The sequence below is a fragment of the Lactobacillus sp. UMNPBX15 genome, assembly GCF_002553785.1.
Lineage (GTDB): Bacteria > Bacillota > Bacilli > Lactobacillales > Lactobacillaceae > Lactobacillus > Lactobacillus crispatus.
Genome location: NZ_PCYV01000010.1, coordinates 1 through 54,364 on the forward strand (window position 1 = coordinate 1; position 54,364 = coordinate 54,364).

General features: G+C 37.1%; 48 protein-coding genes, 2 tRNA genes, 2 pseudogenes and 2 riboswitches. Of the genes and pseudogenes, 39 read left to right on the top strand and 13 right to left on the bottom strand.

The window, feature by feature from the left end; genetic code table 11:
- The first annotated feature begins 442 nt into the window (after positions 1-442).
- The 11 genes from CP366_RS03940 (at position 443) to CP366_RS03990 (ending at position 12,089) form a co-directional block, all read left to right on the top strand.
- Positions 443-799, top strand: a complete 357-nt coding sequence (locus CP366_RS03940; protein ID WP_013085742.1) for a hypothetical protein — start codon at positions 443-445, stop codon at positions 797-799.
- A gap of 117 nt (positions 800-916) precedes the next feature.
- Positions 917-989, top strand: a tRNA-Thr gene (locus CP366_RS03945).
- A gap of 34 nt (positions 990-1,023) precedes the next feature.
- A complete protein-coding gene (locus CP366_RS03950; protein ID WP_089145709.1) occupies positions 1,024-2,337 on the top strand; it encodes a C1 family peptidase in 1,314 nt (437 codons plus the stop codon).
- Positions 2,337-2,990, top strand: coding sequence for an HD domain-containing protein (locus CP366_RS03955; RefSeq protein ID WP_013085744.1), 654 nt, complete (start codon positions 2,337-2,339; stop codon positions 2,988-2,990). The genes CP366_RS03950 and CP366_RS03955 overlap by 1 nt, the downstream gene beginning before the upstream one ends.
- Before the next feature lie 168 nt (positions 2,991-3,158).
- A complete protein-coding gene (locus CP366_RS03960; RefSeq protein WP_089145708.1) occupies positions 3,159-4,778 on the top strand; it encodes a peptide ABC transporter substrate-binding protein in 1,620 nt (539 codons plus the stop codon).
- 190 nt (positions 4,779-4,968) lie between these two features.
- A complete protein-coding gene (locus CP366_RS03965) occupies positions 4,969-6,597 on the top strand; it encodes a peptide ABC transporter substrate-binding protein (protein ID WP_089145707.1) in 1,629 nt (542 codons plus the stop codon).
- 172 nt (positions 6,598-6,769) lie between these two features.
- Entirely contained in the window at positions 6,770-7,912 is a 1,143-nt protein-coding gene (locus CP366_RS03970; protein ID WP_005725391.1) for an IMP dehydrogenase, read from the top strand.
- A 168-nt stretch (positions 7,913-8,080) separates the two neighbouring features.
- Entirely contained in the window at positions 8,081-9,010 is a 930-nt protein-coding gene (gene opp3b, locus CP366_RS03975; protein WP_005718454.1) for an oligopeptide ABC transporter permease, read from the top strand.
- Between the two features lie 8 nt (positions 9,011-9,018).
- Positions 9,019-10,050, top strand: coding sequence for an ABC transporter permease (locus CP366_RS03980; protein WP_005729325.1), 1,032 nt, complete (start codon positions 9,019-9,021; stop codon positions 10,048-10,050).
- 15 nt (positions 10,051-10,065) lie between these two features.
- Positions 10,066-11,124, top strand: a complete 1,059-nt coding sequence (locus CP366_RS03985; RefSeq protein ID WP_089145706.1) for an ABC transporter ATP-binding protein — start codon at positions 10,066-10,068, stop codon at positions 11,122-11,124.
- A gap of 20 nt (positions 11,125-11,144) precedes the next feature.
- Positions 11,145-12,089 carry an ABC transporter ATP-binding protein gene (locus CP366_RS03990; protein WP_005718459.1) on the top strand — a complete coding sequence of 315 codons (945 nt, stop codon included), beginning with the start codon at positions 11,145-11,147 and terminating at the stop codon, positions 12,087-12,089.
- A 95-nt stretch (positions 12,090-12,184) separates the two neighbouring features.
- Here CP366_RS03990 and CP366_RS03995 read toward each other — a convergent pair whose 3' ends face one another.
- Together CP366_RS03995 and CP366_RS04000 are read right to left on the bottom strand one after the other, a co-directional pair.
- A complete protein-coding gene (locus tag CP366_RS03995) occupies positions 12,185-13,501 on the bottom strand; it encodes a C1 family peptidase (RefSeq protein WP_005724073.1) in 1,317 nt (438 codons plus the stop codon).
- A gap of 142 nt (positions 13,502-13,643) precedes the next feature.
- Positions 13,644-14,069: an Hsp20/alpha crystallin family protein gene (locus CP366_RS04000; protein ID WP_089143458.1), complete on the bottom strand. Its 426-nt coding sequence runs from the start codon at positions 14,067-14,069 to the stop codon at positions 13,644-13,646.
- Positions 14,070-14,310: 241 nt separating this feature from the next.
- Between CP366_RS04000 and greA the strand changes: the two genes are divergently transcribed.
- Together greA and CP366_RS04010 are read left to right on the top strand one after the other, a co-directional pair.
- Positions 14,311-14,772: a transcription elongation factor GreA gene (gene greA, locus CP366_RS04005; protein WP_005724077.1), complete on the top strand. Its 462-nt coding sequence runs from the start codon at positions 14,311-14,313 to the stop codon at positions 14,770-14,772.
- 79 nt (positions 14,773-14,851) lie between these two features.
- The gene (locus tag CP366_RS04010) at positions 14,852-15,514 is read left to right on the top strand and encodes a CPBP family intramembrane glutamic endopeptidase (protein ID WP_005725384.1); all 663 of its coding nucleotides are present in this window, start codon (positions 14,852-14,854) and stop codon (positions 15,512-15,514) included.
- Between the two features lie 47 nt (positions 15,515-15,561).
- Here the strand turns inward: CP366_RS04010 and CP366_RS04015 are convergent.
- Both CP366_RS04015 and CP366_RS04020 read right to left on the bottom strand, forming a co-directional pair.
- A tRNA-Gly gene (locus CP366_RS04015) sits at positions 15,562-15,632 on the bottom strand.
- A gap of 9 nt (positions 15,633-15,641) precedes the next feature.
- Positions 15,642-16,235: an SOS response-associated peptidase gene (locus tag CP366_RS04020; protein ID WP_005718467.1), complete on the bottom strand. Its 594-nt coding sequence runs from the start codon at positions 16,233-16,235 to the stop codon at positions 15,642-15,644.
- A gap of 117 nt (positions 16,236-16,352) precedes the next feature.
- Here CP366_RS04020 and trpS point away from each other — a divergent pair, with 117 nt between their 5' ends.
- The 18 genes from trpS to CP366_RS04110 all read left to right on the top strand — a co-directional run bounded on the left by trpS (position 16,353) and on the right by CP366_RS04110 (position 37,377).
- Positions 16,353-17,375, top strand: a complete 1,023-nt coding sequence (gene trpS, locus CP366_RS04025; protein ID WP_005718468.1) for a tryptophan--tRNA ligase — start codon at positions 16,353-16,355, stop codon at positions 17,373-17,375.
- Between the two features lie 15 nt (positions 17,376-17,390).
- A complete protein-coding gene (locus tag CP366_RS04030; protein ID WP_013085750.1) occupies positions 17,391-17,870 on the top strand; it encodes a deaminase in 480 nt (159 codons plus the stop codon).
- A gap of 13 nt (positions 17,871-17,883) precedes the next feature.
- Positions 17,884-18,468, top strand: a complete 585-nt coding sequence (locus tag CP366_RS04035) for a TPM domain-containing protein (RefSeq protein ID WP_023488465.1) — start codon at positions 17,884-17,886, stop codon at positions 18,466-18,468.
- 51 nt (positions 18,469-18,519) lie between these two features.
- A riboswitch (M-box (ykoK) riboswitch) is annotated at positions 18,520-18,683 on the top strand.
- An 83-nt stretch (positions 18,684-18,766) separates the two neighbouring features.
- The gene (gene mgtA / locus CP366_RS04040; protein ID WP_089145704.1) at positions 18,767-21,433 is read left to right on the top strand and encodes a magnesium-translocating P-type ATPase; all 2,667 of its coding nucleotides are present in this window, start codon (positions 18,767-18,769) and stop codon (positions 21,431-21,433) included.
- Between the two features lie 328 nt (positions 21,434-21,761).
- Positions 21,762-23,351 (top strand): ABC transporter ATP-binding protein, encoded by a 1,590-nt coding sequence (locus CP366_RS04045; RefSeq protein WP_065989853.1) that lies wholly within the window; start codon positions 21,762-21,764, stop codon positions 23,349-23,351.
- Positions 23,352-23,369: 18 nt separating this feature from the next.
- Positions 23,370-23,765: a hypothetical protein gene (locus tag CP366_RS04050; RefSeq protein ID WP_065989851.1), complete on the top strand. Its 396-nt coding sequence runs from the start codon at positions 23,370-23,372 to the stop codon at positions 23,763-23,765.
- On the top strand, positions 23,753-25,342 hold the full coding sequence (locus CP366_RS04055) for an ABC transporter ATP-binding protein (protein ID WP_065989846.1): 1,590 nt from the start codon (positions 23,753-23,755) through the stop codon (positions 25,340-25,342). The genes CP366_RS04050 and CP366_RS04055 overlap by 13 nt, the downstream gene beginning before the upstream one ends.
- A gap of 109 nt (positions 25,343-25,451) precedes the next feature.
- Complete coding sequence (gene metG, locus CP366_RS04060; protein WP_089145703.1) at positions 25,452-27,428, top strand: methionine--tRNA ligase; 1,977 nt, start codon at positions 25,452-25,454, stop codon at positions 27,426-27,428.
- A complete protein-coding gene (locus CP366_RS04065) occupies positions 27,428-28,195 on the top strand; it encodes a TatD family hydrolase (protein ID WP_089145702.1) in 768 nt (255 codons plus the stop codon). Before metG ends, CP366_RS04065 begins: the two co-directional genes overlap by 1 nt.
- Positions 28,182-28,748, top strand: a complete 567-nt coding sequence (gene rnmV, locus CP366_RS04070; RefSeq protein ID WP_005718476.1) for a ribonuclease M5 — start codon at positions 28,182-28,184, stop codon at positions 28,746-28,748. The genes CP366_RS04065 and rnmV overlap by 14 nt, the downstream gene beginning before the upstream one ends.
- Entirely contained in the window at positions 28,738-29,622 is an 885-nt protein-coding gene (rsmA, locus tag CP366_RS04075) for a 16S rRNA (adenine(1518)-N(6)/adenine(1519)-N(6))-dimethyltransferase RsmA (protein WP_089145701.1), read from the top strand. Before rnmV ends, rsmA begins: the two co-directional genes overlap by 11 nt.
- A gap of 61 nt (positions 29,623-29,683) precedes the next feature.
- Positions 29,684-29,941, top strand: a complete 258-nt coding sequence (locus CP366_RS04080) for a Veg family protein (RefSeq protein ID WP_013085757.1) — start codon at positions 29,684-29,686, stop codon at positions 29,939-29,941.
- A gap of 108 nt (positions 29,942-30,049) precedes the next feature.
- Positions 30,050-30,880: a pur operon repressor gene (purR, locus tag CP366_RS04085; protein ID WP_013085758.1), complete on the top strand. Its 831-nt coding sequence runs from the start codon at positions 30,050-30,052 to the stop codon at positions 30,878-30,880.
- Positions 30,881-30,926: 46 nt separating this feature from the next.
- Entirely contained in the window at positions 30,927-32,312 is a 1,386-nt protein-coding gene (glmU, locus tag CP366_RS04090) for a bifunctional UDP-N-acetylglucosamine diphosphorylase/glucosamine-1-phosphate N-acetyltransferase GlmU (RefSeq protein WP_013085759.1), read from the top strand.
- A gap of 128 nt (positions 32,313-32,440) precedes the next feature.
- Positions 32,441-33,193 (top strand): SLAP domain-containing protein, encoded by a 753-nt coding sequence (locus tag CP366_RS04095; RefSeq protein ID WP_005718484.1) that lies wholly within the window; start codon positions 32,441-32,443, stop codon positions 33,191-33,193.
- A 130-nt stretch (positions 33,194-33,323) separates the two neighbouring features.
- On the top strand, positions 33,324-35,093 hold the full coding sequence (locus CP366_RS04100; RefSeq protein WP_089145700.1) for an SLAP domain-containing protein: 1,770 nt from the start codon (positions 33,324-33,326) through the stop codon (positions 35,091-35,093).
- Positions 35,094-35,320: 227 nt separating this feature from the next.
- Positions 35,321-36,295, top strand: coding sequence for a ribose-phosphate diphosphokinase (locus CP366_RS04105; RefSeq protein ID WP_005724087.1), 975 nt, complete (start codon positions 35,321-35,323; stop codon positions 36,293-36,295).
- A 161-nt stretch (positions 36,296-36,456) separates the two neighbouring features.
- Entirely contained in the window at positions 36,457-37,377 is a 921-nt protein-coding gene (locus CP366_RS04110; protein ID WP_089145699.1) for an ROK family protein, read from the top strand.
- 68 nt (positions 37,378-37,445) lie between these two features.
- Here the strand turns inward: CP366_RS04110 and CP366_RS04115 are convergent, their stop codons facing one another.
- Both CP366_RS04115 and CP366_RS04120 read right to left on the bottom strand, forming a co-directional pair.
- A complete protein-coding gene (locus CP366_RS04115) occupies positions 37,446-37,718 on the bottom strand; it encodes a hypothetical protein (RefSeq protein ID WP_089145427.1) in 273 nt (90 codons plus the stop codon).
- Positions 37,719-37,752: 34 nt separating this feature from the next.
- Entirely contained in the window at positions 37,753-39,126 is a 1,374-nt protein-coding gene (locus CP366_RS04120) for an HD domain-containing protein (protein ID WP_089145698.1), read from the bottom strand.
- Positions 39,127-39,240: 114 nt separating this feature from the next.
- On the opposite strand from CP366_RS04120, the gene CP366_RS04125 reads away from it, so the two are divergent.
- From CP366_RS04125 to CP366_RS04145, 5 genes are all read left to right on the top strand, one after another.
- A complete protein-coding gene (locus tag CP366_RS04125; protein WP_089145697.1) occupies positions 39,241-39,645 on the top strand; it encodes a DUF1934 domain-containing protein in 405 nt (134 codons plus the stop codon).
- Positions 39,646-39,691: 46 nt separating this feature from the next.
- Positions 39,692-40,246 carry a DNA-directed RNA polymerase subunit delta gene (gene rpoE, locus CP366_RS04130; protein WP_089143451.1) on the top strand — a complete coding sequence of 185 codons (555 nt, stop codon included), beginning with the start codon at positions 39,692-39,694 and terminating at the stop codon, positions 40,244-40,246.
- Positions 40,247-40,362: 116 nt separating this feature from the next.
- Positions 40,363-41,982, top strand: coding sequence for a CTP synthase (locus tag CP366_RS04135; RefSeq protein WP_089145696.1), 1,620 nt, complete (start codon positions 40,363-40,365; stop codon positions 41,980-41,982).
- Positions 41,983-42,113: 131 nt separating this feature from the next.
- Entirely contained in the window at positions 42,114-43,409 is a 1,296-nt protein-coding gene (locus CP366_RS04140) for a UDP-N-acetylglucosamine 1-carboxyvinyltransferase (RefSeq protein ID WP_089145695.1), read from the top strand.
- Positions 43,410-43,477: 68 nt separating this feature from the next.
- Positions 43,478-44,002 (top strand): GNAT family N-acetyltransferase, encoded by a 525-nt coding sequence (locus tag CP366_RS04145; RefSeq protein ID WP_089145710.1) that lies wholly within the window; start codon positions 43,478-43,480, stop codon positions 44,000-44,002.
- 54 nt (positions 44,003-44,056) lie between these two features.
- Here the strand turns inward: CP366_RS04145 and CP366_RS04150 are convergent, their stop codons facing one another.
- From CP366_RS04150 to CP366_RS11140, 7 genes and pseudogenes are all read right to left on the bottom strand, one after another.
- On the bottom strand, positions 44,057-45,481 hold the full coding sequence (locus tag CP366_RS04150; RefSeq protein ID WP_005721654.1) for a C69 family dipeptidase: 1,425 nt from the start codon (positions 45,479-45,481) through the stop codon (positions 44,057-44,059).
- An 86-nt stretch (positions 45,482-45,567) separates the two neighbouring features.
- Positions 45,568-46,380, bottom strand: a complete 813-nt coding sequence (locus CP366_RS04155; RefSeq protein WP_089145694.1) for a helix-turn-helix domain-containing protein — start codon at positions 46,378-46,380, stop codon at positions 45,568-45,570.
- A gap of 149 nt (positions 46,381-46,529) precedes the next feature.
- Complete coding sequence (locus CP366_RS04160; RefSeq protein ID WP_089145693.1) at positions 46,530-47,816, bottom strand: nucleobase:cation symporter-2 family protein; 1,287 nt, start codon at positions 47,814-47,816, stop codon at positions 46,530-46,532.
- 6 nt (positions 47,817-47,822) lie between these two features.
- A complete protein-coding gene (locus CP366_RS04165; protein WP_054832677.1) occupies positions 47,823-48,401 on the bottom strand; it encodes a xanthine phosphoribosyltransferase in 579 nt (192 codons plus the stop codon).
- Between the two features lie 71 nt (positions 48,402-48,472).
- A riboswitch (purine riboswitch) is annotated at positions 48,473-48,570 on the bottom strand.
- Between the two features lie 64 nt (positions 48,571-48,634).
- A pseudogene (locus CP366_RS10905) lies at positions 48,635-48,817 on the bottom strand (XRE family transcriptional regulator); the annotation flags it as partial.
- The gene (locus CP366_RS04175) at positions 48,805-49,053 is read right to left on the bottom strand and encodes a hypothetical protein (protein ID WP_089145692.1); all 249 of its coding nucleotides are present in this window, start codon (positions 49,051-49,053) and stop codon (positions 48,805-48,807) included. The gene CP366_RS04175 and the pseudogene CP366_RS10905, both read right to left, overlap by 13 nt.
- Positions 49,054-49,118: 65 nt before the next feature.
- Positions 49,119-49,202 (bottom strand): annotated as a pseudogene (locus CP366_RS11140) (XRE family transcriptional regulator); the annotation flags it as partial.
- A 220-nt stretch (positions 49,203-49,422) separates the two neighbouring features.
- On the opposite strand from CP366_RS11140, the gene guaA reads away from it, so the two are divergent.
- From guaA to CP366_RS10910, 3 genes are all read left to right on the top strand, one after another.
- Positions 49,423-50,976 carry a glutamine-hydrolyzing GMP synthase gene (gene guaA, locus CP366_RS04185; protein WP_173295835.1) on the top strand — a complete coding sequence of 518 codons (1,554 nt, stop codon included), beginning with the start codon at positions 49,423-49,425 and terminating at the stop codon, positions 50,974-50,976.
- Between the two features lie 493 nt (positions 50,977-51,469).
- Complete coding sequence (locus CP366_RS10685; RefSeq protein WP_158227344.1) at positions 51,470-51,613, top strand: hypothetical protein; 144 nt, start codon at positions 51,470-51,472, stop codon at positions 51,611-51,613.
- Between the two features lie 344 nt (positions 51,614-51,957).
- On the top strand, positions 51,958-54,364 hold a 2,407-nt coding region (locus CP366_RS10910), incomplete at its 3' end, for an LEA family epithelial adhesin (RefSeq protein WP_233197971.1).

Genomic DNA, 54,364 nt, shown 5'->3' on the forward strand with positions numbered 1-54,364 from the left:
ATTAAAAAATCAATTTACGAGAAAGATCTATTTACACAAAAGATTTGACAGTTTCAAATAGAGGGATTTTTTCCTCTATTTTTTTAGCTAATAATCGGAGATATTTACTACCAACTAATATTTGTAAAAGATAATGATTTGTGTAAAATAATATTTTACTTCTTAAATTGTTATTTTATTTTCTAAAATCAATTGCTACAATCTATTTATTAAGTTATTCACAAATTCACATTATTACTATACGATTTACTGCTTCAAGTGCAATACCAACATAAAATAGCTGCGTATACCTTTTGCAAATGCTGATGCAAAGCACTTGATTAAAAAAACTGACTTTTAATAAAAATATGTGAAAAGCACCACTATCTACTTTACTTATAATCAAACAGTGTTATAGTAATAGTGTAAAGAGAAAGTAAGTAAATAGAAAGAGGTTATTAAAATGCTAGAATCTAAAAAAGCTATTAAGATTATTTCAAGTTTGGTAATCGGTTTGAGTTTAGGCTGTGTTCTTACTCCTATTGCTCAAGCTACTTCATTTACTGCTCCTAAATTGGGTACTGCAACACAAGCTCCAACCAATCCTGCTATTAAAAAGGGTGATAAGATCTTTGTTGTTATTAAAGACACCAAAAATCAAAAAGTAGCTGTTTACAATAAAAATGCTGAAAAAACTAGCAAAAAAGTTGCAATGGGTTCTACTTATACTGTAAAAGACGTTAAGAAAGTTAATAAAAAGAAGATTGTCAGAATCAACAAGAGTCAATGGTTGAATATTAAAGACGTCGTTAAGAACTAAATAAAAGCAAATTTAATAACCGTTTTGAATACTTATTTTCTAAAAATACTTGGAGAGAATAAATAAGGACGAGGATGTTCAAATGAATGTCTTCGCCTTTTTTGATACAATATAGACGCCGCTTTAGCTCAATAGGTAGAGCACCGCCGTGGTAAGGAGGAGGTCCCCAGTTCAAACCTGGGAAGCGGCTTAGTTGTTGTTTTTGGCAAGAAAGGAAAAATTTTATGAAGCATGAACTTACAATGAATGAAATTGCTAAATTTCAAAAAGAATATGAGCAAAAACCACAAAATCGGGTTGCGGAATTGGCTGTTGTTAATAATGGTGTGGCTAAGGCTAGTTTGGATTCAGAAAAGGTTAGGAAATTGAACCGCACTTTTTCAATTGAAATCCCAACTGATAATGTTACTGATCAAAAGCAATCGGGTCGCTGCTGGCTATTTGCGGCCTTGAATACATTGCGTCATGGTTTTGCTAAGAAGTATAATGCTAAAAACTTTACTTTTTCACAAAATTATTTATTCTTCTGGGATCGAATTGAACGAGCAAATATTTTCTTTGATAATATTTTGAATACCGCAGATCGTCCACTTAGTGACAGAACAGTGCATACTTATATGCAGGGACCTGATACTGATGGTGGCCAATGGGCTATGGCTGTTTCTTTGATTAGGAAGTACGGCTTAGTGCCAACCTATGCTCAAGATGAAAGTTTCACTGCCAACAATACTGCTTTCTTCAATCGTATTTTGAATAATAAGTTGCGAGAAGATGGACTTGTGTTGCGTAAGTTAGCTCAAGCAGGTAAAAATGATGAAATTGAAGTTAAACGTCAAGAATTTTTGAGTGAGGTTTACCGTATGGCAGTAATTGCTTTCGGTCAACCAGTACAAAAATTTGACCTTGAGTTTAAGGATGATGAAGGTAAGTATCATTTTGATGGTGATCTTACTCCACTTGATTTCTTTCACGACTACTTTACTGATGACTTGGATGACTATATTGTTTTGTTCAATGCACCAGATCATGAATTTGATAAGCTGTATGCTTTGCCATTTGAAGACAATGTAGAGGGCGGAAGTCCAGTTCATTTCTTAAACACTAAAATTGAAAATCTTAAAGAAGCTGCGATTAAGCAACTTGAAGCAGGCGAAACTTTTTGGTTTGGTTGTGATGTAGGTAAAGATAGCGATCGTCAAAAGGGAATTTTAGCTCATAACCTCTATCAAACTGATACTATTTTTAATATTGAAACTAAGTTAAGCAAAAAAGAGAGACTGGAAACTGGTGCTTCGGGTTCAACTCATGCCATGACGATGGTTGGTGTGGATGTTGTTAATGGAAAGCCACGTCAATGGAAAATTGAAAACTCATGGGGAAGCAAGGTCGGTGAAAAAGGCTACTTTGTGATGGATGATAACTGGTTTGATGAATATCTCTTCAAAGTAGTTGTTAAAAAACAATATGTACCGGAAAAACTGGTTAAGATTTGGGAAGGCAAAGCAACGCCGGTAGAAGCATGGGACTCAATGGCATAATGGAAATTAAACAAGTTATCGATTTTACTCAAACACACTTAAAGAATGAAAAAACGGGTCATGATTTTTATCATGGCGAACGGGTAGCTAATTTGGCTAGTCAAATGTATTTAGCAGATCATGCTGATGCTCATGAAGATAGCCGGGTAGTTGCTATTATTAAAACAGCAGGTTATTTGCATGACACGATTGATGAAAAAATCTGTGCTGACCCACAAAAGGTGATTGATGAAATTGAAGAGTTATTGCCGCAAGTAGGGTTTAATGAACTAGAGGCATGGGATATTTTATTCACCATTCAACACATGTCATTTTCAGCTAATATTGAGCATCACTATCATTTGCCTTTATCTGGACAATATGTGCAAGATGCTGATCGTCTAGAAAGTTTGGGTGCGATTGGAATTGCCCGTGCCTTTACGTATGGTGGTAAACATGGCAATAAGATTTACGATCCAGAGATTAAGCCAGCCGTTTTAACTAGTCATGATCAATATCGTAACCATGTCGAAACCACAATCAACCACTTTTATGAGAAACTTTTTCATTTAGAAGATTTAATGAATACTCCTGCTGCTAAAAAAGAAGCGGAAAGACGAACTGCATACATGCGCGACTTTGTACGTGAATTTATGCAAGAATGGAATGTTTAGAATAATTTAATTTTGAATAAACCTTGATACATCAGCATTGAGGCTTATTTTTTAAATAAATTAAAAATAATATTAAAAAAAACTTGCAAAGCAAAAAATATTTAGCTATACTTATAAACAACTTAAAGAGTTCTATTATTTTTCTCATAAATGAGAGGAGCAATGTGTATGAAGTTTACCAAATTATTTGCTGCAGGAGCAACCGTTTTAATTGCCGGTTCAACGCTGGCAGCATGTGGTAGTAATTCTAATTCGTCAAGTTCATCAGCTAAGAAAACAATTAATTGGATGGATTCGGCTGAAATTCCAACGATGGACATTTCTAAGGCAACAGACGCTACCAGTTTTAACCAATTGGGTAACGTTGAAGAAGGTTTATACCGTTTAGGTAAGAATTCTAAAGTTGAGAATGCTTTGGCAACAGATACCAAGGTTTCAAAAGATGGTAAGACCTGGACTTTCACCTTGCGTGATTCTAAGTGGTCTAATGGTGATAAGTTAACGGCTAAAGACTTTGTTTACTCATGGCGCAGAACCGTTAATCCAAAGACGGCTTCACAATATGCTTACCTCTTCGAAGGAATTCATAATGCCACTCAGATTTCTGCAGGTAAGGCACCAGTTAATAGTTTGGGAGTAAAAGCCGAAGGCGATAATAAATTAGTTGTTACTTTGGACAAACGAATTCCATACTTTAAATTATTGATGGGATTTCCATTGTTCTTCCCACAAAACCAAAAGGTAGTTGAAGCTAATGGCTCTAAGTATGGTACTTCATCTAAGACTACAGCCTTCAACGGACCTTTTGTACAAAAGGGCTGGACTGGTTCTAACCTTTCTTGGAAGCTTGTGAAAAACAAGAATTACTGGGACAAGAAGAATGTTAAGCTTGATGCCATTAATTACAGCGTGCAAAAGACACCATCAACAGCTTACAACTTGTACCAGTCAAATAAGCTTGATGCTACTATTTTAGATTCACAACAAACTAAGAACTTAAAACATCAAAAGGGTTACACTTTGCGTGATACTGCAGCAACCTTCTATTTGCAATTTAACCAAAAGAAGAAGATTTTCCAAAATGCTGACTTGCGTAGAGCAATCTCAATGTCAATCAATAGAAAGGCACTGGGAAGTGCTTTAGGTGGTGCTAATACCCCAGCAACCAGTTTAACTTCAAAGGGTGTAGTTAACCACGATGGCAAGGACTGGTCAGAAGTTGTTGGTGATAAGAAGAACGCCGCATATAACCCAACTGAAGCTAAGAAACTTTACAAGAAGGCTTTGAAGGAATTAGGCGTTAAGAACGTTTCATTTACAATCTTGTCTGATGATACTGATTCAGGTCAAAAGACGACTGAAACACTTCAAAGTCAATTAGAAGAAAACTTGAAGGGCATGAAGGTTTCAGTAGCTAACGTACCATTCAAGACTCGTTTGAACCGTTCAACTAGTGGTAACTTCGATGTTGTTGTTTCAGGTTGGTCAGCTGACTTTGCCGATCCAATTTCATTCGTTGACTTGTTTACTAGCAAGAATGCACAAAATAACGGTAAGTGGAGTAACTCCCAATACGACAAGTTGATCGCTGATTCTAAGACTACAGCAGATACAACTAAGCGTTGGGATGACCTTGAAAAAGCAGAAAAGATCTTGCTTAGCGATGAAGGAATCGCCCCACTTTACTACAAGACTGAAGCTTGGTTAGTTCGTCCAGACATTAAGGGCATTGTCTACAATGGCGCTGGCTTAAACTACAACTTCAAGAATACTTATGTAGCAAATTAATTAAAAAATCAGGAGGACATAGTAATGATTATTATTTCAGCAATTATTATTTTACAAACAAGACATAAAAATAATCTCTCTTCACTTGTAATTGCGTAATAATAGTCTAGCTATGATTTGATGAATAGATAGAAGGAGCAACCATGTGAAGGTTGCTCCTTTTTTGTAATAAAAAAGAATGAGGATCAAAATGAAAAAGTGGAAAAAGTATTTTAGTGCAAGTTTATTAACCGTCGTATCAGCTGCAACTTTGGCAGCCTGTTCAAATAAAAGTTCGTCATCTGGTACCAAGCAAACCTTGAATTGGATGACTAAATCAGAATTACAAACTTTAGATTTGTCCAAGGTGACTGATGCAACTAGTTTAGATCAAATTAATAATTCGATGGAAGGACTCTATCGTTTAGGTAAAAATTCTAAGGTGGAAAATGCTTTAGCAACCAAGACTGAAGTTTCAAAAGATGGTAAAGTGTGGCATTTTACTTTGAGAAAGAATGCCAAATGGTCTAACGGTGATCCAGTTACTGCTAAAGATTTCGTCTATTCATGGCGTAGGACTGTTGATCCAAATACTGCCTCACAATATGCTTATCTTTTCTCAGGAGTAAAGAATGCAGATGATGTTGTGGCAGGAAAGAAGAAGGTTGAAACACTCGGTGTTAAAGCAGATGATAACCAACATTTAACCGTTACTTTGGATAAAAGAATTCCATACTTTAAGTTATTGATGGGCTTCGGAGTTTTCTTCCCACAAAATGAACATGCTGTTGAAAAATATGGCAAAAACTATGGTACCTCATCTAAAACAATGGTTTATAACGGACCATTTGTCTCAAAAGGCTGGACCGGTTCAAACTTGTCTTGGAAGCTAGTTAAGAATAAGGACTACTGGGACAAGAGCAAGGTAAAACTAAGCAAGATTAATTACAGCGTGCAAAAGACACCATCAACCGACTACAACTTGTATCAATCTGGAAAATTAGATGTAGCATTATTGGCACCACAAGCTACAAAACAATTGAAGAACCAGAGTGGTTATACAATTAGACCAGCTTCTTCAACACAATATTTACAATTAAACGAAAAGAACAAGCTTTTCCAAAATACTGACTTCCGCCGTGCACTTTCATTATCAGTTAATCGTAAAGCATTAGCTTCAGCTGTAGGTGGTGCTAACAAGCCAGTCACTACCTTTTCGCCAAATAGTATGACTGAAGTAAATGGCAAAGATTATACTGAATTAGTCAAAACTGCTGAAACTGATAAGTTAATGACATATAACCCTACTTTAGCTAAAAGTTATTGGAAGAAAGCACAAAAGGCTTTAGGACAGAGCAAAGTTAACTTCACTTTGCTAACCTATGACGATGATGATGCCAAAAAAGCAGGTGAATACTTGCAAAGTACTATTGAGTCAAACTTGAAAGGCGTTAATGTCAGAGTAAATAGTTTACCTAAAAAGACTGCCTTAGTTCGTAGCCAAAATGGCAACTTTGATGCTTTATTGATGGGTTGGCAAGCTGACTTTACTGATCCAATCTCATTCCTTGACTTGAACACCTCAAATGCTTCATACAACTGGGGTAAGTGGGCTAATAAGGAATATGATAAGTATGTAGCAGCTTCTAAAACTACTGGAAACGAAAATACTCGTTTTGAAGATTTAGCTAAGGCTGAACGTGTATTGTTAACTGAGCAAGGCGTAGTACCACTTTACCAGCCAGCAGAAGCTTGGATGGTTCGTCCAACTGTCAAGGGCGTTGTATATAATGGTGCTGGAGCTAACTATAACTTCAAATATGCTTATGTTGAAAAGTAGACTAAAATCCTAAATATCTAAATAATAGAACTTATAACAATAAACAACTCCTCTATGTAATCAAAAAGTAGACCGAAAAAATCGGTCTGCTTTTTGATTTTCGCTTGAAAAAAGCAAGTTAGGCTAGTAAAGTAAAACTAATAATTTTTTGAATGAGAAAAGGAGAGCTTAAATGTCAAATTGGGATACAAAATTCGCTAAAAAAGGTTTAACGTTTGATGATGTTTTATTAATTCCAGCAGAAAGTCATGTTTTGCCAAACGAAGTTGATTTGAGTACGACTTTGGCGGATAACATTAAATTAAATATTCCATTGATCAGTGCAGGGATGGATACTGTAACTGAAGGTGCAATGGCAATTGCAATGGCTCTCCAAGGTGGGCTAGGCGTTGTGCACAAGAATATGTCAATTCAAGCGCAAGCTGGTGAAGTAGCCAACGTAAAGAGCGTAGTTGTGCCAACTAGTGCTGCAAAGGCCGCAACTGATGATCAAAATCATCTGCTCTGTGCTGCAGCAGTTGGTGTAACCAGTGATACTTTTGAAAGAGCAGAAGCATTGCTTGAAGCTGGTGCTGATGCGATCGTTATCGATACTGCTCATGGTCACTCAGCTGGGGTATTGCGCAAGATCAAAGAAATCCGCGATCATTTTCCAGAAGCAACTTTGATTGCTGGTAATGTTGCGACTGGGGATGCAACTAGAGCACTGTTTGATGCTGGTGTTGATGTCGTCAAAGTTGGTATTGGCCCTGGATCAATTTGTACTACTAGAGTTGTTGCTGGTGTTGGTGTGCCACAAATCACGGCTATTTATGATGCTGCTACAGCTGCACGTGAATATCACAAGCCAATCATTGCAGATGGTGGAATTAAATATTCAGGTGATGTTGTTAAAGCTTTAGCAGCGGGTGGCAATGCTGTCATGCTTGGCTCAATGCTATCAGGTACTACTGAAGCACCTGGCGAAATTTTTGAAGATAATGGCAAGAAGTATAAGCGCTATCGCGGAATGGGGTCTGTTGGTGCGATGGCCCAAGCACACGGTTCAAGTGACCGTTACTTCCAAGGTGGCGTAAACGAAGCTAATAAACTAGTTCCAGAGGGTGTTGAAGCCCGAGTAGAATACAAGGGCGATGTTTCTGATGTAGTCTTTCAAATTGATGGCGGATTACGTTCAGGTATGGGATATTGTGGTGCTGCAAATATTCCGGAATTAATTGATAAAGCTCAATTTGTTCAAATTACTAATGCAGGTTTACGTGAGTCACATCCACATGATGTTCAAATGACCAAAGCTGCTCCAAACTATAAGTAAAGCAAAATAGATATAATAAAAGTTAAAAATAAGAGAGAAAGCAAAATCTCTCTCTTATTTTTTTAATTTTTTGGAAATTTTCACTAGATATATTTATTTCTTTTGGTATAATTAAAACAACATTAAAAAGTAAATGAAAGCATAAAATAAAATGAGGGAGCAATTAATATGGCTAGATACCTATTAAAACGTATATTTTATATGATCCTCACTTTGCTTATCGTGGCTACGGTAACTTTTTTCTTAATGAAATTGATGCCGGGTTCACCTTATGCTAATGAAGCAAAGATGACGCTAACTCAGCGGCAAATTATGGATCAACAGTATGGTTTAAATAAACCTATCTGGCAACAATATTTGATTTATATTGCGGGGATGCTTCATGGTGATTTTGGGACATCCTTCCAATATAGTAACCAACCGGTAGCTTCATTAATTGGGGCGCGTTTGGGTGCGTCAGTACAATTAGGTTTACAAGCATTAATTTTGGGAGTTGTCCTTGGCGTAATCGCTGGGGCAATTGCTGCTATGAGACAGGGTACTTGGGTTGACTCAACTGCTACTGTAATTTCTATTTTGGGTAAATCAGTTCCTAACTTTGTTTTAGCAGTTTTGCTTCAATACTACATCGGTTTAAAGCTAGGTTGGTTCCCAATTGCTGGTTGGGGGCAATTTTCTCAAACGATTATGCCAACGATTGCTTTGGCAGTTGGACCATTTGCGGAAACAGCTCGGTTTATCCGAACCAGTATGGTTGATACCTTAAGTAGTGACTATATTGAGTTAGGTAAGGCCAAGGGATTGAGCAGAATGGAAGTTATTAGAAAACACGCAATGCGTAATTCAATGATTCCATTAGTAACTCTGATTGGTCCTTATGCTGTAGCCTTGATGACTGGTTCAATGGTTATTGAAAATATCTTTAACGTTCCTGGGATTGGTGAACAATTTGTTAAGTCGATTTTGACTAACGACTATCCAACAATCATGGGAATTACGATGGTTTACTGTATTGGATTAGTAGTAATTCTGTTGATTACTGATATTGTTTATGGATTAATTGATCCAAGAATTAGATTAGATGAAAGCGAGGCCTAGAAGACAATATGACTGAAGAAAAATTAAACCTTCCTGCAGATGCCTTTGAACCCTTACCAAAAGATGAAGCACAGGATAACGAAAACATTGCAGGTCCATCTTTATCGTTTGCACAAAATGTTTGGCTTCGCTTCAAGCAGAGAAAAGCAGCTATTATTTCTGCAATTATTGTTATTTTGATGATTGTAGTAGCTTTTGGTTCAACCCCATTCATCAATAAATCTACTTTAGTTAAATCGCACCCACAATATGCCAATTTGCCTGCTAAAGTGCCAGGAATGAGCGCAATTAACGGGTTGAACGGTAAGATTAAGCAAAATGGCAAGTGGGTTGATGCTTATGCTCAAAATGGTGTGCCTAAAGATAAGTACTTCATCGCAGGTACCGATTATTTAGGCAGATCTTTGGGGCAGAGAATTATCTATGGTACAAAGATTTCATTGATCGTCGCTTTAGTTGCAGCTTTCTTTGATTTAACTATCGGAGTCGCGTACGGAATAGTGTCCGGCTGGAAAGGCGGGGGAGTCGATAACGTGATGCAGCGGATTATTGAAATTATCTCTTCCGTGCCTAATTTAATCATTGTAGTTTTGATGTTGGTGGTATTAAAACCAGGTATTAAGTCAATTATCTTGGCAATTGCTATTTCAAGTTGGACGACAATGGCACGGCAAGTTAGAGCAGAAACTCTGAGTTTGAAAAATGAAGAATATGTTTTGGCAGCTAGATCATTAGGTGAATCACCTTGGAAAATTGCTTGGAAACACTTAGTGCCAAACCTTTCAAGCATCATCATTATTCAAACAATGTACACTATTCCAACTGCCATCTTCTTCGAAGCCTTCTTAAGTTTCATCGGAATCGGTATTTCAGCCCCAGAAACTTCACTAGGTGTACTTTTGAACGAAGGACAAAAGAATTTTCAATTCTTGCCATATCAGATGTGGTATCCAGCAATCGTATTGTGTGTGTTGATGATTGCCTTTAACTTATTAGGTGATGGTTTGCGTGATGCCTTCGATCCACGGGGACAAAGATAGAAAGGATTAACCTAAATGCCAGAAGAAAGAGTTTTAGATGTTAAAAATTTAAAAATTGATTTCCACACTTATGCTGGTGAGGTTAAAGCTATTCGTAACGTTTCCTTTCACCTAAATAAGGGAGAGACGCTCGCAATTGTAGGAGAATCAGGTTCAGGTAAGTCGGTTACTACCAGAAGTATTATCGGTCTGTTAGCACGAAATGCTCAGATTGAAGACGGCGAGATTGATTTTCACGGTAAAAATCTGCTTGACTTATCAGAAAAAGAAATGCAGAAAATTCGTGGTAACGAAATTTCGATGATTTTCCAGGATCCAATGACTTCGCTTGACCCAACTATGAAGATTGGGCAGCAAATTGCGGAGCCATTAATCAAACATAAGGGTGCCTCTAAGAAAGAAGCTTGGGCTAAAGCCTTGGAAATGATGAAGGCCGTGGGAATCCCAAATGCAGAAGAACGAATTAATCAATATCCTCACCAGTTTTCAGGTGGGATGAGACAAAGAATCGTGATTGCGATTGCTTTAATTTGTGAGCCAGAGATTTTGCTGGCTGATGAACCAACTACAGCTCTAGACGTGACTGTCCAAGCTGAAATCTTGGACTTGATGAAAGACTTGCAAAAGCGGGTTAAGACCTCAATTATTTTCATTACGCACGACTTGGGCGTGGTGGCCGGTATGGCAGATAGAGTAGCTGTAATGTACGCTGGTGAATTCTTAGAATTCGGTGGTGTTGATGAAATTTTTTATGATCCACAGCATCCATATACTTGGGGCTTAATCAATTCAATGCCTACTTTAAACAGTGATACTTTGGAGTCGATTCCAGGTACGCCTCCTAACTTGCTTGATCCGCCCAAGGGTGATCCTTTTGCACCAAGAAATAAGTATGCCATGAAGATTGATGTGGAAAGAAAGCCACCATTTTTCAAGGTAACTGATACTCACTATGCTGCAACCTGGCTTTTAGCACCAGGTGCACCTAAAGTGGAACCACCAGCTGAAATTACACGTCGCTGGAAAAAATATAACTTGATGAAACAAGAAGATAAACTGCCAGAGGTTAACTAGTCGCGGTAAAGGAGATTTTTATGCCAGAAAAAAAGAAAATTTTGGAAGTAAAACATCTAAAACAATACTTTAAAAATGGTCGTAATGTCACCAAGGCTGTTGACGATGTAAGCTTTAATATCTATGAAGGTGAAACTTTCGGCTTGGTAGGTGAATCTGGTTCTGGTAAGACAACTACTGGGCGCTCAATTTTGCAATTGTATAAGCCAACTAGTGGCGAAGTGATTTTTGAAGGCAAAAATGTAGCAGATTTAAAAAGTCGTGCAGACAAACTAGCTTTTACACGGGATGCACAAATGATCTTTCAAGATCCTTATGCTTCACTTAATCCTAGAATGACTGTTGAGGACATTATTGCTGAAGGATTAGATATTCACCATTTGGTTAAAAATAAAGATGAACGAACTGAGAGAGTAGAGGAATTATTGGAAACTGTTGGCTTAAATGCAAGTCATGCTAGCCGTTTTCCACATGAATTCTCAGGTGGTCAGCGTCAAAGAATCGGGATTGCTCGCGCCTTAGCCGTAGAGCCAAAATTTATTGTTGCAGACGAACCTATTTCAGCTCTAGACGTATCAATTCAAGCTCAAGTAGTTAACTTGATGATTGAATTACAGAAAAAGCGTGGTTTAACTTACTTGTTCATTGCCCACGATTTATCAATGGTTAAGTTTATTTCTGACCGAATTGGTGTAATGCACTACGGTAAACTACTGGAAGTAGGTCCAGCCGATGACGTCTATGATCGACCACTTCATGATTACACGAAGAGTTTGATTTCTGCAGTGCCAATTCCTGATCCAGAAGTTGAGCGGAGCCGGACAAGGATTCCTTATGACGCTCAAAAAGAAGAAATGGACGGAAAACAACGCTCAATGCATGAAATTCGTCCAGGACACTTCGTACGCTGCTCTGACGATGAAGTCAAGCATTACGAAGAAGTAGCGGCAAGCTACGAAAATTAGATACCAAATCTAATGCAACTCTCTCTATATTAATATTATATTTATGCTAAAAAGGCGATCCGATATGGATCGCCTTTTTATATGATCATTGCTCGTTAAGCTAATGAATCCCATGCTGGTAGGTCAGTGATTGGACCTTCAGCGAGCTTCTTTTGGTTTTCAGTTAAGTACTTCTTGTGGACTACAACTTCGTAAACATAGTCCTTAAACCATTCATTATTCATGACGTAGAAGCCTTTAACACCAGATTTATCGCCCCATGAGTTCTCAACTTTCCATTGACGAACTTCGCCGTTGTCTTCATCAACACCAACTAAAGTCATGGCATGTGACACTTGACCGACGCCGGTCTTTAATCTGTCTGCTTTAGACATTTTAAGGTCAACGCCGAATAAGTCATCTAACTTGTATAAATTAGTGTCAAGGTAACCAGTCTTACGGTCCATTTGACGTAAAACATCGTTACCAAACCAAACAGCTTCGCCGTCTTTTAATTGAGCGATAGCAGCGCTGGACAAGTATTCCATTGGTACATTCAAAAGCTTAATTCTCAGTGAACCTTCAATGTTGTCTTCAGCTGGTAGACCATAAAGCTTGTTATAGTCATGGTCTGGAGCATTGGTTAAAACAACATAATCATCAAAATCGACATCGCCCATGTACTTATGCAAGAATTCAAGTGGAGTAAGGTTCTTTTCTAAATGATATTTCTTATCATCATCACGATATTCAAGATCGAAAGTCTTAGGTGGTTCACCTACTGCGATAGCAGTCATTTGGTAAACTTCGCTTAAAAATTTTTCGCGAACCTTTTTAATTTCATCATCTTTGCCGTATTGCTTCAAGTGGCGCAATACTAAAGCATCCTTCTTTAACTTATCGCCTAAAGCAGTCGCAAAACCAGTAGTATCATTGGTGTTAAAAGTTTCTGGCATTGCATATGAAGGAACAACACCATATTTTTCAACTAAAGCGGCAGCCATTTGGAATTGTCCACCATCACTACCAGCAAAGTCTAAGTCAGCCTTAACTTGACGTGAATCAAGTGGCATATCAGCACTGTCTAAGATTCTGTTGTAGAACATGTTGGCACGTTCAATCTTGTCCCAGAAAAAGTTGTAAGCTTGTGAGAAAGTGAAATCTTTAGCCTTGTATTTTTTACCAAAAGCATGACGTAAAACGTTCAAAGTTGCGAACAACCAGCAACGACCTGAATGCTTTTGATTAGTAACGTTGTTGGTGTCAAGTTCGGTTGAGAATACTCTGGTTAATTGTCCTTGAACACGGTCGTTATAAGATGCTTCAAGCACACCACTGCGTTGAGCTGCACGAGCAACGACTTTATTTTCAGGTTTTTTATTAAATTCGGCAGAGAACTTTTCTAGTTCTTGCACAGTTAATTCATGAGCCATAAAAAATCTCCTTTTTAATTTTATAATTTTTTTCTAAACTAACTCTATTTTAAAGCAAAATACAAGCGGGTTCAATTAGAACTCGCTTGTAGAGAATTATTAATCCGTTAACTTATTAGACCTCTTGCATAAACCTAATAAATTAATCAATTTTTATAGAATTGCCATCATCGCCGGCAGTTTCCTTTGGCAAAGTGATGGTCAATACACCATTATCATACTTTGCATGAATCTCACTTGCAACTACATTTGGCAATCTGTAGCTTCTAGAAATACTGCCCTCACTTCTTTCCTTATGAATGATATTTCTATTTTTATCGCTAGTGTCCTTAAATGATTTTCTTGTGCCGCTGACATTTAACGTACCGTCATTATAGTTAACGTTGATATCCTGCTTATCCATGCCAGGCATGTCAATCTTAACTAGATAGTCCTTATCAGTTTCTGCAACATCAGATTGCATAATGTTTTCAATTTCATTATCGTCAAAGAAGTTTCTTGGAAAACCAAACCAATCATTCATTGCATCCATCATGTCGTTGCGCCGATTCATCATATCGTTTGCCATAAATAAAACTTCCTTTCATTTTTGTATTTGCTTAATTAGAATATAAGGAAAAGATCAACTCATTTCTTGATCTCTTTTCTCCTTACACTGTTTATTGTAGTCGCTTTTTATAGAAATGACACAAATTAGCACTCAAAAATGCATAGTGCTAATTTTAGACTGATAACGCTGCTACAATAACATTCTGAGATTGTAGATAATTATTACGTATAGAAAAATAAAGAAAGTTTGTGAAATAGAAATGGTATATTTTCAGAAAATGACTCCAGAAGGCTATCAACAAATTGAGGATGAAATTGCTCGATTAAAAAAAGATCGGCCACGTAGAATTAAAATTTTGCAGGCTGCACGAGCTTTAGGTGATCTTTCGGAAAATACTGAATATACTGAAGCAAAACGTGATCTAGGTCACTTACAAAGTCGTCTGCGTTACCTAGGCAAACAATTAAAGTATGCCGAAATTGTTAAAGCTGAAGATGATGGTAAGGTTGATCTAGGAAAGACCGTTGTGCTTAAGTTTGATGACGATGATGAAACAGAAGAATACAAAGTAGTTGGGCGAATGGAAGCGGATCTTGCTGCTGGCAAGGTTTCTTTTGATTCTCCATTGGGTCAAGCAATCATGAAAAAGGAGGCTGGTACAACAGCAACGGTGGCTGCACCAGCAGGTGAATATCAAGTAACGATTGTGGAAGTTAAATAAGTTGAGAACTATAATAAACTGTCTTTTTCTGGTATAATATGGGTTTTGTAGGATACAATTCAGAGTAGGAGTGAAGAATTTGAATACGCCACAATCAAGAGAGGGTAATGTGATCCGCTATGCCGTTTATTTAGCTGGCTATGTCGCTGTGTTTGCAGTAGTAAAGCTAGTTACTAGAAAATCTCCGGTTCATATTTGGGATTTGATTTTATTCGGCTTAGTTGCAGCCATGATTCTGTTGTTTTATGTTTATCGTTTCAATCGAGAGCAACGCTTTTTTGCCCGTGATTTTAAACTTCCATGGTTGGGCAGTTTGTCAACTGTTGTTCTATTAACATTAGTGATTACAGTTACACAGATTTCGATTTCATACTTACAATCATATGGCAGGATTAGTCATTATGATTTCCAATTGATATATGCCAAAAGTGAATCAGTTAACATGTTTTGGTTTTTAATCGTTGTCCAAGGAATTGTATTACCAATCCTACAAGAATTTTTGGCGACTGGCTTTTTGTTCAATTATGCTTTTCGGCGAAATACTAAGCAAGTTGCAATTATGGGGATCATTGTTTCAGGTCTGATTTATAGCTTACTGAACTTTCAAAATTCAGTAGTACTCTTTATTATTGATGCAATTTATGGCATGGTGTTTGCTTGGAGCTATATGTACACACAAACATTATTGATGCCAATTTACTTAGCTGTAGTTAGTGGCGTACTTACAGTGATTATGATTTAAAAACAAAAGGATGAGAAAAATTCTCATCCTTATTTTTGTATAAAAAAAGCGGATAGCGTGAATCGAACCCGCATCTACAGCTTGGGAAGCTGTCGTTCTACCATTTAACTATACCCGCAATATGTTTTTATTTTAGCATTTTTTCTATTTGAAGATCAACACTTTTACGATCAATTAAGCTGGTAAAATTTTGAAAAAGCCAGCGGCGTAGTTCGTTGGGCATAACAACTAGAGGCATTCTATTATGGATTGGCGCCATATCTTTGTTAGGCGCGGTAGTAACCATTGAAAAATAATCCTGATCATAAATACCTGCAATTAAGGTAAGTGGTTGATTAGTGCGGAAGGCGTAGCGATCATGGTATTTACGACCGTTTTCAGCAATATGGGTAGTTTTAGCGTATTCAAAGAATTTTTCGGTTAAGATTAAGCAACGTTGCTTGGCAAAGGATTTGTCCCACATTGAAGGCGCTGAATCATAAAATCGCTCAATTCTAGCGTTAAATAATGGCTTTTTTGGATCAACGGGACTTGGATAGCCCCATTTTTTGTTGCTTAATTGCAATTGACCATTTTGATAAAGCAAAACAGGTGCTACTTGGTTAGGAAAAATATCTTGTGCTTGAATGTCAAAATTTGGTGTAACTAAGGGCAGGTCAAGATCGCTTTTGAGATATTGTTGAATTTGTTTTAAATTAGGTAAACGAAACTGGTTGCACATACGCATTTCCTTTCTTTAGGGCTAGTTTAATCATAGCCTATTTTTTGTTAAAATTAGGTAATTAAACAATTAATATTAATAAAAAAATAAACTTAAAAATTAGAAAAGAGCAAAAAGATGGCGAAAGAAATTTTATTAACTGGTGACCGTCCTACTGGTAAGCTGCACATTGGTCACTATATCGGTTCATTAAAGAATAGAGTAAAATTACAAAATTCAGGTAAATATGATCCATATATTATGATTGCGGATACACAGGCTTTGACCGACAATGCTCGTAATCCGGAAAAAATTCGCAATAGTTTGATCCAAGTAGCTTTAGATTACTTAGCTGTTGGTATTGATCCAGCTAAATCAACTATTTATGTTCAATCACAAATTCCTGCTCTATTTGAATTGACTGCTTACTACATGGATTTAGTAACTGTGGCTCGGCTTGAAAGAAATCCAACTGTTAAGACAGAAATTAAGCAAAAAGATTTCAAAGACTCTATTCCAATTGGCTTTTTAAACTATCCAGTTTCTCAAGCTGCTGATATCACCGCTTTTAAAGCAACCGTTATTCCTGTTGGAGATGACCAGGAACCAATGTTGGAACAAACACGTGAAATCGTTAGGACTTTTAACCGTGTTTATAATTGTGATGTTTTGGTTGAACCTAAAGGTTATTTCCCACCTAAAGGTCAAGGACGTTTGCCAGGACTTGATGGTAATGCGAAGATGTCAAAGTCACTTGGCAATGCGATTTATCTTGCTGATGATGCAAAGACAGTTCAAAAGAAAGTTATGTCAATGTACACGGACCCTAACCATATTCACGTTGAAGACCCTGGTAAGGTTGAAGGTAACACTGTCTTTACATATCTTGATGTCTTCGATCCAGATAAGGACAAGGTGGCAGAACTTAAGGCAGAATACCAAAAGGGTGGCTTAGGTGACGTTAAGATTAAGCGTTACTTAAACAAGGTCCTTGAAGCAGAGCTTGCACCAATTCGTGAACGTCGCGAAAAGTTTGCTCAAGATGAAGATGCGGTTTATGAAATGCTTCTGGAAGGTTCAAAAAAGGCTAATAAAGTGGCTAATGCAACACTTGAACAAGTCCGTGACGCAATTGGTTTGAACTATTTCAAGAATAGATAAGGCTGAGGTAAAGTTATGCACGATCGAATTCCTTGGAAACAATATTTTATGATGCAGGCGCTAGTAATTGCGCAACGCTCTACTTGTAATCGCGCATTAGTTGGTAGCGTCTTAGTAAAAAATAATCGGATTATTGGCACTGGTTATAATGGTTCCGTTTCAGGACAACCGCATTGTGACGATGTGGGTCATCAAATGGTTGATGGTCACTGCGTTAGAACTATTCATTCAGAAATGAATGCGATCATTCAGTGTGCTAAGTTTGGTGTTTCTACAGAAAATACTGAGATTTATGTGACACATTTTCCTTGCTATAATTGCTGCAAATCCTTGTTGCAGGCAGGCGTGAAAAAAATTAACTATTATTTTGACTATCGCGATAATCCATTGGCGATGCAACTACTTCATGATAGCGAGGTGCCTTATGAACAGATTAAGATTAATCGCAAATACGTGGAAAGCTTGGCCCATAAACTTGAAGAAGACGAGAATTAATTTAATTTGGTTAATGGGACTAGTAACTGTATTTTTAATAACGACAGGATTTGTCCAGCCAAATATTGAAGATCATGCTCATATTTTAGATAAAGAAACTCGCACTTTGGTTACGGAAAAAAATAATCGCTATTTTCAGACTAAAGAACAACCGCAAATTGTCGTTATAACGGTTAAAAGGCTGAATAAGTTAACACCTAAGATGCTAGATCATTCTAAGCGAACGGTCTTTATTGTGGTAGGACAGAAAGGTAAAAAGCGTAATGTGCAAATTTATTCAACTAAAGATTTGCATAGTGCCTTCACCGAGGTCGCTCGGGGCAATATCTTGCGTGCTGAAGTAGATAAATTGCGTAGTCAAAATAATGCAACTTTTAACAAGGGAATTCGCTTCGTCTTTCGGGCATGTGCGACTAGAGTTGATCAACAATATCAATATGCACTTGATAAATATGATTTGACGCAAGCAGAACAAAATAAAGTCGCGCGTCCACATAGTGTAGCTTTACCAATCGCACTGGCACTGGCATTTTTAATTACGGGAATTACTTATTTCTTGCGTAGATTTAGTCATCGTGATCCAATTTCTAAGAAATAGTCGGCTTGACTTATTTGCATTTTGTCCTTACACTTTTTGTAGACATAATTAGCGAAAAACTGTTAGGTGAGACTCCTACGTGAACACACGCTATCGCCCAGAAACATCCAGAGATGCCAACGGGTTAAATAGGTGTCGTCGACTTAAGGCGAGATCCAGATAGCTAGCATGTGCTTACGTCACGTAGTGTTAAAACTGAACGACGAGTATGACAGAGCCTTGTTTGGCAAAAGTCACCTGCAGAAATTACAGGTGGCTTTTTTGTTTTGCTTGTCCCAATTAAAGAAGGGAGCAAATGATGTTAAAAGCAGCTAGCAAGAAGCGATCGAATATTGATATTCAGAGTATTCAACGTATTGCACGTGAATCGCGTAGCGAAACACTAGCCAGATTGCAGGCGAGTGCGGAAGGGCTTTCTACTAATAAGGCCGAAGAAAATAGAAGAGAATACGGTAAGAATGAGATTATTACTAATACCAATGCTTCTAAATGGCGTTTGCTTTGGGAATCGGTTGCGACACCATTTACGGTAGTGTTATTAGTATTAACTTTGCTAACGCTTTTTACCAGTTATATTTTGATACCACAAGGCAATAGTGACTCAATCACAATTATTGTGATGGTTATTATGTTAATTGTGTCAGTGCTGGTTAATTTTATTCAAAAGATTAAGATTGCTAGAGTAACAGATCAGTTGCTCAATCGGGTATCGGTTACTACGAATATTCGGCGTGATGGACACAATGTCGAGCTACCCACAGATGAAGTAGTGATTGGGGATGTAATTAATTTATCGGCCGGCGACATGATTCCAGCGGATATGAAATTGCTAACTAGCAAGGACCTCTTTTGTTCATCAAGTTACTTAGATGGTGACCCTGAACCAGCTGAAAAAGTAGCGAATGTAATAATTAAGCCGAGCATGAGCAATGATTATTTAAACTATCCTAACATCTTGTATGAAGGGACGACGATTGTGTCTGGCTCTGGAACCGGAATTGTTTTTGCTATCGGTAATCACACCGTTTTTGGTAAAGAAGTCCAAGCCATTTCACGTAAAAAAGTAAAAACTACATTGTTTGATCGTGAAATGAAACAACTAGCTAAGATCTTGATTGTCGCTACTGCAATTATCATCCCACTACTGTTTGTCATTAATGGCTTGACTAAAGGCGATTGGGGAGAAAGCTTAATTTTTGCTTTAGCTGCGGCTGTTGGCCTGACACCAGAGGTGCTGCCGATTATTGTTAACTCTAATTTGACTAAAGGCGCACTGGAAATGTCAAAAAGTGGTGCTGTAGTTAAGCAGATGAATGCAATTCAGAATTTAGGTTCTACCGATGTTTTTTGTATTGATAAAACAGGCACCTTAACGCAAAACCAAGTTGTGTTAGAGCGCCACTACGATTTAGATATGCAAGAAACGCCACAGATTCTGAAATTTTCATATCTGAATGCTTACTATCAAACTGGGGTCAAAGATTTAATTGACAAGGCAGTAATTGATGCCGCTGGTGATGAATTAGACGTAAATGAAATTCAACGTGACTACAACAAAATTGATGAAATTCCATTCGACTACACTAGAAAAAGAATGAGCGTTGTGGTCGTTGATAATGATGAACACCATGGACAGCACTTATTAGTAACTAAAGGCGCAGCAGAAGGGATGCTGGCTATTTCTAATAAGGTTGAACTCAACGGCAAAGTTGAAGATTTAACTTCTGAATGGAAAGAAAGAATTTTAAATCAGATCAATGAATTAAATGATGATGGCTTGCGAGTCCTGCTTGTCGGCTATAAGCTTAATCCTGCTCCAGTAGGTGAGTTTTCTGCCAAAGATGAGCATGATTTGACGATCATTGGCTATCTAGCATACTTGGATCCGCCTAAAGAGACTACCAAGGAAGCCTTAGAGGATTTAAAGAACGATAATGTCGACGTGAAAATTTTTACTGGTGATAACGAAGCAGTTACACGTGCGATCGCATTGCAGGTGGGTTTAAACGTCGATACGGTTTATGATGGAAAACAGATCGATGAAGCCAGTCCTGAAGAATTAAAAGAAATCGTGGAAAAATGTGATATTTTTGTTCATTTGACTCCAGAACTGCGGGTAAAGATTATTAACGCATTGAAGACCAACGGTCATACTGTCGGTTATATGGGCGATGGCAATAAAGACGCTTTAGCGATGAAAGTGGCGGATGTGACGGTAACTTCGAATAGCTCGGTTGATATCACTAAAGAATCTGCTGATATTATATTTGAACAAAAAGATTTGCAGCTGCTTGAAGAAATGATCATGGTCGGCAGAAAAGTCTTTTCTAATACGATGAAGTATATTAAAACATTCTTGGTTACCAATATGGGCAGTATTATCGCAATGGCTGTTTCTTCCTTACTGTTGCCGTTTTTGCCACTTTTACCATTGCAGGTTCTAATTTTAAATTTGCTTTTTAGTCTAAGTTGTTTAGTTATCCCCTTTGACAGTGTTTCAGAAAATTATGTCAAAAAACCGCAAAAGTGGTCAATCAGGATGTGGCCAAAATTTGTCTTAAACTTTGGTCCAATTCCGGCAATTGTTGACTTTATTGCGATGGCTTTAATGTTTTACGTAATTTGTCCTTACTTGGTTGGCTCTAATTACCACCACTGGGTCTTCATTTCTTTGTTCTATTCTGGAATTTTTGTGGAATCTCTGTGGACTAGGGTAATGATTATTCATACTTTAAGAGATGAGCGTTTTCCATTCTTTAAGCAACATGCAACCCCAATTGTCTTTTTAGTAACCTTTGGTTTGGCAATTTTAGGAACGATGTTGCCATCTTCGAGCATTGCTCCAAGTTTGGGCTTAATGCAGTTGCCATTTAGCTTTTGGGGTGTAGTCCTCTTGCTAGAAGTAATTTATGTTTTGTTGACAACTTTAGTAAAACATTTATATTTGAGAAAAGAAAAATTTTAAATTAAAAGGATCTAAGCTTGCTTTTCAGCTTAGATCCTTTTTGTATAATGATTTTAATGAAATACTATAAAATTATTTACAATTAGTAGTTACAGTACATCCATCAGTAGAAATAGTGTCATTGTTAGTAGGAACTTGTTTCCTAGCTAACTTTTGTAAATTAATTAATTCTTTCATGAGATTATACCTCCATAAAACATTAACCTCGTTTAATTAATAGGTTTGAATAAATAATAATATAAATAAAAATAAATGTAAATATGAAGTTTTATTTAAAATGATATGATATAATTATTGCAATAAAACTAAAATTGCGAGGAGGATGAACATGACATATGTAGATATGCTTAAAAGCAATAAGATGTTGTCGAGCTTAAATATAATATTAATGTCGGTAGTAGCAGTGTTTAGCTCGGCAAATAATTATATTACTATTCTATTGGTATCTGCATTACAACGAAAATCTAGTATAAGTTTTTTTTCGCTTGTGGGTTTCGAGGTCGTAATATGTATTATTTGCTATTCCTGTAGTAATTTTTCAGGGTACTTTATAGAAAAACAAATACAGGAATATTTATCTAATATTAGACTTAAGTTATTCAAAAGTACTTTTACTCAAAAAGATAGTGTAGATATTTCAGATTTACAAAATAATAGTATTAATAATTTGCAGCAGTTGGGGAAAGAATACTTTTTTTCTTTTTTTACTATACTTAGTGGAATGATTAATATTGTTATGATATTTTTTACTGTTTCAAGCATTAATATATGGCTTAGTCTTTTTATATTGATAACTGCGTCAACAACAGTTGCATCCTCTAAAATATTTAGTGATAAAATAGCGCAGGTTGTAAAAAATGAATCTTGTGCTAAAGGAGTACTGATAAAAGAAGTTGCAAACTGGATACCAACTTTAGCTTTGACAAGGGAATATAAAAAAGAAAAAGTGGTATATAAAAATATTCTTTATCAGAGTAGTAAGCTAGAGGACGCTAAAATAAGTAAATCTAAGATAACAGAAAGTAATAATTTTTTTATTGACAATATATCTAATATTGTCGAAACTATGTTATTAATTTTTGTTGCATATTTAATCTACAGAAATACTTTAAAAATAGGGGTATATGCTGCAGTAGGTAGCTTTTTGTATAGTACTTTAGGGTCCATAAAATCTATTAGCAGTAGCTTGAGTCAAATAAAGGGTTCTAGTTTTATTAGAAAAGAGATTAATCAGAAATTACAAGTTAATAAAGCACAAGAATATAAAAGTTTAAATGACTTCAATATTTTAAGATGTACGGATTTATCCGTACACTTTAAAAATGGAGAAACGATTAAATATCCTAATTTTAGTATAAAGAAAGGCGAAAAAGTACTTCTTGTAGGTGATTCAGGCGTAGGTAAAAGTACGTTGCTAAAGGTGATTCTAGGACTTGAGAAAAAGGCAACTGGTAATGTAGATTTCATTTCTTCAGCAGGTGAAAAATTCATTCCTAATTTAGATGAGATAGGATATATTAGTCAAACGTCTGTCCTTTTACCAGGATCAATTAGAGACAATATTACTATGTTTAGTCATGATAGAAATACAACTAATAAAACAAATGAGTATGTTAAAAAAATGTGCTTTTCTGTAGATATATCGTCATTTTCAGAAGGATTAGATACTCAAATTAAATCCAATGATGAAAATTGGTTATCTGGAGGGCAGAAACAAAAAATCATTTTAATACGAAATAGTATGTTTGATAGGCCTATCTTTTTGATAGATGAAGCAACAAGTGCTATTGATGAAGCTGCAAGGGTTCAGGTTATAAAGGAATTTTTAAATACAAGTGCAACAGTTTTATGGATAGAACATAACTTAAGTAAGAAAATTACAAATTTGTTTGATAGGCAGATTTATTTAAGAAAATAGGAGAGGAGTAAATTTCTTATGGTTGGGTTTGAAGTGCAAAAGCAAGGAAAATATGTCAATATACTTCCTGATAGAGTTAATAATAGTGATTTAGAAGTATTAACTAAGGAAATTAAAGAATGTGTAAGTTCAATAAAAGATATAAGCATGCCAAAATCAGGAGGTATGTATTATGGGCTAGCGGGCATTATTTACTCGCTGATTATGTATACTACTGTGTATAAAGATAAGAGTTTTAGCAGTGCTATCAGAACAATGCTGAATAATTTACAGTTTTATACTATCAATATTGATAATACTTTATTTTTGATTGATGGAACATTTCATAATGTGAACGTAAGTTTTCCTGATGGAAACTTAGGATTGATAAATGTTATTAAAATGGCAGAAGAGGCAAAGATATGTTTTCTATAAAAAACTTGCTTAAGTTAAATCCAATAAGATCAACTATCATTATAACTTCTTGTCTTATTTCATCGTTGTTAACAGTCTTTGTTCGTTATAATTTAACATGGCAAGCAGATCTTCTGAAAGAAAACAACATTCAAGGATTTTTATATCTGAGTTTGATTAGTCTGATAGCATATATATTAAGCTCAATACTAAGTAATTTTGGTAATTATTTTTTACTTACTAAAAGCGTTCAAGAATATTTGCATTCGATTAGAGGAGCAATGCTTAAGAGATATAGCAACAATATAGATTCGAGTAAAGTGCAAAATGATTTAATTAATAATCTGGAAACAGCGGGAAATCAATACTTATTTTTAGTAGCAGCTCTATTAGAATATATCTTTCTATTTATATTTTCTGTAGTAGCAATTTTATCACTTAATTGGATTATTGTATTGAGTACGTTGATCTTGGCCCTAATATTGTTAAAATTACCAGATATGTTTAAGAATGTTGTTGGAAAAACAAGCATTGCTAATTCAGAACAAACACAGAAATTTTTAGCAGATATTTCCAATTGGACAAGGGGTTTAGATGTGTTACACCGATTTAATTTACGTGATGTTTATTTGAGTAAATTAAATTCCGCTGGTACTAGTTATACTAAAGTCTACCTAAAAAACGTTAAAATTAATAAGAATGTCTCATTAATTGTTGTACTGAGTAATGTCATTGCCCAACTGCTAATTTCTGCCTTAACAGGGATGCTGATTTTGCATAATAAACTGAGTATTGGTGCTTTTTTCAGTATTGGGGGATTAATTGGCTATACGTTTAGTTATGTAGTAATAATCTCAAATGGACTTGTTCAGATGAAAAATGGCAAAGCCATAGTTGATCAGATTAATAGTCAATTAGAAGAACCACTCTTTCATGAAAAGGCAGAGAAAAATTATAAAGATGTAAAGTACTTGATTTCTAACTTGAGTAAAAATTTTTCTAGCATGACTAAGATAATATATCCGGATATTGAAATAAATCAGGGAGATAAAATCTTACTAACAGGACCTTCAGGAATAGGAAAAAGTACCCTATTTAAATTAATTTTGGGCGAATTAACTCCAACCAGTGGAAGTATAGTGGCTGTCGATAAGGATGGTCAGAAACATAAAATTATTCGTAACCAAATTGGGTATATTTCTCAAGAACCAGTACTGATGCCAGCTTCAATTATTGATAATATTACAATGTTTAATCCTAACATGAAGAAAAAGGCACTTAATATAATTGACAAAGTAAAGTTAAAAAAGGATATACTTAATTTTAAAGATGGAATAAATACCATAGTAACTACTGATAAAAGCAACATATCAGGTGGGCAAAAGCAAAAAATAGTTTTGGCTAGAACCCTATTATATAATAAACCACTGATTTTGGTAGATGAAGCAACAAGTGCAATTGATGCGCGTAATGCAAAAGAAATTTTAAGAACGGTGACAAAGGTTGACGCTACAGTTATTGTTATCGCACATAACTTGACTAATGATACGAGACGGCTTTTTGATAAAGAAATAAAATTAAGTGATCAAAACGTTTAAGAGAATAGCTACTTAAATTAAAAGGAATTCGTGGTTTTAGCCCAATTCCTTTTTTTGCATGTTAAAATAAAATAGATATTTTAGACGATTAAAGGAGTTTGATTAATCAATGGCTGATAAAGATACTTTTTATATTACAACCCCAATTTATTATCCATCTGGTCGTTTAACGATCGGAAATGCTTATACTACTATCGCAGCTGATACAATGGCTCGCTATAAGCGTAGTCAAGGCTATGATACTTTCTTTTTAACTGGTACTGATGAACATGGCTTGAAGATCGAACAAAAGGCTGAAGCACAAGGAATCAAGCCACAAGAGTTTGTTGATAAGATGGCTGCTTCTTACAAAAAATTATGGAAGAGCCTTAACATTTCTTATGACAAGTTTATTAGAACTACTGATGAACAACATGTTCAAGCTGTCCAAAAGATTTTTGAAAAGCTGTTAAAGAAAGGCGACATTTATTTAGGCGAATATACTGGCTGGTACTCAGTTGAAGATGAAGAATACTTTACTGAATCACAACTTGCTGAAGTTTACAAAGATGATGATGGTAATGTAATCGGCGGTAAGGCTCCAAGTGGTCATGAAGTACGTTTGGTTAAGGAACCATCCTACTTCTTCAAGATGAGCAAGTATGCTGACCGTTTGGTGGAATACTACAAGGAACATCCTGAATTTATTTTGCCTCATTCACGTGAAAAGGAGATGCTTAATAACTTTATTAAGCCAGGCTTGGAAGACTTGTCAGTTACTCGTACTACTGTTAACTGGGGCATTCCAGTTCCAAGCGATCCTAAGCACGTCGTTTATGTTTGGATCGATGCACTTTCAAACTATATTACCGCTTTGGGCTATGGCTCAGATGGTGATTCATTGTTTAAGAAATATTGGCCAGCAGATGTTCATTTGGTAGGTAAGGAAATCGTTCGTTTCCACACTATTTATTGGCCAATTATGTTAATGGCTCTTGATTTGCCACTTCCTAAGCACATTATCGGCCATGGTTGGGTATTAATGAAAAATGGCAAGATGTCTAAGTCAAAGGGAAATGCCGTTTATCCAGAATCATTGACTAGTCGTTATGGTGTTGATCCACTTCGCTATTACTTGATGCGTGCTCTTCCATTTGGCGATGACGGTATTTTTACACCAGAAGACTTTGTTGAAAGAATTAATTATGACTTGGCCAACGATTTGGGTAACTTACTTAACAGAACCGTGTCAATGATTAATCAATATCAAGCTGGTCATGTTGATGCAGTTCCTGTTGCTCAAGCTGAATTTGGCAAAGACTTGCAAGATACAGCTGCTAGTGTCATTAATGATTACAGAGAAAACATGAATTCACTTCACTTCTCTAAGGCATTAGACAATATTTGGAAGTTGGTTTCTCGTGCTAACAAGTATATTGATGAAACTACTCCATGGGCTTTGAACAAAGAAGGTAAAAAGGAAGAACTTAGCAAGGTCATGAGCAACTTGGCTGAAAGCTTGCGTTTAATTGCTATTATGATTGAACCAGTAATGACCGAAACTGCACCAATTATGTTCAAGCAACTTGGTTTAAATTGGGACAATGACGATGCTAAGCATTTAGCCTTTGGTGACTTTGAATGGGATGTTAAGGTAATTGAAAAGCCACAACCAATCTTCCCAAGACTTAAGATGGACGAAGAAGTTAAGTACATCAAGGATGAAATGGCTAAAGCTAAGCCAAAGAAGACCACTAGAAGTGAACAAAAGAAGGGTGACGAAATCACCATTGACGATTTTGACAAGGTTAAGATCCAAGTAGGCCAAATTTTGTCAGTTGAACCAGTTAAAGGCTCAAGCAAGTTGCTCATGTTCAAGCTGGACTTTGGTAATGGCAAGGAAACCCAAATTTTGAGTGGTATTCGCAAGTTTTATCCAGATGCAAGTGAGCTATTAGACAAAAAGGTTTTAGCTGTTACTAACTTAAAGCCACGTAAGATGCTGGGTCACCTTAGTGAAGGGATGCTCTTATCAAGTGAAAAGGATGGCAAAATTAAGTTAGCTCTTGTTGGTGATGAACATGCAGTTGGGGCTGAACTCGGCTAATGGAGATCATTGATAATCATACTCATTTGAATGACGAGCCGTTTCGCGGCAAGGAACAATATTATTTAGAACGAGCAAAAGCACTTGGTGTAACCAAGGTTATTTGCGCGGGACAAGATCCTGACTTTAATCAAAGAGCGGTTGACTTAGCACAAAGGTTTGATAATGTCTATGCGATGGTCGGTTACTGTCCCGATGTGGCTAAAGACTATGATCAACAGGCTGAAGATAAACTAATTGAACAATTGAAGCAGCCTAAGGTAGTTGCAATGGGCGAAATCGGGCTAGATTATTATTGGGATGAATCGCCGCGCGACGTACAGCGTAATGTTTTTGCGCGGCAAATTGAAGTAGCACATGACTTGAAGATGCCGGTTGATATCCATACTAGGGATGCATTTGGAGATTGTTATAACATCTTAAAAAATAGCAATCTGGAATATGGTGCTGTTTTGCATAGTTTTAACGGTGGTGTTGACTGGTTAAATAAGTTTTTGGATTTGAATGTTTACTTTTCATATTCAGGTGTTGTTTCTTTCACTAAGGCTACGGAAGTACACGAGAGTGCAAAAGCTGCGCCACTTGACCGAATTTTAGTTGAAACCGACGCGCCATATTTAACGCCTAAGCCATATCGTGGTCATCAAAATGAAACTGGCTACGTACGTTATGTGGCAGAAGCAATTGCTAAGTTGAAGGATATTCCACTAGAGAAAGTGGCGGATGCTACTTATAAGAACACAGTGAGAGTTTATGGGCTTAAATAAAAAGAATTTTGATGCGGTAATCGTTGTTGAGGGGAAAGACGATACCATCCGTTTAAAACAATTTTTCCCAGGAATCGAGACAATTGAGACTAATGGATCAGCCGTTTCAGATGAAGTATTGAAGCAAATCCAAAAATTAAGTGAGAGTCGGCAAATTATTGTCTTTACTGATCCTGACTTTAATGGCGAAAGAATCCGGCGCATTGTAACTAAAGCTGTTCCTGATGCAAAGCAAGCTTTTATTACCCGTAAGGAAGGCGAACCTCATAAAAAGGGGAGTCTAGGTGTAGAACATGCTTCAAAAGAAGCACTTGAGCATGCACTAAGTGATTTGCATGAGGTTGAACCGCAAAAAAGTGATTTAACTCCAGCAATTTATCGGCAATTAGGTTTAGCTGGTGGTAGCGGCTCACGAAAATTACGTGAACAAGTAGGCATTAAATTACGAGTTGGCTATGGCAATTCCAAGCAGTTTTATAATCGCTTGCATACTTTTGGCGTTTCATTAGCTGAATTAAAGGCAGCTGTCAAGGAGGTAGAAAATGACAAATAATATTCCAATTGGCTCTCCAGTTAGAACACAAGCAATTGTTAACCGTTACTTTGTCAAAGCTAAAAAGAACTTAGGGCAAAATTTCTTAGTTGATCAGACTGCTATTTTAGGTATTGTTGAAGCTGCTGGGATAAAAAAAGATGATCAAGTCATTGAAATTGGACCAGGTATTGGCTCTTTGACTGAGCAACTACTGTTGGCAGGCGCTAAAGTTTTTGCTTATGAAGTTGATGATAGCTTACCTACGATTTTACAGAATGAACTGCCTAAGAAAATTGATGATCAGCCTTTGGCTAGTCGCTTTAAGATTTTGCTTAAGGATGTAATAAAGGCTAATTTTAAAGAAGATATTGGTGACTTTTTTGACTTCACTAAACCGATCAAAGTTGTAGCCAATTTACCATACTACATTACGACACCGATTATTTTTGCTTTAGCTGAATCTGACTTGCACTTTACTTCGCTGACCTTGATGATGCAAAAAGAAGTGGCAGAGCGATTAGAAGCTCAACCAGGTAGCAAGGATTATGGCCCATTAACGATTTCTGTTCAAACAGAAATGAAAGTTAAGCTTGCTTTACAAGTGGGGCGTAATTCCTTTATGCCACGACCTAAAGTTGATTCTAGTGTAGTTGTTTTGACTCCGCTAAAAGAAAAGCCTGCTATTGAAGATCGCAAGCACTTTATTTGGGTTGTGAAAATGTGCTTTTCACAAAGAAGAAAGACACTGAACAATAACTTAAAGTCATTATTGCCAGATAAAACCAAACGAGATGAATTGATTACAGAATTAGGTGTAGAACCACGAATTCGGCCTGAAGACCTAACAATTGAACAATTCATTAAGATTGCTAAATTTATTCCTGCAAAGTAATGCCTAATATTGAATTTATTATATATTTGTGATATAATTTACGTAAAGGAGCTGTTGTTTAGTGCCAACATCAATTATCACAATTAAACATAAGTTGGATTCTCACTTAGGTGATGCTTTAACAGTAGTAGCTCAAGCGGGTCGTAAGAAAGTTACTAAGAGACGGGGGATTCTAAGAGAGACTTTCCCTGCAGTGTTTGTGGTTGATTTAGACCAACATCAAAATAATTTTAAACATGTTTCTTACAGTTATACCGATTTACTAACTAAGAATATTGCATTAGAGTTTGATGATGAAGCTGAAGAGGCTGAAGCTTAAACACAATTTTTGAAATTGTCACTAGCATTTATTTAAAATGTTAGTGCTTTTTTTTGCCCTTTAGAGTATATTAATTAAGTATAAAACAAACATTAGAAAGGAAATTTCATGAAACGTTCAGAAAGATTGGTGGACATGACCAAATATTTAATGGAGCGTCCCCATACTTTAATTGCACTACCATTCTTTGCTAAGCGTTACGGCGCTGCTAAGTCATCTATTTCAGAAGATTTAGCTATTTTGAAGCACACTCTTGCCAGCAATCAAGATGGTATTTTGGAGACTGTAGCCGGTGCAGCTGGTGGCGTGCGCTATATTCCATTTTTAGGTAAAAAACACGCGGAAGTATATTTGTCAGATTTATCAACTAGGATTGAGGATCCAAGTAGAATTTTAGCCGGTGGTTTTGTGTATCTGTCAGATATTTTAGGCAATACGCAAGATTTACGTAAAATTGGTGAATTAGTAGCTACTCATTATGCTTATGAAGAAATCGATGCTGTCATGACAGTTGAAACAAAAGGGATTGCTTTAGCCCAAGCAGTTGCTCGTTTTTTAGATGTACCATTTGTTACAGCTAGAAAGCGATCAAAGGTAACAGAAGGTGCTACTGTTTCTGTTAACTATATTTCTTCATCGTTGTCTCGAGTATCGAAGATGGAATTACCGACTCGTGCTCTTAAAAAAGAAGCTAAAGTTTTAATTGTCGATGATTTTATGAAGGGTGGCGGTACCCTAACCGGAATGGAAGAATTAGTTAAGGAATTCGATGGTACTATTGCCGGCGTTTGTGTACTCTGTGAAGCCGATTTTGACAAAGAAAAGCTGATTAAGAACTATCTTTCATTAATAAAAATTAGTGAAATTGATACTGCCCAAAAGCTGATTGTAGCAGAACCTGGTAACTTCTTAACTGAAACTGATTTTGACCGTTTCTAAAATGGTATACTAGAATCAAGTTTTGATTATTAAGAGGTTAATATTAATGGAAAAATATGTAGTCGTTCTTGCCGCAGGTAAGGGCACACGAATGAAGTCAAAGTTGTACAAGGTTTTACACAAAGTTTGTGGTAAAACCATGGTTGAGCATGTTGTTGATGCAGCTCAAGGCGTTAATCCTGCAGAAATCGTTACAATCGTTGGTACAGGTGCTGGCGATGTAGAAAAAGTACTGGCAGACAAGTCTAAGTTTGCTTTCCAAGAAAAGCAATTAGGTACTGGTGACGCCGTAATGACTGCGCGTGAAGAATTGGGTGACAAAGATGGTGCTACTTTAGTAGTTACTGGTGATACACCACTTTTCACAACTGATACATTTAATGAACTATTCAAGTATCATGCAGAAAAAGGCAATGCTGCAACTGTATTGACCGCGAAAGCTCCAAATCCATTTGGCTATGGTCGAATTATTCGTGATGATCAAGGCAATGTTTTACGAATTGTAGAACAAAAAGATGGTAAACCAGAAGAATTAAAAGTAAAAGAAATCAATACTGGTGTATTTTGCTTTGACAATAAAAAATTATTTGAAGCATTGAAGCACGTTAATAATGACAATGCTCAAGGTGAATATTACTTAACTGATGTTTTAGAAATCTTGCGCAATAGTGGTGAACGCGTTGGTGCTTACAAGATGCCTGACTTTAGTGAAAGCCTTGGCGTTAATGACCGTATTGCATTAGCTCAAGCTACTAAGACTATGCAAAGAAGAATTAATGAACAGCATATGCGTGATGGTGTTTCATTTATCGACCCTGATACTGCTTATATTGATGCAGATGTTAAGATTGGCAACGACACTGTAATTGAAGGTAATGTTGTGATTAAAGGAAACACCGAAATCGGTAGTGATTGCTACATTACTAGTGGTTCAAGAATCGTTGATTCTAAGATTGGTAATAATGTCACTGTTACTTCTTCAACTGTTGAAGAAGCTGAAATGGACGATAATACTGATATCGGTCCTAATTCACACCTTCGTCCTAAGGCAATTATTCGCAAAGGTGCACATATTGGTAACTTTGTGGAAATTAAGAAGGCTGAGATTGGTGAAAATACTAAAGTAGGTCACTTGACTTATGTTGGAGACGCTACCTTAGGTAAAGACATTAACATTGGCTGTGGTACGATCTTCTCTAATTACGATGGTGTAAAGAAGTTCCATACTAATGTTGGTGATCATGCCTTTATTGGCGCTGGCTCAACATTGATTGCTCCAATTAATGTTGCAGATCACGCCTTTATTGCAGCTGATACCACTGTTACTAAGGACGTTAATAAATATGACATGGCAATTGGCCGTGGCCGTCAAGTTAATAAGCCAGATTATTGGCATAAGCTTCCTCTTTCTCAAGATAAAGAATGGGATTAAGAATAAGGCACTAGTGTATCAAGCTAGTGCTTTTTTGTTAAGAATTGCTAAATACTTATTGCAAAATAATAATTGAGACCTACAATAAGGTGTACTAATAATAATTTTTACATGAGGTAGGTAATACTATGAAATTAAGTCATAAGTTAGTTATGGTTTCAGCAGCTGTTTTGATGGGTGTTAGCCCAGTATTAGGCATGGCAGAAAATACTGTATCTGTTCAAGCTGCTACTAAGAGTACTAATGGCGTACATAATACTTACGGTAAAAACAGCAAAGTTAAAGTAACTAAGACTATGAAGTTTGTCGACCGTAATGGTAAGAAAACTTCTAAGACTGCTCCTAAGGGTGGTAGCTACACTATTTGGAACGTCAAGAATATCGACGGTCAAGTTTACTACAGTATTCAAACTGATTTGAAGTACTGGATTCCTGCAACTGCAACTGAAGGTACAGTAACTTATAAGTCAGGCAATACTACTTATACTTTAAAGAGTGATGGCAAGAAGGTAACAACTTCTACTTCAACTAAGAAGGCTGTTAAGAAGACTAATTCAAATAAAAACACTAAAAAAGTAGTTAAAGAATCAACTAAGAAAACTGCCACTAAGACTACTAAAAAAAGCAACTCAGAAAAGACTACTAAGAAAACTTCATCAAAGAAGACGCCAGTGGCTAAGGCAGTTAAGATAACTACTAAGAATAAGGCTTACGTTTACGACAAGAATGGTAAGCGTGTAAAAAACTATTTAGGCACTAGTTACATTGGTAAAAAGATCACTGTTAAAGGTTTAGGTACTAAGACCATTAATGGTGTTAAGTATTATGCTTTGCAACCAAATCATTATTACATTAAAGCTTCAGATGTAACTGTTAAGTAATAATTGATAGGAAAAAGACACTTTTTCGTTATGAAAAGATGTCTTTTTCGTTTCTAAATTGGCAAAAAAATATTTTAGATCTACAATATATAAATGAACTTTAAGTTTAGTAAGAATGAGGTATTTATCGATGAAATTAAGTCATAAATTAGTTATGGTCTCAGCAGCTGCATTGATGAGTGTTGCTCCACTTTTGGGTACTGCAGAAAACGTCAACACTGTTCAAGCTGCTCCTAAGAAGACTACTTCAAAGAAGGCAGCAAGCAACAAGATCACTTTGGTACGTAATGCTTATGTGTACGATAAGAATGGTAAGCGTCTTGATAAGTACATGGGCAGTGCAAAATACACTACTATTGCTAAAGGCGTAACTGTTACTTCAACTGGCACTAAGACTATCAATGGTGTAAAGTACTACGATCTTGGCGGTGGTGCTTATATCAAGGCTGTTAACGTAGATGGTAAAGCTGCGTCATCAACTTCATCACTGTCAAAGGGTACTAAGGCTAAGTTTGTTTCTAACTCATACATTTATGACAAGAACGGTAAACGTATCAGCAAGTACCAAGGCAAATCTAAGTTTGTTAAGGGTGATTCAGTCACTACTTACGGTATTCAAACCATTAACGGTAAGAAGTATTACCAACTTGACAAGAAGGGTACTGCTTTTGTACGAACTGTTAACATTGATGGTAAAACCACTTCAAACCAAGAATCATCTGTTTCAAATGATGCAGAATCAACTAAAAAATATGACTACTCATTAAAGAAGAATGCTTATATTTATGATAATAATGGTAAGCGCATCAACAAGTACCAAGGCAAGTCTAAGCTTTTAAAGGGTGCCGCAATTGATGTTTATGGCATTGAAACCATTAAGGGTAAGGATTACTACCAACTTGACAAGAAAGGCACTGCTTTTGTTAAGGCAAGTAATGTAACTAGAACCGTTAAGGCAACTTCAATTACCATGAAGAAGAATGCTTACATCTACAATGGTAACGGTGACACCAAGAAGAAGACAGTTAAGAAGGGTAAGACTGTTAAAGCTACTGAAGCAAGATACATTGGTACTAAGCTTTACTACAAGATTAGTGATAATCAATTCGTTAAGGCTGCTAATGTAGGTAAAATTTCAGGCCCAGAACTAGAACCAGTTAACGAACCAGATGGTGCTGCTACTGTTGATACTGGTGATGATACTGTAGATCCAAACGTAACCAAGGTAACTACGATTAATGTTGCTCCACTTTACAACATTAAGGGACAACCCGATAACGTTAGAGCATTTGGCGAAGGTCAAAGTCAACAAGTTTCAGAATTGAGATATATTGCAACTTCTGCAACTGCTACTCCAGAATTATTCTATAAATTATCAAGCGGTAGAGGCTATTTAAAGGATACAGACGTTGCTGTAAGTGGTAAGACATTAACTCCTGTTAACACTCCAGAACAAGCTAGAGAAGACGTTACTGTTGCCACAGCAGCTAACAAGGCTAAGTTGCTCCAAGACATTAATGAAGCAACTAGCGTTAAGAGTTCAGAAGCTTACAAGCTCGCTTCAAGTGATGTAAAGGCTGCATATGACAAGGCAATCAGTGATGGTACAACTGTTAACAACGATGCTACAGCTACTATTGCTCAAGTTAACGAAGCAGATGCTGCTATTGTTAGTGCAAAGGCTAAACTTGATGGCAAGAGAGTTGCTGTTGCTAACATGACCAATTTAACTTCAGATGAAATAGCAGCTATTATTAAGGTTGTAGCTAATGCTAATAATGTAGCAGAAAGTTCTGTTCAATTAACTACTAACGGTAGTTTATCAATTAGTGTTAACGGAGCTGCACAAATTTTGAACTTAGGCGATTATGTAACACAAGCTGCAGTTGCAAACAACTAAAAATATATAAAATAAGACGTAGTATCTAAAATGACACTACGTCTTATTTTTTAGGATATTTTCGTTGTACTAGAAAGTACAAATATATTCTAACTTTTTTAGCGATTAATAGTTAGTGCTTTTTTATGGTTGCGGCAAAATTCTTGCTATAATTAAGGAGAATGTGGTTCTTTTTAGAGCAACTTTTGCTAAAATAGAGCTGGTTAAATATTTTTACGGAGGAAATTATGTCCTATAAAGACGATATGATGATCTTCGCCCTTAACTCAAATGTACCATTAGCACAAAAGATTGCGGATCGTGTGGGTGTTCCACTTTCCAAGTCTAGTGTTGAACGTTTCAGTGATGGCGAAATTCAAATTAATATTGATGAAACTGTGCGTGGTAAAGATGTCTACCTTGTACAATCAACCAGTAAGCCAGTTAATGACAATTTAATGGAATTGTTGATTATGATTGACGCTGTACGTCGTGCAAGTGCTCGTACAATTAACATTGTGATGCCTTACTACGGTTATGCTCGTCAAGATCGTAAGACTCGTGCTCGTGAACCAATTACTGCTAAATTGGTTGCAGACATGCTTCAAGCTGCAGGTGCTGATCGCATTCTTTCACTTGACTTACATGCACCACAAATTCAAGGTTTCTTTGATATTCCAGTTGATAACTTAATGGGTGCTCCACTTTTGGCAGACTACTTCTTGCGTAACGGCTTAGAGAAGGACGCCGTTGTAGTTTCACCAGACCACGGTGGTGTTACTCGTGCTAGAAAGCTTGCTGAATTCTTAGGTTGCCCAATTGCCATCGTTGATAAGCGTCGTCCAAAGGCTAATGTTGCTGAAGTTATGAACATTATCGGTAACGTTAAGGGTAAGCGTGCTATCATCATTGATGACATGATTGATACTGCTGGTACTATTACTTTAGCTGCTCAAGCCTTAATTGATGCAGGTGCTACTGAAGTTTATGCTAGTGCAACTCATGCTGTTCTATCTGGTCCAGCTATTAAGAGATTGAACGATTCACCAATCAAGAATTTGGTTTTGACTGATTCAATCAATCAACCAGCAGAGAAGAAGCTTGACAAGATGCTTTTGGTATCAGTTGGTCCATTGATGGGCGATGCTATTAAGTGTATCCAAAACCATGAAGCACTTAGCCCATTGTTCAACACTAGATACGAAGCTGACAAGAACAAGTAAGATAAAATTTGATAATAAAAAATGGCTAGCCGAGAGGTTAGTCATTTTATTTTTTTTGGAAAAAATCATCACCATTTATAATAAATAAGAGTGTATTAAAATACACATGAGAAACATCTATAATTAGAGATAGATGTTTTTCATTTAAAGAGGATAAAATTATGACACAATATTTATCATTCGATATTGGCGGGACTAACTTGAAATATGCATTAATTGATCAAGAAGGGCATATTCTTGAAAAAGACCGGGTAAAGACTAATACTGAAAACCTAGATGCATTCATGCAGACGATGTATGAAGTCGCCGACAAGTATCAAGGAAAGTTCGCTGGTATTGCAGTCTGTGCTCCTGGTAAGATTGATACCAAGAATAAAATTATCTATTTTGGTGGAGCCTTGCCATTCTTAGATGGCTTGAATTTAGAAGAGACTTTAGGTAAAAAATATGATGTACCAATTGGCGTAGAAAATGATGGTAAAGCAGCTGCTTTGTCAGAGCAATGGCTAGGCGAATTGCATGACGTCAATACTGGGATCGCAATTACCTTAGGCACTGCTGTTGGCGGCGGTGTCATAGTTGATAATCGTATTTTACATGGCTGGACTTTTCAAGCTGGCGAATTGAGTTGGATGATTACGAATTCAAGTATTGGTACTAGGAATATGGCTGCTTATGCTGGCTTTAGTTGTTCTGCGGTTAATATGATCAAAAAAGTTAACCTGGCTTTGGGGAATATCGATCTTGATAACGGCTTGACCGCGTTTGAGGCAATTAACAATGGTGATTTAAGAGCACTAGCCGTTTTTAAACGCTATTGCCGCAATGTAGCAATCATGATCCTCAATATTCAGGCAGTAATCAATGGCTCTAAAGTAATTATTGGTGGCGGGATTAGTGCACAGCCAATTTTGATTGAAGAAATTAACAATCAATTTGATAAAATTTTGCAGAATAATCCAATGTTGAATAATCAAGTGATTAAGCCGGTGATTGTGGCTGCTAAGCATGGCAATGATTCTAACTTATATGGTGCACTTTATGCCTTATTGTTGCAGTTAAAGGAAAAAGAAAATAATTAGTTTTTTTAGACGAAAAAAATAGGGATGCTAATTTACTGCATCCCTATTTGTGTGAAATGATTAATTAACTAGTCTTTGCTGGAAATAGCTTTGGCAATTGCCACGCTGGCACTAGCAACACAGGCAACCATTGCGGTTTTACAGCTAATCTTAACTACATCTTTGACTAAATCCTTATTTTCATGGATAAAGTCAAAGGACATCTTAGTATAATCCATGCAGTAACCATGGACTGTGTTCATTAAATCTTTTACTTGAGTATAACCACTCTTAGCAGTTTTTTCTTCAAGTTCTGGATTAATTTGAGTTCTTACATCTGTATTTAAATCATGTCTGTTCATCATAAATACCTCGATTCTAGGATTTACCTTAATTTTACTTCTTTTGCTCACGTTTTGGTCTTCTCAAATATCTTAAGGCACCATTCTTAATATATTTTTGAAATTGCTCATAAAGTGGATCGAAAATTTGCGGCTGATCTTCATCGTGACTGAGCATAGTTTTAGGGAAGAAGAAGCGTTCATCTCCTTGGAAAGTACCATTTAATGCGCGAACCAATGGGCTGAGTTGGGATAACTCAATCATGCTGCTGTCGTCTTGCATAATTTCAATTTGACTATTAGCATTTTTCCCCGTTGGCTTATAAGCATCATATGGTTCATCGAATGCGGAATTGGTAGCGGTATAGTAGTCAGGATTAAAGCCAGCTTGCTTGATTAGGCTCTTGAGCTTAGGTAAAAGATTTTTGGTTTCTTCATCGATTCGGACACTAGCTAGCGGTTTTCTGTACAAGTAACGCTTGGCTAGGTCAGATAAGATTGGATCTTGTGCCTGGGTCCACATAGAAAAATTAGTTTCCATTACTCCATCATCAAGCTTTAAATAATCGTCTAAAGTCCAATTGCCTTCAAGGAATTTAGCCAAGCTAGGTGTAACTTGCAGATTTCCCTTTTTATAAACAGCTTGAGCGCGCTCTAAAAGGTGATGCAAGATGACTTCCATTGAGCGTCCTACGCGGTGGAAGTAGACCTGTTGGTACATCTGATAGCGTGACACGATATAGTCTTCAACGGCATGCATCCCATTGTTGGTAAAACAAATACCATTTTGATAAGGACGGATTACCCGTAAAATTCTTGATAAATCGAACCTACCATAGTTAACTCCGGTGAAATAAGCATCCCGCTGCAAATAATCCATCCGGTCAGCGTCAGCTTGACTTGAGATCATTTTAACCACTTGCGGATTAGGATAAGTCTTAGCGATTACGCTGGCGACTAATTCAGGAAAGTTAGGTGCAACTTGTTTTAATGCATGGTTAATTTCTGTATTAGGGTCAGTAATGATCTTTTGTCCAATTTTTTCATGATTGGTGCCAAAAAGGTGCTCGAATGTGTGCGAATAGGGTCCGTGACCGATGTCATGAAGCAATCCGGCACATTCTACCAGTAATCGATTATCATCGTTCCAAAGACCGTCTCCTGGCGTAATTGAGGGATATTTTTTGCTAAAGATATCGCAAATTCTTCTCGTTAATTCATAAACGCCTAAGTTGTGCTCAAATCTAGTGTGAGTTGCACCTGGAAAAACATAGCTAACCGGACCTAACTGTTTAATGCGACGCATGCGTTGAAATTCTTTAGACTTCAGTATGTCCAAAACAACTTTATCTTCAATATGAATATAGCCGTGAACCGGATCACGGAGAACAACCTCTTGTTTTAATTTTTCGCTTTGAAATCTTGCCATAAAAATCCACCAAGTTTAATTTATTAATTTTTTGAACTATATATAATAAAATAGATTATATCTAACTAAAATTATATCAGAGATATAGTAATAATGTTTAAAGGGGGCGCTTGTTTGACAGCAATTACGATTGATTTGACTAGTAAAATTACTCAAGACGATGAGACAGAGACTTTTACGCGACATGCGCAAGGGCAATTGACTGAAGAAGGCGACGTTACACGGATCTCTTATGCCGAGGAAGGCAATATTCCGGTAAAGATGCTCCTAAAAGAAAATGAATTGTTGATTCGCCGCGGCGTTGACAGCAATAATTATTCTTTAATGAAATTTATTCCGGGTGAAAAAGGCAACTGCCGCTATGTAGTTGAAGGGCGCCGCATGGACATGACCAGCGTGACTAACTTGCTTGAATATCAGAGTCAAGATGATGGTTCACGTAAACTTCGGCTTGAATATGACCTCTTTAATGGACTATACTTAATAGGTAACTATGCAGTCACGTTGATTTTTACTTAAACGCCTAGTAGAATAGTAAAGATTGTAAAAGAGAGGACGTACAGCTGTGGGATTAGACAAATTTAAAGACAAAAACCGCGATGAATTATCAATGATCGAAGTTGCACGAGCAATTTTGGAAGATAATGGTAAGAGAATGGCATTTGCCGATATCGTTAATGCCGTACAAAAATACTTGAATAAGAGTGACGAAGAAATTCGTGAGCGTTTACCACAATTTTATACTAATATGAACACTGATGGTGAATTTATCTCAATGGGTGAAAATGTTTGGGCACTTCGTTCATGGTTCCCATATGAATCAGTTGATGAAGAAGTTAACCACCCTGAGGATGAAGAAGAAGACGATTCACGTAAGCACCATAAGAAGGTTAATGCCTTCTTAGCTAGTGCAACTGGTGATGATGACATTATCGACTACGATAACGATGATCCAGAAGATGACGACTTAGACGCCACAGACGATGATACTGATGACGATTATGGCGACGAAGATTCTGATTATGATGAAGACAACGACGATACTGATGATGTATTGCCAGATGGCATTGAAGGTCAATTGTCACAATTAAATGATGATGATGACGACGAAGATAATTAATTTGCTTGACTTAAGAAGAAAAAGCAGATAATATTTTTGTTGGGCACCCTATGTGCGTTTAGCTCCCCGTTAGTGGGAGCTTTTTTGTTTAAAGGATAAGTTAAAAGGAGCAGAACATGACAAAATACATCTTCGTAACTGGCGGTGTCGTATCTTCACTTGGTAAAGGGATTACTGCATCAAGTTTAGGTCGACTTCTTAAGAATCGTGGCTTGAAGGTCACTATGCAAAAGTTTGACCCATATATTAATATTGACCCAGGTACAATGAATCCATACCAACACGGTGAAGTTTATGTTACCGACGATGGTACAGAAGCTGACCTTGACTTAGGTCACTATGAAAGAATCGTAGATGTTAGAACTAGCAAGTATTCTAACGTAACTACTGGTAAGATTTACCAAGAAGTTTTGGAAAAAGAACGTCGTGGTGACTACCATGGTGCTACTGTACAAGTAATTCCTCATATTACTGACATGATCAAAAAGAAGATCATGCGTGCAGCTTTGACTACTGATTCAGATGTAATTATTTCTGAAATTGGTGGTACTGTTGGGGATATCGAATCAACTCCATTCATGGAAGCTATTCGTCAAATGCGCCGTGAAGTTGGCCCAGAAAATGTAATGTACATTCACTGTACTTTAGTACCACTTCTTCACGCTGCTCATGAAATGAAGACTAAGCCAACACAACACTCAGTTGCGGAATTGCGTAGTATTGGTATTCAACCAAATATGTTAGTGCTTCGTGCTGAACAACCAATTGACCAAGAACACAAAGACAAGATTTCTACTTTTACAGACGTGCCTGTTGATCGAATTATTGAATCAATTGATGCTCCTTCATTATTCGATGTGCCTTTGAACTTCCAAAAGCAAGGCATGGATCAAAAAGTCTGTGATTTCTTACACTTAGAGAGTCCAAAGCCAGAAGCTGACATGGAAGCTTGGAAGAAGCTTGATGAGCGTGCTAAGACCTTGAAGCATCACACTAAGATTACCTTGGTTGGTAAGTATGTAGAGCTTGAAGATGCTTATATTTCAGTTACTGATGCTTTGCAACATGCTGGTTATCTTTACAACACTAAGATTGATGTTGATAAGGTACAAGCTGAAGACGTAACTGAAGATAATATTGCAGAAATCATGAAGGATTCAGATGGTTTGATTGTCCCTGGTGGTTTTGGTACTCGTGGTCTTGAAGGAATGATTACTGCAATTAAGTATGCTCGTGAACATGACATCCCATTCTTAGGTATTTGTTTGGGGATGCAAATGGCTAGTGTTGAATTTGCACGCGATGTATTAAACCTTGAGGATGCTAATTCTGCAGAAGCAGAGCCAAACTGCAAGAATAATATTATCGACATTATGGCTGATAAGCGTGATGAAGAAAATATTGGTGGTACTTTGCGGTTAGGTATTTACCCAGCTACTCTTAAGAAGGGAACTAAGACTCGTGCAGCATACGATGATCAAGAGGTTATCCAAGAACGTCACCGTCACCGTTTCGAATTTAATAATGAATACCGTGAAGCCTTTGAAAAGGCTGGTATGGTCTTCTCAGGCGTTTCACCAGATAACCGCTTAGTTGAAATTATCGAATTACCAAAGAAAAAATTCTTTATTGCAGCACAATATCACCCGGAATTTTTGAGTCGGCCACAACGTCCAGAAGGCTTATTTAAGTCATTTATTGGTGCAGCTAGTGGTCTTCCAGCACAAGAATTTTAAAGTGATTAAAGTTTGATTATACAAAATCTTAAGAAAACAAGAACTGAGAGACCTCAGCTCTTGTTTTTTTTGTAAATATCCTTTAACATTATTATGATTAATTGAAAGTAGAAAAGGATTTGTTTTCGCCAATGAAGCAGATGATAATTCATGGTGGAAAGCCCCTGCAGGGTGATGTTTGGATCGGTGGAGCTAAGAACTCAACAGTTGCTCTTATTCCGGCATCAATTTTATCAAGAACACCAGTGACCTTGGAAGGCGTCCCAAGAATAGCTGATGTGGTTAACTTGATGGACTTGTTAAGTGAGATGGATGTACATTGTGATTTCGGTGAAACCACTTTAAGAATAGATCCAACTGATATCAAAATGAGTCCGTTGCCAGCTGGTAAGATTAAGAGTTTGCGCGCTTCATATTACTTTATGGGTGCGCTACTTGGTCGCTTTGGCAAGGCAGTAGTGGGCTTCCCTGGTGGTGACGATATTGGACCACGTCCGATTGACCAACATATTAAGGGCTTTGAAGCCTTAGGCGCTAGCGTAAAAAATGAAAATGATCAAATTATAATTACTGCACCAGAAGATGGTTTGCATGGAGCAAAAATCCATTTAAAGATGCCATCAGTTGGGGCAACGATGAATATTATTATGGCTAGTGTGACGGCACAGGGCCAGACTATAATCGAAAATGCCGCAAAGGAACCGGAAATTATTGATTTAGCTACCTTCTTGAACAATATGGGGGCAGTTATTCGTGGTGCTGGTACTGACTCTATTCGAATTGAAGGGGTGGAGCAGCTTAAAGCACAAATTCCTCATACGATTATTCCAGACAGAATTGAAGCAGGGACTTATGTTGCTTTAGCTGCCTGTATTGGTAATGGCATTCGCATTCATAATATTATCGAAGAACACCTTGATTCATACCTGGCTAAAGTTGAAGAAATGGGTGTAGTAATCGATTCAGATGAAGATTCACTGTATGTTTATCCAGCCGGTGACTTAAAGATGGTTCAGGTAAAGACAGATGTTTATCCAGGCTTTGCGACAGACTTGCAGCAGCCAATTACGCCACTTTTATTAACTGCTAAGAGCGGTGAAGGCGTGGTGATTGATAATATTTATCCTAAGCGAATCGGACATATTGCTCAGTTGCAGAAGATGGGTGCTGATATTAAAGTTGAGGATAATATTATTTTGGCTCATCCAACTGAACAACTTCATGGCGCAGAAGTGACTGCAGGTGAAATTCGTGCTGGTGCATGTTTAATGATTGCAGGCCTGATGGCTGATGGTACAACAACGATCGACAAGGCTGGTAATATCTTGCGTGGTTATGATCGGGTCCAAGAAAAGCTGCGTCAACTTGGAGCTGATGTAACTATCAAGGATGATCCTGCTGTACCGGGTATTTTAGATAATATTTAGTAAATAAAAACCACATGGAAAATCTCCGTGTGGTTTTTGTAATGATATGTCGATTTGTAGGTGAACAAATGAGTTTAATTTTTACAAGACGTGCACAAAATTCAGATGTGGATAAAATTGTGCAAATTTTAAATGATGCGATTTCTTTTTTAAAGGAAAGTGGCTCATCGCAGTGGCAAAGTGGCTACCCTAATCGAGCAACTGTAGAAGATGATATTAAAAATGGGTGTGCTTGGGTATTAACTGTGGATAATGAAGTTGCAGGTTATGCGGCAGTGGTAATTGGCCGTGAGCCAACTTATGCGGATATTGAAGGCAAGTGGGAAAATAATGTGGACACCTATGCGACAATTCACCGCATTGCAGTTTCTAGTAAGTTTAGAGGAATGCATTTGAGTCAATTTTTCTTGAGCAATATTATTTCTCTAACTTATGCACAAGGAATTCACAATTTTAGAATTGATACAAGCCGGAAAAATAAAATTGTCCAGCACATTGCAGTTAGTCATAATTTTATTGAACGAGGGATTATTCAAGTAACTGAAGATCCGGTTGATTCAAGTAGAATAGCTTACGAGTTGAATTTAAGGTAATGAAAAACCACATGGGATGTGAATTCCATGTGGATTATTTTTTTGCTTTATTTATTAATCAAGCAAGTCGTACTTCAAAGTCATTAAACCGTGACCTTCGTCAACCATTTGACCAAGAAGTTCAACAGTGTTGTTGTAAACAGTGTCAGACATCTTTTGGTTGGCCGCAATTAACTTGTCTTGTAATTCCTTACCTGAAAGGTTCTTTGCTTCTTTGTCAGTATCATGTTGGATCTTGTGACATTGTGCTAAACTCTTTTGTTCAAAGGCGTCTTCAAGTTCACCGTAAACACGGTAGTTGGTATCGCCTAATTGAGCAGTTAACTTGTTAAGCCAAAAAATCTTGCTCAAGTTAAATTTAGGAGTGGTTTGCCAAGCTTCAGGGGTAGTAGTGACATTAGTATAGAATGGCACCATTGAGTTAAAGGTGTTAGGACCAAAGGCTAACCATTGTACACCTGCAATTTCTGCAGGAACATCATTACGAATTTGCAAAATATGGGTTTCAAAGTTTCTGTTAATACCGATAGGACGGAAGGTCTTCTTTTGTTCAGGAGTACCTTGATCGCCATAAGCATCGTAAGGAGTGTCTTGGTAGTGTGAGCTTTCGGCCCATTTAATATCTTCAATTGAGATTAAACGATTAGCATGGCAGATAAAAGGTTGATCTTGATCTGCTGGAGTGCCACCAAAGTCTGGATCGAAATAGTTGTGAATATACCAAGCACGAGGATTATTGTAGTGAGCATCCTTAATAGTTGAAGAACCAAAGATGTGGCGCATGTTGTAGCCTTCACGGTCTGGATTCAAGTGATATTCTTCGATTAAATCCTTTAGGTCTGCTGAACAAGCAAAATTATCAGAATCGTTGAAGTCGAAAGTATCAATATTCAAACGGTTTGGTGCAATAACATATGCATCATCTGGGATACGGCGTGCAATCCAATGATGACCACCGATAGTTTCAAGGTACCAAATGTTATCCTTATCAGAAAAGGCCATACCGTTCATTTCATAAGTACCGTATTTTTCAACTAAATAGCCGACACGTTTAACACCGTCAAAAGCTGAGTGCAAGTATGGTAAAGTCAAAGTGACGAAATCTTCTTCACCAAGACCACCTTCACTTGGATCAAGTAATGGGTCAACACCTTGGATACGTGAATTAGTAGTAATAGTTTCAGTAGCGGTCATAGCTACGTTTTCAGCGTTAATTCCGGCTGCGCCCCAGATACCATTTTTACCTGAAACATCAGGTGCTGAAGTATAGCGTAATGGTGTTTCTGCTAAATCAGCGTCGTCAATCTTTTGTTTAGAAATTACACTAGTGTAGTGCTTAGGTTGGTCAGCTGGATTAACGGCCTTAAAGCCTTCAGGGATAATGACGCGGCCACCGTCTTCACTACGAGCGATCATTGTTGAGCCATCAATAGTTGCTTTTTTACCAACTAAAATAGTAGTACATTCTGTTTGTTTCATTGGATCAGTCCTTTACTTTTATTATGTTTAAATTATTTCCTAATAATATTGTATGCAAAAATAATCCGATAAGGCAAAGAATATAATTAATTTCCCCGAAAGGCATTTGGACTAACACCGCTATAGCGTTTAAATGCCTTGGAGAAGGTAAATTCATCGCCGTAGCCGACTTTTTGAGCAACTTGCCTTAGATTGTGCTTGGTATTAATTAATTCTTTTTTAGCGGCTTCCATGCGCAATTGCATGAGGTACTTTTGAGGCGATAATTTAGTGTTTTTTCTGAACAAAGCATATAAAAAGCTGCGTGATACTCCTAGCCTATGACAAAGTTCAACAATATTGCAGGTAGGATCGGTATAATTTTGATTAAGATAATTAATGGCAATTTGATACTGATCATTTTTCGATGTTTTGCGGACTGGTGGATGATTAGGGAAGTCTTTGATTAGGTGATAGAAGAGCTGATAGGTTAAAGCTGAAATTTTTAAATTGTTTAATAAGGTCTTTTTCTTCGCCAAACATTGATAAAGGTCATCTAGGGTTTGATAAAAGGCAGTTTTTTGAATTTGACGCAAGAAATTTTTATTAGGTAAATTTGATGCCTTGATGCTTTCATTAACGCCGTTGCCAGCTAGGCCAATCCAGAAGTATTCCCAGGGTTCATCATGGTCAGCTTGGAAAGAACAAGTTTGATTGCGCGGGACGTAAAAAAGATCGCCAGCTTTTAATTTGACTGCGTGGTGTCTACTAGAAGTAAAGGTACCAGTTCCGCTAATAATGTAATAAAAAATATCGTTTTTACGAAGATTGTCACCTTGAAAGAATTCATCGGGCTGACATTTTTGTCGACCATAAAACATGATGTAGCTTTCAAGGTTTTGAATGTTTAAGTTAGGCATGGATTCCCTCACTTTAAAAAAATTACGTTACTTCTATTATAAAAGAGTTTTTGCTTAAAAGGTGAAGAATGAAAAACGACCACATTAAGCGGTCGTTCGTGAATATTTATAGAAAATTATGATATGGAATTATGAAATGAAAAGGTATTTTACTTATTGGCACCACTTCTTCCGTTGAATAATAGGTTAAGCAGAGTTGCACAGATGCTGGCTACGACGATACCGTTGCCTAAGAACAATTGAATGGTTTGGGGAAGGGGTTGGAAGATTTGCGGATAGACAGTTACGCCTAGTCCCATACCAATTGAAATAGCTACAATTAGAATATTGCGGTTGTTCTCAAAATCAACTTTAGTTAACATTTTGATTCCTTGAACGGCAATCATGGTAAACATGACTAACATAGCGCCGCCTAAGACTGAATCAGGGATGATAGTTACTAAAGCGCCGATTTTAGGAAGAAGGCCCATTCCCATTAATAAACCAGCAGCCCAATAGATAGGGCGCTTGGTTTTAATACCGGATAATTGAAGTAAGCCGACATTTTGAGAAAAAGTAGTGTAAGGGAAGGTGTTGAAAAGCCCACCGAAGATTTGTGCTAATCCTTCTGCACGATAACCTTTTTTTAGGTCTTCTTCGGTAATATCTTTGTGGAGCAGGTCACCAATGGCAAAGAAGACGCCAGTGGATTCGACCAAGGAAACTAAGGCAATGATGATCATGGTCAAACAAGATGACCATTCGAATTCTGGCACCCCGAAGTAGAAAAATTGAGGCAAATGGAACCAAGAAGCTTCGGCAACTGGCTTTAATGAAACAAGCCCCATGCAGCTAGCGATTAGAGTACCAACAATTAATCCAATTAAAACGGAAATGGAACGTAAGAATCCTTTAATCCAGACTTCGATGGCAATGATGATGAGGATGGTAATAAAGGCAGCGATTAAATTTTTCGCATCACCGAAATCTTTGGCTTGTGCGTTTCCGCCGCCCATATTTTGGAAAGCGACCGGAATTAAAGTTAGCCCAATTACTGTAATTAAGGTCCCAGTAACTACTGGCGGGAAGAGTTTTTTGATTTTTGAAAACCAGCCAGCAATTAGAAAGACGAAGATTCCAGCAACGATAATGGCACCATACATCGTGTTAATTGAAAACTTCTGCCCGATCATTTCTAAGGGAGCTACCGCTTGAATTGCACAGCCCAAAACGACTGGCAAGCCAATGCCGAAATATTTATTACGGAATAGTTGAATTAAAGTGGCTAAACCACACATGAAGATATCAATCGAAACTAGGTAAGTCATCTGTGTGCTATTGAAGTGTAGTGCCGTACCAATTAAAAGGGGAACGGCAACTGCACCGGAGTACATTGCCAGCAAATGTTGCAAACCTAGGACAGCAGCTTTTTTGTGACTAACTTCTTTTTGTGCCATTTTTAATTATTCTTCTCCCTCGAAGTGTACTTGGTCATTTTCAAAACTATCGATTTTTGCTAGGGCTTCAAAACGTAGACCTTCTTTTTCTACCCATTCGCTTCCGCCTTGGAAGGTTTTTGCAACAACAGCGCCAACGCCAACAATGTTACAGCCGGCTTGCTTGGCGATGTTAACCATGCCTTTGACTGCTTCACCGTGGGCAACGAAGTCATCGATGATTAAGATATGTTCGCCTGGGTGCAAAAATTTTTCTTCAACGCAGATCTTATTGTTGACCTTCTTGGTGTAAGAAAAGACGTCAGCCCAATAAACTGCATCATTCAAAGTAGATGGCTTTTTCTTTCGGGCAAAGATCATTGGCACGTGCAGTTGATAGGCTGCCATTACGCCAGGGGCAATTCCAGATGCTTCACAAGTTAAGACCTTATCGACTTTTTCATCTTTAAAAAGGCGGGCAAATTCTTCACCAACATGCATCATTAGTTGCGGATCAACTTGGTGATTCAAAAATGAATTAATTTTAAGCACATTTCCGGGTAAAACTTCACCATCTTGTTTAATTCGATCTACTAATTCCTTCAATATTATTCTCCTCAAGAAAGAAATAAGGACTTCTTCTACCTAAAACAGGTAAAAGAAGTCCTTAAGATTATTCTTAACTTTCATTCACCTATAGTCCGGTGTTTACGGTACCGGGTAGAGACTGTCGACCTTATTTCGACGATATATAGATATTTGTGTTGGCTTAATCTTAACAGAATATATTGCCGAACACAAGTGGAAAATTAAGGATTAATGTTCGATTATAGTAAAAATTATTCAGCTGCGATATCGTTATGGCACAGACTGATGATCTTTTCGATAATGCCATATAAGATCCCCGCGATTGGCCAGATGATCCAGCTGCGTTCCCAATCATTGGTAATGAAGCTATATCCTAGATAAAGTAAGACTGCTATTAACCAATAGAGTGTGGCGTATTTGTTCATAATCTTGCGACCAAGTTTTTCTTAGGAGTGTAATCATCTGTTTGTAATAAAATGTTGTAGCTGTCCATAATGATATTACTTTTGACAAAGAAGAACACACCGATGGCAATAAGTATTAAAGTGCCAGCGACTAAGCCAGTCATTAATTGATCTAGTTGGCTGCCATTTAGTAGCTGAGTAAAGAACACGCCGCATAGAAGCGGGATAGCAGAAATGATGCATAAAACCGTAGCTGTAATTGTCATTGCAGTGTAGGATTTAGTGTATTGTGCCTTCTTTTGTTTAATTTCTGTTAGCTCTGCCTCATTAAGCTGACGATCATCTTTTCAGTTAGTGCTTCTTGAAAAAGATGATTTTTCTTGCGTAATGCCGCAATTTTTTGACCTAATCTCATGATTGATCGTCTTTTCTGTTTTTGATTAATTCAAATTTACAAAGAAGCCTGGTTGCAGACAAGAACTTTCTGCTTGCACTAGACGCAACTAGCGGTTGCAACTGCTGGTTGCTCAAGATAAAAGCCGAACAATGAATGGCTATTTTTAACTTTTTGATTGACCTTTTTAATTTTTCCTAGTAGAGTTAGTTAAAAATGCGTAATTGAAAAGAGGGAGTAAATAGTGGCTAAGAATCTAGACGATTTTGATAAAATTATTGTGCTTGACTTCGGTAGTCAATATAACCAATTAATTACCCGCCGTATTCGTGACTTTGGTATCTATTCTGAACTTTTACCACACGATCTTTCCATGGAGAAGATTAAACAGATCAATCCTAAGGGAATCATTTTCTCAGGTGGTCCTAACAGTGTTTACGATAATGGTGCATTAAAGGTTGATCCTGCAATCTTTAAGTTGGGTATTCCAATTTTGGGTATTTGTTACGGGATGCAATTAATGTCTCATGACTTAGGCGGTAAAGTTGAACAAGCTGAAAACAAGGAATATGGCCGCGCCAACATTACGGTTGAAGATCCAGACAGTATTTTGTTCAATGGCTTGCCTTCAAAGCAATACGTTTGGATGAGCCACGGCGACTTGGTAACTCAAGCTCCAAAGGGCTTCGAAGTAACTGCCTCAAGCAAAAACTGTCCAATTGCGGCAATTGCTAATCCAGATAAAAAGTTTTATGGTATCCAATTCCACGCAGAAGTGCGCAATTCAGAATACGGTTTAGACATCTTGAAGCACTTTGCTTTTGAGGTTTGTGGTGCTGAGGCTAACTGGACCATGAACGACTTCATCGACATGAAGGTTGATGATATTCGTAAAGAAGTCGGCGACAAGAAAGTCATCTTAGGTCTTTCGGGTGGTGTAGATTCTAGCGTTACTGCTACTCTTTTACACAAAGCAATCGGTGATCAATTAACTGCAATTTTTGTTGATCACGGAATGCTGCGTAAAGACGAAGGCAATCAAGTAATGCAAGCCTTGAACAAGGATCTTGGTGTTAACATCATTCGGGTTAATGCCCAAAAGAGATTCTTAGACAAGTTGAAAGGTGTAACTGATCCTGAAAAGAAGCGTAAGATTATCGGTAAGGAATTCATCGAGGTCTTTAACGAAGAAGCTAAGAAGTTAAAGGATGTAGATTTCTTAGCTCAAGGTACGCTTTATACTGATGTTATCGAGTCAGGTACCAACACTGCCCAAACGATTAAGTCCCATCACAACGTTGGTGGTCTTCCTAAGGACATGCATTTCAAGCTGATTGAACCACTGCGTAAGTTGTTCAAGGACGAAGTACGTGAACTTGGTGAAAAGCTGGGCATTCCACATGACTTAGTATGGCGTCAGCCATTCCCAGGCCCTGGTCTTGGTATCCGTGTTCTTGGTGAAGTGACTGAAGACAAGCTTAAGATTGTGCGTGATTCTGATGCGATTTTACGAGAAGAAATCAAGAAGGCAGGTTTACAAGAAAAGATCTGGCAATACTTCACTGTTCTTCCAGGTATTCGCTCCGTTGGAGTAATGGGCGATGGACGTACTTATGACTATACGATTGGTATTCGTGCCGTAACCTCAATTGATGGGATGACTGCAGATTTTGCCCAAATTCCATGGGATGTACTTGGTCACATTTCAGATAGAATCGTCAATGAAGTAGATAACGTTAACCGCGTAGTTTACGATGTGACGAGTAAGCCACCTTCAACGATTGAATGGGAGTAATTTAATATATTAACATGAAGAGGGAACCCCAATATGACAGCATTTGAAGAGGGGCAATATTAGTAAAAAACACGGGTTAAAAGTAAGTGACTGTTGTCCTACTTATCGTCAGTGATAGGTGGGGCATTTTTTGTTTCTGTTTGTTGACACAAAAGAAATGCTGAAATCCAAACGGAGCAGTCTGTTTGATCGTTGTTGTTACTTATGACGAAAATATAAGTAAATCAGATATGAAATCTCGAAATGACCTTGAATGAAATCTCAAGGTACTCATTCTCGAATGCAATATCTGATCGGTCGCTAGGGTAAAGGGAAGACTATCAGGCCGCCCTTTCAAGCAGTATATAATATAATTAACAAATTGGTATATATCAATTAATGCTGAGCAGAAACTAACCCGACGATTCATAAATTTAGTCAGCCGTTTTCGGTCGCAACCGAAGGCTGAAAATTTATTTTGCCGGGACGGCAAACATGAGGGGGTCATTGCACGATGAAGCCGTTAAAGGATTCATCAACTTCAGTTACACCGAACGGGATAAGGAAACCGAAATTAAGCGGAAAAGGCAATGAAGAACCATCTCCGTATCAAAGATTCAAGCTAAAAAGTCAGTACTTCATGAAGGAAACGACTTAGAGTTATAATTTAAATTTAAACATTATTTCTAGTACCACAATATATGAAAAGAGAGCAGTGAGATTGCGTCTCACTACTCTCAATCGCGAACTTGAATAATTTTAGTGTTTGAAAAGAGATTAGCCTTTGCGGTTAGTCTCTTTTACTATCTGGTAAGTTGACTGCAAACAGAAAAGCCGCCCGGCTCGAGGGCCAAGCGGTCATCAAAGTCGCGAAACGGTGTTATAATATTATCAGATTGAAGAAATATTATACTCAGCAATTAGGCTGATAACTTAACGGTAGCACTCTTGTTCTGGTGTACTGCAATACACTACTAGTTATTAAATTGGGGAGTAAGAATAATGATGAAGCGACTTAAATTTTTAGAAACTAAGCGGACACCGCGTTATAGTTTACGTAAGCTTAACGTTGGTGTGGCTTCCGTATTATTAGGAGTAACCATTTTTGGAATTAACTTTACAAATCATTCTGTAAAGGCAGCAACCACAGAAAGCGTTACCAATAGTTCACCAAACAGTAATTCGCAACAAACTTTAGCAGCTGCGACAACCTTACAATCTGCACCAAAGACGCAAGGTAGCGTTGACACTGATATTAAATCATCAGCAGCAAAATCAGCAGCTACAGTAGATCAAAATAACACTAATACTCAGAAAACAACTAGTGCAACAGAAAAAGTTCAACAAAATGGTGCAAGTAACGATGTAACAGCTAATAATTCTGCAGAAGCTGCGACAACCTCACAATCTGCACCAAAGACGCAAGGCAGCGCTCACACTGATATTAAATCATTAGCAGCTAAATCAGCAGCAAAATTAGCATTTATGAACTTAATGGCAGCTTCTGATACTGGTACTGATACTGGTACTGGTACTGACAGAAGTGGAGCAGATGTAGATCAAAATAACATTAATGATCAGCCAGCTAAAGAAAATCAAGAATTGGCCAATAAGACTAATCTAACTTCTTCAGATAACTACAGTTCTAATATCTATCAAGGTAAAGATGGAAAGTATTACAAGGTTGTAACTATTTATGGTAATGACTACGTTTACCATGCTGCTGATATTCAAGCTAATGGTACTGCTCGTGGGCAAACGGCAACGACAGCTGAAGATACTAAAAATAATATCAATATTTCTAAAGAAGATTTAGGAAATGGTAAGACCCGTTGGACTGTTGTTTTCTTCCCTCATCAGGGATTACAAAATGCTGGCAGTAGCCCAAGTGGGTTAGTTTCTGCAAAATTTGGTATTGCTCTCACTAATGACTACCAAATCGTTGATAATGTTGATATGGAAGTAATTAATGATCCTAATCAAAAATATACATATTATAAATTTGAGCCCGGTAGCAATAGCGCTACTGACATTACAATAAAAAATCCACCAGCTGAAGTAGACTTTTCATTTAATCCTAAGACAGATGTTGATCCAAATACTGGTTTAATTAATAATAGTAAAACCTTGCCAGCTTATGACAATAGATATTTGCAACCCTCATACTATTTCACTACTGATACTAGTTCTGGTAAAACGAACTTATGGCAGACTTACTTTTTCAATAATGGTAATGAGGTTTATTATAATAATGCATATGATGGGACGACCCCTTATCTAGGTGACGTTCATGACTTTCATTTTAATAATTTTATAATTAAAAATAAAACTGGAGTTGACGGTTTAGATTCTAAGGACCTTAATGACCCTAAGGCCCAAATCCCAATCATTTATGACACACGGAATGAATTTAATTCTAATGGCGTATTTAACAGTGTTAACTTTAACCAAGCAATGGAATTTAAGTCACATGGTTACCAAAGTAAACTTGCGTGGGCTGGGGTTGATCTATCACAACATTCTTCTTATGTTATTTCCTTTACTACGCAACACACAGACTCTCATGAAATAGATTTAATTTCAGGTCCGAAAAATCAACAATTCTCAGGAATCTCAGCTAATATTTATTCTTATCAGAATGGCTACTATAACATGTTTTCTAGCTTATATGGTGAGCAGAGAGCACTGAATGCAGATGGTAAACCATTAAAAGCTAAAGATATTATTCCTAATTGGGATGATGCCAATAATTATATGGCTAATAATATTAAGACCGACTATTTAAATAATGCTCAAATTAATGTTTTGCGGAATAAAATTCAAAATAACATTACAGACTCTGATGCTTTAAAGAATATTGCTAATGAAGGAAATTCTTTAAACGATGCTATGAAAAATCTTGGTAATAGTATCGGACAGTATGCTTCTGATGGCAGTTTTACTGATCATAAAGTCGATACAACTAAGGCTTCAGATAGTTATAAATATGCTGATTCAGATAAAAAATTAGCTTATGACAATGCGACAAAAGCAGTAAATAATATAATTTCTGTAGAAGGTGGTAAAGTTAACAAAAGTAATGGTACCTATGCAGATCTAAAGACGGTAAAAGCGCTTACTGATGCTGAAAATAATGCTTGGAACGAACTTAATGGTGTCAAGAAGAACGCTACGGATGCAATAAAGGCTATTAATGATGCTGCAACAGCTAAGAAAGCAAGCATTAATAACTCTGCTATCTTAACTACTGAAGAAAAAACCGCGTTAGTTAACCAAGCACAAAAACTTGCTGATGACGCAATTGCTGACATTAATAAAGCTACAACTAATGATGCAGTAAACACTGCTAAGGAAAATGGTGTTCAAGCTATTAAGAACATGACAATTCCAACATCTTCTAAGACCAAGA

What these genes read in the sequence shown, in the direction of transcription:
- CP366_RS03940 (WP_013085742.1), top strand. Translation starts at nt 443, where the DNA reads ATGCTAGAATCTAAAAAAGCTATTAAGATTATTTCAAGTTTGGTAATC.
- CP366_RS03950 (WP_089145709.1), top strand. Translation starts at nt 1,024, where the DNA reads ATGAAGCATGAACTTACAATGAATGAAATTGCTAAATTTCAAAAAGAA.
- CP366_RS03955 (WP_013085744.1), top strand. Translation starts at nt 2,337, where the DNA reads ATGGAAATTAAACAAGTTATCGATTTTACTCAAACACACTTAAAGAAT.
- CP366_RS03960 (WP_089145708.1), top strand. Translation starts at nt 3,159, where the DNA reads ATGAAGTTTACCAAATTATTTGCTGCAGGAGCAACCGTTTTAATTGCC.
- CP366_RS03965 (WP_089145707.1), top strand. Translation starts at nt 4,969, where the DNA reads ATGAAAAAGTGGAAAAAGTATTTTAGTGCAAGTTTATTAACCGTCGTA.
- CP366_RS03970 (WP_005725391.1), top strand. Translation starts at nt 6,770, where the DNA reads ATGTCAAATTGGGATACAAAATTCGCTAAAAAAGGTTTAACGTTTGAT.
- opp3b (WP_005718454.1), top strand. Translation starts at nt 8,081, where the DNA reads ATGGCTAGATACCTATTAAAACGTATATTTTATATGATCCTCACTTTG.
- CP366_RS03980 (WP_005729325.1), top strand. Translation starts at nt 9,019, where the DNA reads ATGACTGAAGAAAAATTAAACCTTCCTGCAGATGCCTTTGAACCCTTA.
- CP366_RS03985 (WP_089145706.1), top strand. Translation starts at nt 10,066, where the DNA reads ATGCCAGAAGAAAGAGTTTTAGATGTTAAAAATTTAAAAATTGATTTC.
- CP366_RS03990 (WP_005718459.1), top strand. Translation starts at nt 11,145, where the DNA reads ATGCCAGAAAAAAAGAAAATTTTGGAAGTAAAACATCTAAAACAATAC.
- CP366_RS03995 (WP_005724073.1), bottom strand. Translation starts at nt 13,501, where the DNA reads ATGGCTCATGAATTAACTGTGCAAGAACTAGAAAAGTTCTCTGCCGAA.
- CP366_RS04000 (WP_089143458.1), bottom strand. Translation starts at nt 14,069, where the DNA reads ATGGCAAACGATATGATGAATCGGCGCAACGACATGATGGATGCAATG.
- greA (WP_005724077.1), top strand. Translation starts at nt 14,311, where the DNA reads ATGGTATATTTTCAGAAAATGACTCCAGAAGGCTATCAACAAATTGAG.
- CP366_RS04020 (WP_005718467.1), bottom strand. Translation starts at nt 16,235, where the DNA reads ATGTGCAACCAGTTTCGTTTACCTAATTTAAAACAAATTCAACAATAT.
- trpS (WP_005718468.1), top strand. Translation starts at nt 16,353, where the DNA reads ATGGCGAAAGAAATTTTATTAACTGGTGACCGTCCTACTGGTAAGCTG.
- CP366_RS04030 (WP_013085750.1), top strand. Translation starts at nt 17,391, where the DNA reads ATGCACGATCGAATTCCTTGGAAACAATATTTTATGATGCAGGCGCTA.
- CP366_RS04035 (WP_023488465.1), top strand. Translation starts at nt 17,884, where the DNA reads ATGGGACTAGTAACTGTATTTTTAATAACGACAGGATTTGTCCAGCCA.
- mgtA (WP_089145704.1), top strand. Translation starts at nt 18,767, where the DNA reads ATGTTAAAAGCAGCTAGCAAGAAGCGATCGAATATTGATATTCAGAGT.
- CP366_RS04045 (WP_065989853.1), top strand. Translation starts at nt 21,762, where the DNA reads ATGACATATGTAGATATGCTTAAAAGCAATAAGATGTTGTCGAGCTTA.
- CP366_RS04050 (WP_065989851.1), top strand. Translation starts at nt 23,370, where the DNA reads ATGGTTGGGTTTGAAGTGCAAAAGCAAGGAAAATATGTCAATATACTT.
- CP366_RS04055 (WP_065989846.1), top strand. Translation starts at nt 23,753, where the DNA reads ATGTTTTCTATAAAAAACTTGCTTAAGTTAAATCCAATAAGATCAACT.
- metG (WP_089145703.1), top strand. Translation starts at nt 25,452, where the DNA reads ATGGCTGATAAAGATACTTTTTATATTACAACCCCAATTTATTATCCA.
- CP366_RS04065 (WP_089145702.1), top strand. Translation starts at nt 27,428, where the DNA reads ATGGAGATCATTGATAATCATACTCATTTGAATGACGAGCCGTTTCGC.
- rnmV (WP_005718476.1), top strand. Translation starts at nt 28,182, where the DNA reads ATGGGCTTAAATAAAAAGAATTTTGATGCGGTAATCGTTGTTGAGGGG.
- rsmA (WP_089145701.1), top strand. Translation starts at nt 28,738, where the DNA reads ATGACAAATAATATTCCAATTGGCTCTCCAGTTAGAACACAAGCAATT.
- purR (WP_013085758.1), top strand. Translation starts at nt 30,050, where the DNA reads ATGAAACGTTCAGAAAGATTGGTGGACATGACCAAATATTTAATGGAG.
- glmU (WP_013085759.1), top strand. Translation starts at nt 30,927, where the DNA reads ATGGAAAAATATGTAGTCGTTCTTGCCGCAGGTAAGGGCACACGAATG.
- CP366_RS04095 (WP_005718484.1), top strand. Translation starts at nt 32,441, where the DNA reads ATGAAATTAAGTCATAAGTTAGTTATGGTTTCAGCAGCTGTTTTGATG.
- CP366_RS04100 (WP_089145700.1), top strand. Translation starts at nt 33,324, where the DNA reads ATGAAATTAAGTCATAAATTAGTTATGGTCTCAGCAGCTGCATTGATG.
- CP366_RS04105 (WP_005724087.1), top strand. Translation starts at nt 35,321, where the DNA reads ATGTCCTATAAAGACGATATGATGATCTTCGCCCTTAACTCAAATGTA.
- CP366_RS04110 (WP_089145699.1), top strand. Translation starts at nt 36,457, where the DNA reads ATGACACAATATTTATCATTCGATATTGGCGGGACTAACTTGAAATAT.
- CP366_RS04115 (WP_089145427.1), bottom strand. Translation starts at nt 37,718, where the DNA reads ATGAACAGACATGATTTAAATACAGATGTAAGAACTCAAATTAATCCA.
- CP366_RS04120 (WP_089145698.1), bottom strand. Translation starts at nt 39,126, where the DNA reads ATGGCAAGATTTCAAAGCGAAAAATTAAAACAAGAGGTTGTTCTCCGT.
- CP366_RS04135 (WP_089145696.1), top strand. Translation starts at nt 40,363, where the DNA reads ATGACAAAATACATCTTCGTAACTGGCGGTGTCGTATCTTCACTTGGT.
- CP366_RS04140 (WP_089145695.1), top strand. Translation starts at nt 42,114, where the DNA reads ATGAAGCAGATGATAATTCATGGTGGAAAGCCCCTGCAGGGTGATGTT.
- CP366_RS04145 (WP_089145710.1), top strand. Translation starts at nt 43,478, where the DNA reads ATGAGTTTAATTTTTACAAGACGTGCACAAAATTCAGATGTGGATAAA.
- CP366_RS04150 (WP_005721654.1), bottom strand. Translation starts at nt 45,481, where the DNA reads ATGAAACAAACAGAATGTACTACTATTTTAGTTGGTAAAAAAGCAACT.
- CP366_RS04155 (WP_089145694.1), bottom strand. Translation starts at nt 46,380, where the DNA reads ATGCCTAACTTAAACATTCAAAACCTTGAAAGCTACATCATGTTTTAT.
- CP366_RS04160 (WP_089145693.1), bottom strand. Translation starts at nt 47,816, where the DNA reads ATGGCACAAAAAGAAGTTAGTCACAAAAAAGCTGCTGTCCTAGGTTTG.
- CP366_RS04175 (WP_089145692.1), bottom strand. Translation starts at nt 49,053, where the DNA reads ATGACAATTACAGCTACGGTTTTATGCATCATTTCTGCTATCCCGCTT.
- CP366_RS10685 (WP_158227344.1), top strand. Translation starts at nt 51,470, where the DNA reads ATGAAGCCGTTAAAGGATTCATCAACTTCAGTTACACCGAACGGGATA.